The sequence below is a fragment of the Streptomyces sp. SDr-06 genome (assembly GCF_003324565.1).
Taxonomy (GTDB): domain Bacteria; phylum Actinomycetota; class Actinomycetes; order Streptomycetales; family Streptomycetaceae; genus Streptomyces.
The window spans coordinates 230464-287106 of sequence record NZ_QOLA01000001.1; the positions used below are offsets into that span (position 1 = coordinate 230464).

The window sequence follows — 56643 nt, forward strand, 5'->3', positions numbered from 1 at the left end:
AGGTGCGCGTGTACCTCGTCCGGCCGGGCCGGGTCGCGGAGGGCGGCCGGGTGCGTCGGTGCGGTCACGCGTGCTCCCCGCCGACGGCGCCCTCGGGGCGGCGCACCAGGAAGGGGCCGAGCGCGAGGGCGTCCATGGGCAGCCGATGGAAGGTGGCGAGGGCGTCGCGCGGACTGCACACCACCGGTTCGTCACGGCCGTTGAACGAGGTGTTGAGGACCACGGCGGTGCCGGTGTGCCGGCCGACCTCGCCGATCAGGCGGTGGTAGAGCGGGTCGACGGCGTGCGAGACGGTCTGGGGGCGGGTGGTGCGGTCGCTGTGCACGACGGCGGGCATGGCGGCCGCGCCTGCTTCGGTGACCGGAGTGGTGACGATCATGTACGGGAGCGGGGTGGCGGTGCCGATGAGGGCGGGGGCGGCCTCCTCGTGCATGCTCGGGGCGAACGGCCGCCATGCCTCGCGGTCCTTGATGCGGACGTTGACGTGGTCGCGGGTGCTCTCGGGCGAGGGCACGGCCAGCATGCTGCGGTGGCCCAGCGCGCGGGGCCCGCCTTCCGCCCGGCCCTGGAACCAGCCGGCGACGCCGCCGCGGACGAGGATGTCGGCGGTGGCGGAGGCGATGTCGTCGTGCTCGGTGTAGGCGGTGCCGGAAGCGTCGAGCACCTGGCGGACGGAGTCCGCGGACCACTGCGGTCCCCAGGCCACCGACCCCTCCATCGGCTTGATCCGGTCACCCTCCTGGGCGGCGACCCACACGGCCGCGCCGAGGGAGACCCCCTGGTCACCGGCGAGCGGCTGAACGAACAGGTCCCCGACCTCGGGAAGCCGCATCAGCTTGCCGTTGAGGGTGGCGTTGAAGCCGACCCCGCCCGCGATGAGCAACGTGGACTCGCCCGTCTCCCGGAGCAGACCGCGGACCAGGGCGACGACTGCCTGTTCCAGGGCGGCCTGTGCGGTGGCAGCGATGTCGCGGTACTCGAAGGGGTCGCGGTCGGTGACGCGGGTGTAGCGGCCGAGGTGTGGGTCGAAGCGGCGGACCGAGCGGTTGGCACCCCCGGAGAGTGTCTTCTCCAGGTGCGCCATCCAGTGCCGAATCGTCGCGGTCTCCTCGTCGGTGGTGCCGGTGGAGCGCAGATCGGGCGGGACGACGCCGATGGTGAAGTCCTCGTCGGCGAAGCTGAACGCCCCGCCGAAGGTGAGGTCTTGGGGCCGGCCGTACGAGGCGAGGCCCATCATCTTGCCGGCGGCGTCGGCGCCGAGGCCTACGTACTCGCAGACCGCGGCGTAGAAGTACCCGAGCGACCAGCCGGGGGTATGGGCGCGGAGGGTTTTGATCTCGCCGTCGATGCCGACGGCGAGGGTGGTGCTCTCGTTCTCGCCCTGGCCGTCCAGGACCAGGATCGCGCCCCGGTCACGCCCCGAGAGGTGGTAGGCGCTGGCCGCATGGGCGATGTGGTGGTTGACGAAGGTCAGCCGCGGGTCCCGGGTACGCGGGAACAGGGCCTTGGGCAGCAGGTGTTCGAGGGCGTCGGCGTCAGTGCGGAACCAGTCGAGGCCCCGATCGCCGAAGAGGGTGGGGAGGTCCCAGCCGTGGGCGACGACGTCGATGTCGCCGAGGGTGAGGCCGCCCTCGGCGAGGCAGTAGGCCACCGCGTTCAGGGGCGCTTCGCCGTAGGCGTGCTTGTTGCGGGTGAAGCGTTCCTCCTCCGCCATGGCGATCACTTCGCCGTCCACGACGAGGCAGGCAGCACCGTCGTGGCTGGCACCGGGCCAGCCGTTGACTCCGAGCACACGCATGGTCAGTCCCCAAAGGTCGGTCGGGATCATCCGGTCCGGGCCGGCTCGAGTCGGTTCCGGTCGGGAACGAGTCGGGCCGGGTCTCCTCCGATTACGCCAACCGATCTTGTCGATCGCGGGAGTTGTACACGACCTTGGACGTTGTGCGGAGGTCTGCCGCGAAGATGGCGGACGCGGCTTTCAGTACCTCGTTGGCGTGCCTCAACTCCTCCACCTCGCGGCGCAGCCGGCGCAGTTCCTCGCGTTCGCGGCCGGACAGCGGGCCGTCGTCGCTCGGCGCGCGGCGGTCACGGGAAGCAGGGCCCGGCGGTGCGGCTCGGCCGCGTCCGGCGGCCGCGTGCGGAGGCTCGCCGCTGTGGGGTTCCCGGTGGTCGTAGAGGGCGGCGCGGGCTTCCAGTTCCTTGGTCACCCGGTGCCAGTGGCGCGTCCAGGTGGCGATGTCGCCCTCGCAGGCCGCGACGTAGGCGCGGGTGACTTTGAGCGATGGCTTGTGCAAACCCCGGGCGGCCTCGGAGAGGGTGGCCACGGAGTAGTGCGCGCGTTTCGCCATCGCGCGGTAGGAGGGGTTGCCGGCCTGGCGCCTGAGGGTGCGCAAGCCGTGGGCGAATTCTTCCAGCGGTCCGGCCGTGGGGTCCAGTAACCGCTCTGGCCTGGGCATTTTACCCCCTGGGAAGTCGATCATCTCGATAGGAGCGCGCGATCGGGAGCCCGTGGGGTGGGCTGTTCGGCCACCTGCGGGCACAGCGGTGCGGCCCCGGTGGTTGACGTGGTCGGCGTACAACCTCCGGCAGGGGCCACTGTGGGCATTGGTACATGCCAGTGACATGCCGATCAAGTGAACATCCGGCATTTCGAGCCATACACCGGCAGTGTCGGCTGATTTCCGGCGACCCCGCCCAAGGACTGACACCCTCCCGGCCTCGGCGTTCCGCTTCCGGCCACAACCCGGCGAGTTGTACGGGGCGCACCCTGTCTACGCCCCTGTACAACGGCCCTCCCTCGTGTACAACCGCGCGGCTCTGCAAGATCGGTCCACGTCAGGAGGTACGGCCGAAACGGACGGGAAATGGGTGGCGACGCGGTGGACCTGGACACAGCACGTGGCCAAGCGGAATCAGTACCGCCCGAGGGCATGTACGAGTACCGGCGCGGTGACCTGGTCGAGCCCGACTGGCGGCGCTTCCCCGGCTGGCGCGACGTCACCGACGCCGAATGGGCGGACCCGCAGTGGCAGCGCGCCCACTGTGTCAAGGACGCCAAGGGCCTGCGCGCGGTCGTCGGGGACCTGCTGGACGGGGAGTTCTACGCCGACTGGGAGCAGGACCGGCTGCATCGGGCGACCATGTCGGTGCTGCTCCCCCCGCACATGCTGAACACCATCGCCCCGCACGTGGCCGGGGCCCGGCCCGGCGAGCTCACCAAGGCGTTCTACGACGACCCGGTGCGCCGGTACATGCTGCCCGTGTTCTCCGACCGCCACCCGGAATGGCCCTCGCACCCGATGGCGAGCCGGGACTCTCTGCACGAGCAGGACATGTGGGTGGTGGAGGGGCTCACTCACCGCTATCCCACCAAGGTCCTCGCCGAGCTGTTGTCGACCTGCCCGCAGTACTGCGGGCACTGCACGCGGATGGACCTGGTCGGCAACTCCACACCCCAGGTGACCAAGAGCAAGCTCCAGCTCAAACCGGTCGACCGGGCCGAGCGGATCCTCGCCCACCTGCGGGCCTCCCCCGGCATCCGCGATGTGGTGGTGTCCGGCGGGGACTTGGCCAACCTCCCCTGGCCCCGCCTGGAGAATTTCATATCCGAGCTGCTGACGATCGACTCGATTCGGGACATCCGGCTGGCCAGCAAGGCGTTGATCGGACTGCCGCAGTACTGGAACTCCGCGCCGGTGCTGGCCGGGATCGCCCGGGTCAGCGAGGTGGCCCGGGCGCGCGGGGTGCAGATCGCGCTGCACACCCACGCCAACGCGGCCCAGCAAGTGACCCCGCTGGTCGCGGAGGCGGCCCGGGCGCTGCTGGCCGCAGGACTGCGCGACGTACGCAACCAGGGCGTGCTGATGCGCGGGGTCAACGACACCGCGCACGAGCTGCTGGACCTGTGCTTCGCGCTCACCGATCACGCGGGTGTCACGCCGTACTACTTCTACATGTGCGACATGATCCCGAACGCCGAGCACTGGCGGGTGCCGTTGCACCGGGCACAGCTGATGCAGCGTCAGATCATGGGCTATCTGCCCGGGTTCGCCACCCCGCGCATCGTGTGCGACGTGCCGCTGGCCGGCAAGCGGTGGGTGGACCAGACCGACGCCTACGACCGGGACCTCGGCATCTCCCACTGGAGCAAGAGCTATCTGACGCCCCTGGAGGCGGCGGACCCGGACGCCCACAGCGGCTCGTACCACTACTACGACCCCATCGACACGCTGCCGCTGTCCGGGCAGCGGTGGTGGCAGGAGACCACCCGTCAAGGGTAGAAGGGACAGTCGCACAGCCATGAGCAGTCTCCGTCCGCAGCGGGAAGAGCCTCCGGTCCTGGAGGAGTGGTACCGCCGGCATCTGAGCCCCGACGTCGTCGACATCAGTTCCAGCGGCGTCCATCCGTACACCTTCGCCGAGATACGCGACCTGTGCGGGATCCGCACGGAGGACCTCGACGCCGTCGTCATGGACGACAGCGTCTCCCAGGGCGGAGCGGGCATCCGGCAGGCGATCGCCGACCGCTACGCCGCCGGGGACGCCGACCGGGTGCTGGTCACCCACGGCTCCAGCGAGGCCATCGCCCTCACTCTGGGCACCCTGCTGCGGCCGGGCGACCGGGTGGTGGTCCAGGAGGGCATCTACCACTCCCTCGGCCACTACCCGCGGGCGGCGGGGTGCGAGGTGACGGTGCTGCCGGCCGGCGCCGTGCGGGACGGAGAGATCGACCCTGAGGTACTGGCCGCGCTGGTGACCGAGGGCACGGCCGCGGTCATCGTCAACTTCCCGCACAACCCGAGCGGGACCTCCCTCTCGCCGGACGGGCTGAAGGCTCTGCTCACGCGGGTCGCGGAGGCGGAGGCGCTGCTGGTCTGGGACGCGGCGACCGCCGAGATCGCGCACCGCTGGGAGGTGTTGCCGGACCCGGGCACCCTGTACCCGGACACGGTCTCCTACGGCACGTACTCCAAGACCTTCGGGCTGCCCGGCCTGCGGGTGGGCTGGGCCATCGCGCCGCCGGAACTGCTGCACGCCACCTTCCCTCTGCGCGACCGGACCACGCTGTTCCTCTCGCCGCTGGTGGAGCTGATCGCCGAGCGGGCGATGCGGAACGCCGACCGGCTGATCGGACCGCGGGCGGAAGAGGCCGGGCGCAACCTCGGCCACCTGACAGAGTGGATGGCGGAGCACGAGGACCTGGTGCGGTGGACCCCGCCCGAGGGCGGGGTGTGCGCACTGCCGGTGCTCCGGGAACTGGAACGGCCGGGCACGGCGCCGGGGGCGGTGGAACAGCTCTGCCGCGAACTGCTCGCCCGGCACCGGACGTTGCTGGTGCCCGGGACCGCCTTCGGGGCACCACACGGGGTGCGGCTCGGCTTCGGCGGCGGCGAAGCGGCCTTCCGGGCCGGGCTCGCGGAGCTGTCCGGATTCCTGCGCGAACGCGGGGCTGGGCGATGAGCGTGGCGGCGGCAGGGGCCGCGGAGAGCCGGCCGGGCCTTGCGGAGCCCGACTTCACGGCGCAGTGGGCGCGTTCGGTGCGCGACCGCGGGGATGCGCCCGCACTGGTGACCCCGGCGCGCGTGCTGACGTACAAGGCGATGGACCGGCTCACCGACGCGTGGGCGGCCTCGTTCGCCGGGCGCGGGGCGGGACCGGGTCAGCTCGTCGGCCTGGCCTTCGACGACCCGGCCCAGACGGTGCTGGGCATGGTCGCGGCGCTCAAGAGCGGGGCCGGGTTCACCGTGCTCGACGACCGGCTGCCGACGGCGGCGCGGTCGGCGCTGGTCCGCCGTACCGGTGCCGCCATCTGGGCCGGGGACGGGGACCACGCACCCGAAGGCGCCTACGTACCGGAGCCGGCAGGCCCCCACCGCGGTGGCGATCAGCGACAGGCCAGGAGCGACGACCTCGCGTATGTGCTCTTCACCTCGGGCTCCACCGGAGCGCCCAAGGGCACGGTCGTTGAGCGCGGTTCGCTCGGCCGGTTCGCGTCGGCGGTCGCCGAGCGGCTGGCACTGACCGGCGAGGACCGCTGGCTCCAAGTGGCCTCCCTCGGGTTCGACGTGGTCATCGAAGAGGTCTTCCCCGCCCTCGCGGCCGGCGCGGCGGTGGTCTGCAGGAGCGACACCCGCGCCCTGGACGCCGAGGAACTGCACGCTCTGCTGACGGCCACCGGCACCACCGTGGTGGAACTCTCCACCCAGTACTGGCTGGAGTACGCCCGCTGGCTCACCGAGCGGGACCTGGGCACGCCGCCCCGGCTGCGCACGGTGGTGGTGGGGGGCGAGCGGATGGACCCGGCGCCCTACCGGGAGTGGCAGCGCACGCAGTCGGCCGCCCTGGCCCATGTCTACGGCCTCACCGAATGCACCGTCAGTTCCACCCTGTACACCGGCCTGTTGCCGCGGGACGCCACCGAGGTGCCGCTCGGCACCCCGCTGCGGGACGTGGAGATCAGCGTACGGCGGGACGGGCGACCGGTGCCGGACGGCGAGACCGGGGAGATCTGCATCGGCGGCCCGCTGGTCGCCCGGGGCTTCCTTGACGACGAGGCCGCCACCGCACGCCGGTTCGTGCCGGACCCGCTCGCCGCCGGGCCGGCGGCCCGGATGTATGTGACCGGGGATCTGGGCCGCATCGATGACGACGGCCAACTCGTCTTCCTCGGACGGGTGGACGACCAGATCAAGATCCGCGGGCATCGGCTGGAGCCGGCCCGGGTGGAGCGAGCGCTGTGCGAGAGCCCGGAGGCGGGCCAGGCCGTGGTGTTCCCCGACCCGGACACCGGCACGGCGCTCTGGGCGTTCGTGGTGCCCGCCGACCCTCGGCAGGCCCCGCCGCCCGGGGAGGCCGTACGGCTCACCGGGGCGGACCGGGACGGCCTGGTGGCGCACCTGGCCGCGATGCTGCCCGACTGGGCGGTGCCGCGGGTGATCCACCAGGTCTCCGTCCTGCCCAAGAATCCGCATGGCAAGGTCGACAAGCGGCTGCTCGCCGCATGGGCCCACATCGCGTCGACGCCCGCGCCGGCATCCCCCGCGCCGGTCGAAGGGCTCATGGACGAGCCCCTGCGGACGGTGCTCGGCCACTTCCGCGAGGTGTTGCAGGCCCCGGACCTAGGCCCCGACGACAACTTCTTCGACCATGGCGGCCAGTCCCTGCTCGCCATGCGTCTGCTCACGCGGCTCCGTGCGTCCTTCCCGGCCGCGGCCGGGATGCGCGCGAGCGCCCTCTTCACCTCCCCGACCTCCCGGCTGCTGAGCGACGCGCTCACCGCCGCCACCGCGCCGGGGCGCTGAGCCGAACCAGCGCCTCTGCGGCGACGCCCTGTCCGCCAGGGCATCCCATCAGGTCACTCTTCCCACGTAACGAGAGTTGGCATGTCGAACCACACCACCAGCTACACCCTCTCCCCCGACGAGGCGTCCGCCACCGCCGCCCTGGGCACCGAACTGGCTCGCGCCTACCCCTCCTTCAACGACCCCGTCCTGCTGCGCGACCTGCCGCACCTCGCGGCCCGGCTGCCGCTCGGGGTCCAGCATTTCCTGCGCGAGTTCAAGCTCGCCGACCGACAGGGCCACGTGGTGATCCGCGGCCACCACTTCGATCAGGACCGGATCGGCCCCACGCCCGCCCACTGGCGCGGCCGCGGCCGGCCCGGCCAGGAGTTCGCCGAGGAACTGCTGCTGATGCTCTACTCGGCGCTGTTGGGCGAGCCGTTCGGGTGGGCCACCCAGCAGGACGGGCACCTGGTGCACGACATCTTCCCGATCCGTCAGCACGAGAACGACCAGCTCGGGATGGGGAGCAAGGAGCTGCTCACCTGGCACACCGAGGACGCCTTCCACCCGTACCGCAGCGACTACCTGATCCTGGGCGCACTGCGCAATCCCGACCATGTACCCACCACGCTCGGCGAGTTGGACCTGTCCTCGCTCTCGGCGGAGGACATCGACATCCTCTTCGAGCCCCGCTTCTACATCGCCCCCGACGAATCGCACCTGCCCAAGAACAACACGATCACCTCGCCCGAGGAGGCGGCGCGGTTCTCCACCATCCAGCGGATGATCGACGAGCGTCCGCTGGGCGCGCTGCTGTACGGCTCACGCGTGGACCCGTACATGCGCCTGGACCCCTACTTCACCTCGGTGCCGGAGGAGGACCCGGAGGCGCGGCGCGCCTACGACGCCCTGTTCAAGGTGATCGACGCCGGGATGCGGGAGGTCGTCGCCGACGAGGGCGACGTGCTCTTCATCGACAACCACCGCGCGGTGCACGGCCGGCTGCCCTTCACGGCGCGCTACGACGGCACCGACCGCTGGCTCAAGCGGGTCTGCGTCACCGCCGATCTGCGCCGCTCCCGAGAGATGCGGGCGACGGCCGACTCCCGGCTGCTGGGCTGAGCCGACGTGTCCCTCACGCTCACCGACCTGTCGCGGGACCCCTGGCTGCGGACCGAGGTGGACCGGCTGATCGGGGCGAACATGCCGGAGTTCATGGGCTGGGAGTCCCCCGGCAACTGGCGCTGGCACGGCATGTACGAGCAGTACCCGGTCCACCAGCTCTGCCTGGTGGACGAGGAGGGCCGGCTGGTGGCGGCGGCCAACGGACTCCCGGTCCGCTGGGACGGCACGCCCCAGGGCCTGCCGTCCGGCACCGACGAGGTGCTGGTCGAGGCCGTGGACCACGGGCGGCCGGAGCGGCCCGACGCGATCTGCATGCTGTCCGTCTCGGTGGATCCTGAACACCGGGCCGCGGGCCATGCCGAGCGGTTGCTGACCACCGTCCGGCAGATCGCCGCGGCCGACTGCCCGCGCGGCGTGATCATCCCCGTCCGTCCGACCCGCAAGCCCCGCTACCCGCTCATCCCGATCGAGCGGTACGCCGCCTGGCGCCGCCCCGACGGAAGCTGCTTCGACCCCTGGCTGCGCACCCACCTTCAACTGGGCGCCCGGCAGCTCGGGTTCGCCCCTCAGTCGCTGGTCATCCGGCAGCCGGTGGCCCGCTGGGAAGCGGCCCTCGGGCACCCGCTGCCGGGGCCCGGCGACTATCCGCTCGCGGGCGGCCTTGTCCCCCTGCGGGTGGCGGACGACGGGTACGGCACGTACGCCGAGCCGAACGTCTGGGTCCATCACGCGCCCTGACCCGCGCCCAGACCCTCACTTCCCGCCCGCTTTCCCTCTCACCCACACCTCACGAGCCACTGGAGAAACCATGCCTCCCGTACGCCTTGCCATCGTCGGATGCGGCGCAGCAGCGCGCGGCTGCCATCTGCCCGCCCTGCCCCCGCTCAAGGGTGATGTGCAACTGACCGCGCTGATCGACCACGACCCGCGGCAGGCCGAGGCCGCGCTCGCCCTCTACCGCGAACTCGGCGGCGAGGGCGCCGACCAGGTCGTGCTCGCCACCGACCCGTCCGAGGCCGCGGACGCCTTCGACGCGGCCGTGGTCGTCGTCCCGCACACCCGGCACGCCGAGACGGTGGCTGCGCTGCTCGCCTCCGGCAAGCACGTGCTGCTGGAGAAGCCGATGACCACCTCGGTCGAGGACGCGCGCCGGCTGGCCGAGACCGCCGCCGGCGACCAGCGCACCGTGCTGGCCATGGCGCACCCGCGCCGCCTCTTCCCCGCCTATGCCTGGGTGCACCGCCTCATCAAGGACGGCGACCTGGGCAAGGTGCTCCGGGTCGAGTGGGCCGAGGGCCACCCCTACGCCTGGGAGCCGGTCTCCTGGTCGATGTTCGACCGCCGGCTGGCGGGCGGCGGGGTGCTCACCGACACCGCCTCACACGTCTTCGACACCCTGCTGTGGTGGCTCGGCCCGGACGTGGAGGTCGTCTCCTACGAGGACAACTCACTGGGCGGCGTGGAGACCGACGCCTCCGCGCACCTTCGCTTCGGCACGGTCGACGTGTTCGCCGACTTCAGCCGGCTGCGCGACCTCGGCATCGCCTGCAAGGTGGTCGGCACCGAGGCCACCGTGACCATCGGCACCGACTTCCCCGCCGGTGAGTGCACCCTGGTCACCGCGGGCGGCAAGGAGCTGCACCGCGGCGACGTCGAGGCGGTGGCCCCGGCCCAGGACGAGTGGGAGCTGCTGTTCACCGAGCAGCTGGCGAACTTCGCCGCCGCTTGCCGCGGGACGGCGGCCGCGCACTCCGGCCCCGAGGACGGCGTCCGTGTGGTGGAGCTGATCCAGCGGTGCTACGGCGGAGCGGAGCGCCGGCCCGAGCCGCAGCCGTGGGTCACCCGGCCCACCGGCGCACCGCGCGCCCTGGCCGGCCGCAGCGTGGCCGTCACCGGCGCGAGCGGGTTCATCGGCGGCCGGCTCGTCGAGCAGCTCGCGCTCACCACGGATGCCCACATCCGCCCGGTGGTGCGCGGATTCGGCCGTGCCGCCCGGCTCTCCATACTCCCGCAGGAGCGCATCGAGTTCCGGCGCGGCGACCTGCTGAGCGTGGCGAGCCTGCGCGAGGCATTCGCCGGCTGCGACACCGTGGTGCACTGCGCCTTCGGCAGCGAGGGCGACGAGTCCACCCGCTGGGCCGCCACCGTCGAGGGCACCGCGAACGTGCTGACCGCCGCCCGGGAGGCCGGCGTACGGCGGGTGGTGCACATCAGCACGATCGACGTGTACGACGCCAAGGGCACCGACTCGCTGACCGAGGACTCGGCGGCCCTGGCCGCCGATCCCGCGGACCGGGAGTACGAGCAGCAGAAGCTGGCCGCCGAGCAGGCGGTGCTGGCGGCCGCCGGCACGGACCTGGAGACAGTGGTCCTGCAGCCCGGCGTGGTCTACGGACCGTGGGCCGGCCAGTGGACCACCGCACAGCTCCAGCGCCCGGCCGAGGACTTCGCGGCCCTCCCCACGGGCGACAGCGGCGCGTGCAACGCGGTGTACGTGGACGACCTGGTCGACGCGGCGCTGCTGGCCGTCACGGCCGAGGGAGTCGCCGGGGAGCGCTTCCTCGTCGGCAATGGCGAACCGGTGAGCTGGGGCGCCTTCTTCGACGCGATCCGGGCGCTGCGGCAGCTCGGCGACCCGTCACCGGACGCCGGTACGGGCGCGGTACCGGAGTGGGAGCTGGAGCTGTACCGCTCCGAGGCGCGGGCCCGGTTCGACAAGGCGCGCGAGCGGCTCGGCTTCGAGGCGACGGTGGACTTCACCGAGGGTGTCGCGCTCACCGCCCGGTGGGCGGAATGGGCCGGGCTGCTCCCGACGGCGCGCACCGCGAAGGCCCGGGGATGACCGGCATCACGGATGTCCTGGTGGTCGCGCCCCACCCGGACGACGATGTCATCGGCTGCGGCGGGTCCATCGCCAAGCATGTGCGCGACGGTGCCCGGGTCACCGTGGTGATCGTCATCGGCCGGGAGCGCAGCGCGCTCGACGACGAGGTGAGCGACGCCGGTTTCGCCGCCGAGACCGAGGCCTCCGCCAAGGCTCTCGGGGTGCACCGCGTGGTCCAACTGGAGGAGCCGTCAAGGGACTTCGCGCTCACCCGGCGAGTCCACCTGGACCTCGTCCGGGTTCTGCGCGAGGTCCGCCCGCACGTGGTCTACCTGCCGCACGACAACGACGACGACGTCGAGCACCGGATGGTGCACCAACTGGCCACCGAGGCGCTGTGGATGGCCCAGTCCTCCTTCTTCCAGGAGGCCGGGCCGGAGCCGATGCCGGCGCCGCGGCTGGTGCTCGGGTACGAGGTGTGGGCGCCGATGGCCCGCTTCCAGTACGCCGAGGACATCGGCGGGCAGATCGAGGCGAAGGTCGAGGCGATGCGGGCCTACGTCTCGCAACTGCGGCACGCGGCCTGGGACGAGGGGATCCGGGGACTGGCCCTCTACCGGGGTGCGGTGACCGCGGGCTCGGGGTACGCGGAGGTGTTCCAGGTGATCGGCCTCAACTCCCCGGCGCACGCCGCTGTTTCGGGAACGGGATCGGGCGTCTCGGGGACGGGCTCCGGTGCGGCTGGGGGAGGCGGGTCGTGATCGACCGGGTTCTGGCCTGCGGCCTCGGCAGCGGCATGGACCATTCGCTGGCCGAACTGCGCCGGATGCGGCTGGAGCTGGTGGTGGCCACCGACCGTCCCACCGACCGGGTCCGCGCGGCCGCGGACATCCTGCTGGTGTGCGACCCGCACGACACGGTGGCGGTGCTCGCCGAACTGGGGGCGGCGGGCATCGACCGTCTGGACGGGGTGTTCTCGCTCGGCGCGGACAACCCGCCGGTGATCAGCGCCGTCGCACGGCGCTTCGGCTGCCCCGGGCTGCCCGTGGAGACGGCACTCAACTGCACGCTCAAAGACCGGCGGCTGGCGATCCTGCGCGAGGCGGGGCTGCCGATGCCCCGGCACGCGGTCGCCGAGGGGGTGGACGAAGCCGTGGAGGCGGTCGCCGCGCTCGGGCTGCCGGCCGTGATCAAGCCCTGCGACCAGACCGGCTCACTGGGCGTGATGAAGGTGGAATCGGCCGACCGGGTCAGGGAGATCGCTGCCGAGGCGCTGCGCCTGAGTCCTGGCGGCCGCATCGTCATCGAGGAGTTCCTGGAGGGCACCGAGCACACGCTGGCGGCCTTCCTGGTCGACGGCGAGTTCCATCTGATCGGCCTCGCGGATCGCGAGTACGGGCGCAAGGAGGAGTTCGCCCCGTACTTCTTCGAGGGCGGCGACACCCTGCCCAGCCGGCTCACGCCGGAGCAGGCCGAGGAGGTCACCGAGACGGTACGCCGCGGCGCCGAGGCGCTGCGGCTGGACCCGGCGGTGATCAACACGGACATCCTGCGGACCCGGGACGGCCGGGTGGTGCTCCTTGAGATCACCTGCCGGCTGACCGGCGCCCGGATCGCCACCGAGGTGATGCGGCTGGCCACCGGCGTGGACCCGCTGCCCAATGTGGTCCGGCTCGCGCTGGGCCGCCCGCTGGAGCCGGCCGAGCTGGTGCCGACCCGCCGGGCGGCGGCCGTCCAGCGGTTCCTGCCGGCCGACGGCGGGGTCGTGGAGTGGGTCGGCAACCCCCGGGACGTCGCCCGCCGGGCCGGCGTGCACGACGTCTTCTGGGGGACCCCGCTGCGGCCCGGGACGGTGCTGCCGCCGTACACCGGCGGGTCCGAGGTACTGGCGGGGACGATCACGCACGCCCGCAGCCTGGCCGAGGCCGAGTCGATCGCGCGGCGCACCCTGGCCGCCCTGCCGCTCCGGTTCAAGGACCCGACCACGTGAACACCGATACCGCCGACATGAGGAGGGACCCCTACATGGCCACCGACCTGGTGGACGAGGCCGCGGTCGAGAAGGGCATCGCACGGACGAGTGTGGTCATCGCGCTGCGCGACGATCTGCGGATCGCCGACTGCATTGACTCGATCGACGAGGACGTCGAGATCGTGCTGGCGCTCAACGGCCCCAGCGACGCCGTCAAGAAGCTGATCGCGGAGCATCCGAGGCCGCTGACGGTCACCGAGATCGAGGACGTCGGCAATCTGGGCGCGGCCTACAACGCCGGGGCCGCGGCCACCGGCAACCAGTACCTGCTGCTGATGGACTCCGACTGCACCTTCGCCCCGGGCGTGGTGCGCATGATGGTCCGGGCGGTGCTCACCGAGCCGGTGGTCAAGGGTCAGGTGGTGTACGGGGACTCGGACGGCCTGCTGAGCAAATTGACCGCCCGGGTGCGGGAGTTCGACGAGGGCGACTACGTCAGCGCGCTGTCGCCGCCGCTCATCTACAACCGGGCGATCGCCGACCACATCGGCGGCTACCACTTCGACGAACTGATCCACTGGTGCGAGGACCGGGAGTTCGACTTCCGGCTCCAGTTGGCCGGGATCCCCGTGTTCTACCTCCCGGAGGCACGGATCTTCCACGACGCCCAGCACGGCTTCGCGAACATGCGCAGCTACTTCCGCTACGGCGTCGGCGAGGGCATCGCGCAGGAGACCGGGGTCTTCACCACGCCTGCCGTGCCGGTGGTGTGGCGGCTGTTCGAGGCTTCCCGGACCCTGGTGCAGTGCGCGCGGGCCAAGGGCGTGGGTGCGGCGGCGTACTACGCGCTGCTGAAGGCGGCCTTCCACACAGGTACCGCGCATCATCTGCTCAACGACCCGTACCAGGTGCGGGACCGCTACCCGGTCGCGGCCAAGCGGGCGCGGATGGTGCGCTCGATCCCGCAGCACAGCACCCGGCTTTCGAAGGCCCAGCTGCGGCGGCTGCGCCGCGCGCACTGGGAGGCCGGGCGGAAGATCGAGAAGGTCGCGGACCTTTCGGTCTTCCACCCGGACGCCGCGGGTCCGGGCCGCCCCTCAGCCGTCGATGAGCCGCGGCAGCAGCAGGCGTGAGGGGTGGTCTCCGCCATGGTGGACGGTGTGGTGGGCCACCACCCGCGGGTGCACGTCGAAGCGGGGCGCGTTGCTGCCGGCGATCTCCAGCCGGACGCGGTGGTCCCGGCGGAAGACATGGCCGACGGCGCCGAGCCGGACGGTGACCTCGACGGCCGGCCCGTGGGCGGGCGCCCTGTCCTCTCCCGGCGCGGTGGAGGCGCGTGCGGCCGGCTCGTCCGCGCGCGCCTCCGTCCGCTCGGCGCGGGGCTCCAGCCGCCGGACGCCGTCGCAGAGGATCTCCGCCCGGCCGTCCGGGGCCACGTCCACCAGCTTGGCGGTCACATCGGCACCCGCGGCGTCGGGTGTGACGAACACCGTCAGCTCGATTTCTCCGATCACGGTGAGCGGGTCGGCGAGCCGCGGGGTTGTGAAGCAGCGCACATCGGGGCGCCGTTCCACCTCGCGCTGGTCCAGCGGGCCGCAGTCGCCGCCGACGTACTGCCCGGGCAGGGCGGTGGCTCCGCCGGTGGTGGGGACGGGGTCGGCCGGGTCGTGACGGATCACGTCGCGGCCCGGAGCGCCGGGGGCGGCTTCGGTGAGCGTGCGACCGGCCAGGTGCAGGACGTAGGGCTCGGTGCCGGGGACGGGCCAGTCCGGAAAGCCGCACCACTGGTCGGCGCCGGTGAGGAAGAGCCGCACCGGGGGGCCGTCGGAGGCGGCCGGGTTGGGGCGCAGGTGCCGGTCGAAATGGGCCAGGTGGAGTCCGGTCACGTCCACATGCTGTTCGTCGGCGGCAATTCCGTAACGGCGCTGCGGGAAAATGCCGTCCGTGACGCAATGGGACCAGGGACCGACCACCAGGTGCGCCGTGCCGCCCTCGGCCCGGATCCCGCGGAAATTCTCAAGAGCGCCCGACAGGAAAATGTCGTACCAGCCGGTGATGTTGAGCGTCGGCGCCTTGATCGCGGAATAGGACTCGCGGGGCGCGGACCGCCGCCAATACGCGTCGCCGGTCGCCGTGCCGCGCCATTCAGGGTAATAGGGTGCGAGCCGGTCCAGGAGGCCGGTGGCGCGGGCGGGATCACGGTAGAGCTCGTCGATCCGGTCGACGGCCTCGGCCACCTCGCGTTCCACGGCGGGGTCGAGACCGGCGCCGGTGAGCAGCAGATCGTAGAGCACCCAGTAGAGGATGAAGCCGAGTTGGAAGGCGCCGCCCTGGTATGTCCAGCCCTCGTCGAAGCCGGAGCCGGCCACCTGAGGTGCCACCGCTCCCAGGCCAGGCGGGCTCTCGGCGGCCGCGAGCAGCGCCGCCATGCCTTCGTAGGACCTGCCGAACAGGCCCGCCGACCCGTCGCACCAGGACTGTCCGGCCGCCCAGGCCACGGTGTCCGCGCCGTCCTCGGCCTCGCGCCAGTACGGCTCGAAGCGGCCGCCGGAGCCGAACCGCCCGCGCACGTCCTGCACCAGCAGGGCATATCCGGCACGCACCAGCCGCAGGCCGTCGACGGAGGCCCCGCCGGGATTTCCGGATTTCCCATAGGGAGTTCGCCGGATGAGTACGGGAACGGGTACAGAAGTGTCCGGACGGTAGAGGTCCGCGCTCAATAAGACCCCGTCCCGCACGGGTATTTCCAGGTCGTGTTCAACAATGATACGCACCCGCCAATATTCCAACAGAACAAGGAATTTGACAATGCGCTCCGCCGACATCGCTTTTCTGGAACCCTTCTTCGCGGTCGCCCGCGCCGATCCCGGCCGGCCTGCCGTGGTCGACAACGGACTGGCGGTCGGCTACGGCACGCTGGCCCGCTGGGCGCGGTCCGTCGCCCAGGCCGTCGAGCCCCGCGCGGACGGCCCGCAGCCGCCCGTGGGCATCGTCGTGCACCACTCCGCCCGCGATGTCGCGGCGGTGCTCGGTGTGCTGGCCGCGGGACGGGCGTACGTACCGCTGGAGGCGGAGTATCCGGCGGCGCATCTGACCGCCACCCTGGAGCGGGTGGGCTGCCGGGAGGCGGTGGCCACCGCCGAGGGCGGCTACCAGCCGCCGGTGGAGCGGGTGATCCGGCCGCGCTGGACGACATCAGGTCCGGACCCGGCGCACCACGGCACCGGACCGGCCTGGCTCCCGTCGGCCAGGGCCGAGGATCCGGCGTATGTGCTCTTCACCTCGGGCTCCACGGGGGATCCCAAGGGGGTCGTCGTGCCTCACCGGGCGCTGGCTGCCGTCGTGCCGGAGCTGCGCGCACTGTACGGCATCGACGCGGACTCGGTGGCCCTGCACTTCCACGGGGCGGGCGGCGACACCAGCCTGGAGGAGATCCTGCCGACCCTGACGGCCGGGGCCACCCTGATCATCGACGACGCCGCACGGGAGCGGTTCACTCAGGTGGTCACGGATCAGGACGTCTCGGTCGCGGTGCTGCCGACGGGCTTCTGGAACAGCCTGGTCGGGGACCTGCTGCACCAGGGCGCCCAACTCCCCGACTGCTTACGGACCCTGGTGATCGGCGGCGAGGCGGTCCGCGCGGACATGCTGGAGCGCTGGCATCTCCTGGACACCGGCGGCATCCGGCTGCTGAACACGTACGGCTCCACGGAGACCGCGCTGGTCACGCACGCGATCGCGCTGGCCGGGCCGGGCGCGGCCCCGCCGGCGGCGACCGGCGAGGATCTGCCGATCGGGTTCCCGCTGCCGCATGTGGGGCAACGCGTCGACGAGGCGGGCGAGTTGCACGTGTCCGGGCCGAGCCTGGCGCTCGGCTACCACGACCATCCCGAGGCGACGGCCGCCCGGTTCACGGACAGCGGCGACGGCACCCGCTGGTACCGGACCGGGGACCTGGTGAGCACCGCGCCCGGTGGGGGGCTGGTGTTCCGCGGCCGCTCCGACCACCAGGTGAAGATCCGCGGCCACCGGGTCGACCTGCTGGACGTGGAGGCGCTGATCGGGCGCTGCGAGGGGGTCGCCGCCGTCGCGGCGGCCCGGGTCGAGGGCCGCACGCACACCTCCCTCGCGGCCTTCTTCGTCCCGGCGCCACAGCAGCTGCCGGACGAAGTGGCGGCCCGGATCCGGGGACAGCTGACGCGCACCGCACCAAGCCACATGGTGCCGAGCCGGATCGTCGCGGTCACCGCCCTCGAACAGACCCACACCGGCAAGGTCGACCGGAACGCCACCCGGGACCGCCACCTCGGCACGGGGGTGACGGCACCGTGACCGCGGACCCGACCGCCAATCCGGGGGCCGATCCGGCCGAGTTGGCCGCGTACGCCTCGGAGCTGCTGGGCGTCCGGCTGGACCCGGCCTCCGCCCGCCTGGACGAGTCCGGCTGGGACTTCCAGGTCACGCACATCCTCGACACGCGGGGCGCCCCCTGGATCCTGCGGCGCCCCCGCCGCCCGGAGGCCGTGCGGCAACTGGCCGTGGAAGGCGAGGTGTTGGCAGCCGTACGGGACCGGGTGCCGGTGCCGGTGCCCGACTGGCGGCTGAGCACGCCCTGGCTCGTCGCCTACCCGCGGCTGCCCGGGGAGCCTGCCGGAACGGAGGACCAGAACACCCTGGTCTACGAGTGGGCCATCGACCCGCTGGCGCATCCGGAGAAGTACCTCGTGCCGCTGGCCCAGACCTTGGTCGCCGTGCACGCCACGCCGACCGGGGAGCTGGACCGGCTTGAGGAGACGGCGGCCACGACCCCCGACGGGATGCGCGCGGCGGTGGCGGCCAGGCTGGCCCGGGCCTGCGCCGAACTGCGGCTGCCCCGCGCGCGGATCCGGCGCTGGCAGGCATGGCTGGACGACGACGCCCTGTGGCCCGACCGGCTGGCCCTGGTCCACGGGGACGTCCACCCCGGGCACACCCTCGTCACCCGCCCGGCAGCCGGACCGCCCTGCCTGTCCGGGCTGCTCGACTGGGCCAACGCGGGCCTCGGAGACCCGGCAGCCGACTTCGTCGACCTGCTGTACGCGGGCGGGCCGCCCGTCCTCGACCGGCTGCTGGAGGCGTACCGGGCGGCGGGCGGCGAGGTCCGGCCCACCCTGCGCGCGCACATCCTCGCCCGCGCCTCGTTCCTGTGGGTGCACGTGGCGCTACGCGGCCTGGACACCGGCCGCCCGGCGTGGGTGCACACCGCCATGACCCGGCTCGCCGCATGAAGGCGGCGACCACCGGCCGGACACCCAGCGGTGTCCGGTACGCGGTGCACGGCGTGGGAGCACCGGTGGTGCTGGTCGCGGGCAGCGGCGGATCCGGCGCGATCTGGGAGCACCACCAGGTGCCGGCGCTCACCGCCGCGGGCCACCAAGTGATCACCTTCGACCACCGGATCCCGGCGGCCGGGCCGACCGCCGAGAAACTCGCGGGAGACGTAAGGGAGTTGACGGCCTCGCTCGACCTGCCACCCGTGCCGCTCGTCGGACACTCGCTCGGCGCACTCGCCGTGCAGGAACTGCTGGTCACCGATCCGGCCATGGCCACCCGGGCGGTCCTGGCCGCGACACGTGGCCGACCCGACCCGGTGGGCGAAGCGCTGGCCCGGGCCGAACAGGAGCTGGCCGACACGGAGTTGCGGTTGCCCGCCGCGTACGAGGCATTCGTCAGGCTCACCCAGAACCTCTCCCCCAGGACCCTGGCCGACGAGGACGCGGCCGCGGAATGGCTGGACCTGTTCGAACTGTCCGCGCTCTCGGGCGGCGACGCCGTCCACCGCGCGCGGGCGCTGACCCGCAACCGGCTGGCGGAATACGCGGCGATCACCACTCCACTGCTGGTGGTGGGGTTCGCCGACGATCTGCTGGCGCCCGCCGGGCTGGGCCGGGAGGTCGCCGAGGCGGTTCCCGGCGGCCGCTATCTGGAGCTGCCCGACTGTGGCCATCTCGGCTTCCTGGAGCGGCCCGCCGCCTTCAACCGAGCCGTCCTGGACTTCCTCACCGACACCACCTCTGGAGGCCTCCGTGCCCGCTGACCCCGCCGCTCCCCTCGACCGGGTGCGCGTCGTCCACGTCGACGAGGAACCGCCCGCCTCGTGGTCCGCCGCCGTCTACCTCTGCGGGCCGACGCCCGCTGACGCCGGCCGCCCCTCCTGGCGACCGACCGCCGTTGCCGCTCTGCGCGCCGAGTGGTCGGGCGAGGGCACCCTCGTGGTGTTCGTCCCCGAGCCGTCGGCGGGCGGCGACTACCCGCCGTACGCGGACCAGGTCGCCTGGGAGGAGGAGGCGATGCGGCTCTCCGACGTGATCCTCTTCTGGATCCCCCGTGACATGGCTCGCCTGCCCGGACTCGTCTCGAACATCAAGTGGGGGGCCTGGTGCCGCTCGGGCCGGGCGGTCCTCGGGGCGCCGCCGCGGGCCGAGCGGATGGAGTACCTGCTGCACTTCGCCAAGGCCCTGCAAGTGCCGGTGGAGCGGACCGTCGAAGACACCGTACGGACGTCCCTGGACCGGGTGGGGCCGGGCGCCCTGCGCCTGGCCGGGGAGCGGGCCGTACCGCTGCCGGTATGGCGAACCGAACCGTTCCAGCGGTGGTACGCCGTCCGCACGGCGGCCGGGGAGCGGCTGCTGGACGCGCACGTCGAGTGGTACGGCCCGGCCGCGGGGGCGGCCCCGGCCGACTGGCTGCTGACCGTGACGGTCGCTCCCGCCGACGGGTCGGCCCCCGTCGTCACCCGCCTGCTGGCGGCTCAGGGGCAGGGCATGCTCATGTAGAGGGCCTGCTCACCGGCCGAGGGCGTGCCCTCGTACAGGGCCGTGTCCAGGCCGCAGAAGGCGAAGCCCATCCGCCGGTAGGCGCGGATGGCGGGGGCGTTGATGTTGGTGACCTCCAGCCAGATGTGCCCGGCGCCGCGTTCCTGCGCGAAGCCGACGGCGTGCTCCATCAGGGTGCGGCCGACACCCTGGCCGCGGTGGGTGGGCGAGACCTCGATGTCCTCGATGGTCAGCCGCCGGTTCCACGGGTCGTAGGAGACGGCGGCGAAGCCGACCAGCTCGCCTCCGTCCAGCGCGACCCAGGTCCGGGCGTTCTCGTCTTCCGCGTCGTCCTCATCATCCGAGGACTCCTCCTCGGGGAAGACCTTGTGGATGGGCGGGTCCACCGGAACCTCGCGCATGCCGAACCCGTCCTCGGTGACGGTCACCTGGAACACGGAGTGCGTCGTGAAGGAGCCGTCGAGGGTCTCCATGGCCTTGGCGTCCTCGGGGCGGGCCAACCGGTACACCAGGGGCGCGTCGTCAACAGTCATGACACGACCGTACGACCGGTCTGATCGGCATTGGCGAGTTTCGGCCGAGTGGGGAGCGGAGCGCGCGAGGTCACCACGCCCTTCGGTTCATCAGCCTTCAGGGGCTGTCCCGGGGCCAGTTGGGCCTACAACCCCAGGTCGAGCGCAAGGCACGAGTAGAACACCCAAGAGTCTTCGGCGTTGTACGCGGCGATCCGCCCCCCGCTCCGCGTCGCTTCCGCTTCCTCGGTCATGTCCTCGAAGCGGATGCGCTCGGGCAGCCTGCCGTAGCGTGCGTGCCGCGCGGATTCCGCGCCATCGGTCGCGAGTTCCTCGTTCATGATCGCTCTCCCCTTCGTACGCCTTGGTCGGCGCACCGCTGCAATCGGCGACGATGACAGCCTGCCCCCTCGCCAGTCACCGGTCAAGATGGTTACGCAATCATAGTGAGGCGGTCCGGGGTCACCCCACGGAAGCGACCTCGACCCCGGCGACGAGCGCTTCGGGGCGCCCCTGCCGAGGAGCAGGGCCCCTTGCCCCCCGCTACGCCCGGATGTCGGGCCGAGCCCCCCTATGAGGCATGAAGTGTATTCAAGTCACCTGCTTGACCGGTGACGTCGGTTGTGCGAGAGTCACGTCGCCAAGCCTCAGGCCCGCCCGTCACCGACGCGAGGTCGGCGACGGAACGGGTCACCGCAGGACGACGCACGACGGAGGACTCAGATGATCAACAGGCGCACTTTCAGCAAGGTCATGGGAATGGGCGCCGGGGCGGCGGCCGTGTCCGGCTTTCAGGCCCAGTCCTCCGCCGCGCCCGCCTCACCCCGGCCGGGCCGCGACTCCGCTCCCACCGTGCCCGAGATCGCACCCGGCACCCACACCGGGTTCCCGGAACTGCAACACGTCCGGGCGGGCGTCCTCGACATCGCCTACGCCGAACTCGGGCCGCCGCACGGCCCGGTGGTCCTCTGTCTGCACGGCTGGCCGTACGACATCCACAGCTTCGTGGACGTGGCCCCGCTCCTCGCCGACCTGGGGTACCGCGTCATCGTCCCCTACCTGCGCGGACACGGCGGGACCCGCTTCCTCTCACCCCGTACGCCCCGCACGGCGGAGCAGTCCGCCGTCGCGCTCGACATCATCGCCCTGATGGACGCCCTGAAGATCCACAAGGCGGTCGTCGCGGGCTTCGACTGGGGTTCCCGCACCGCCGACATCATCGCCGCCCTGTGGCCCGAGCGCGTCAAGGCCCTTGTCTCCACAGGCGGTTACCTCATCACCAACGTCAAGGCGCAGCTGGAGCCCGCCGCCCCGGCCACGGAGCACACCTGGTGGTACCAGTGGTACTTCGCCAGCGAGCGCGGCAAGAAGGCCATGGAGAACCCCGAGTCCCGCGTCGCCCTCTGCCGCTATGTCTGGACCCTCGTCTCACCCAACTGGCACTTCGACGACGCCACTTTCGCGCGCACCGCGCAGGCCTTCCACAACGCCGACTACGCCGCGATCGTCCTCTACAACTACCGCTGGCGCATCGGCCTCATCGAGGGTGAACCCCGCTACGACCGCTACGAGCGGCTGCTGGCGGCGCAGCCTCCCATCCACGTGCCCACGCTCACTCTCGACGCCGCCCTCGACCCCTTCACGGCTCCCGGCGACGGTTCCGCCTACCGCCACCACTTCACCGGGCCCTACGAGCACCGCACCATCGCGGACGTCGGCCACAACCTTCCGCAGGAGGCGCCCAGCGCCTTCGCCCAGGCCGTCGTCGACGCCGATCACCTCTGAGCCAGGAGGGGCGCATCACCTGATGGACAGGTGATGCACCCTGGCTCGTCCCCGACCTCTTGGCCGCCCGCCGACCGCACGGGGATCGCTGCCACGACCGGTTCGAGCGTCGGTACGGGCAGTGGCGCCGGGTGCGCATCACCCTGGTCGTCGCGTCACACAGCCGCCCGACCCACGCACCCGTGCAGCGTGAACACGGCTGCTACGCTGCTTGCGATCTGAAACCGTGTGATCGAGGAGTCACAGACGTGGTGGGTGAAGACGACATCTCCGGGTGAGACCCGGATCTGACCGGCCACCGGACGGAGCTCAAGTGCCCTGCCGGAGTGGCCAGTTCGTCATACCCCTCATTCCCCACCCTGCCCAGGGCAGACGTCTGTCCGCCCGCGACTCCTCGAGGTCACCGCCATGCCCGACGCCGCCATCGTCTGCTCCAACCTCTCCTTCGCCTGGCCCGACGACACCCCCGTCTTCACCGACCTGTCCTTCACCGTGGCCGCCGGCCGCACCGGACTCGTCGCCCCCAACGGCTCGGGCAAGAGCACCCTGCTCAGGCTGATCGCCGGTGAACTGAGGCCCGCCACCGGCTCCGTGCAGGTCGACGGGACAGTCGGCTACCTTCCGCAGAGCCTGCCCCTGACCGGCGACCTCACGGTCGGCGAGGTGCTCGGCGTCGCCGATGTGATCCGCGCCCTGGACGCCGTCGAGTCCGGCGACGTGAGCGAGGAGCACTTCACCACGATCGGTGACGACTGGGACATCGAGGAACGCACCCGCGCCCAGCTCGACCGCCTCGGCCTCACCGACCTCGCCCTGGACCGCAGCCTGAGCACGCTCAGCGGCGGACAGGTCGTCTCGCTGGGCCTGGCCGCCCAGCTGCTCCGGCGCCCCGACGTGCTGTTGCTCGACGAGCCGACCAACAACCTCGATCTCCCTGCCCGGCACAGGCTCTACGACGTACTGACGGACTACACCGGCTGCCTGCTCCTGGTCAGCCACGACCGGGCCCTGCTCGACCGCATGGAACGCGTCGCCGAGCTGAACGGCGGCGAACTGCGCCTGTACGGAGGCAACTTCACCGCCTACGAGGAGTCCGTGCGCGCCGAGCAGGAGGTCGCCGAGAAGAACATCCGCAACGCCGAGCAGGAGCTGAAGCGGGAGAAGCGGGAACTGCAGCAGGCCCGGGAGCGAGCCGATCGGCGCGCGAGCAACGCCGCCCGCAACCTCAAGAGCGCCGGTCTGCCCCGTATCTTCGCCGGCAACATGAAGCGCGGCGCGCAGGAGTCCGCGGGCCGGGCCGGGCAGATGCACGCGTCCCGGGTCAGCGAGGCCAAGGCCCGCCTCGACGAGGCCGGGCGGGCCCTGCGCGACGACCAGCGCATCACCCTGGACCTGCCCGAGACCCAGGTGCCCGCCGGCCGCGACCTCTTCCTCGGCGAGGGGATGCAAGTCCGCCTCGGGGGCCGGGCCGTGTTCGCGCCGGGCGGGGTCGGCCTGAGCGTGCGGGGCCCCGAGCGCATCGCGCTCACCGGGCCCAACGGTGCCGGCAAGTCCACCCTGATGCGTCTGGTCACCGGCGAACTCGCCCCGGACAGTGGGGAGATCAGGCGGAGCGACGGCCGCGTCGCCTACCTCTCCCAGCGTCTCGACCTGCTGGACCTGGACCGTACGGTGGCCGAGAACTTCGCCTCGTTCGCCCCGGAGCGCCCCGAGGCGGAACGGATGAATCTGCTCGCCCGCTTCCTCTTCCGCGGCGCCCGGGCACATCTGCCGGTCGGGGTGCTCTCCGGCGGTGAACGGCTGCGCGCCACCCTGGCCTGTGTGCTGTGCGCCGAACCGGCACCGCAGCTGCTCCTGCTCGACGAGCCGACCAACAACCTGGACCTGGTCAGCGTCGGTCAGCTGGAGAGCGCCCTCAACTCCTACCAGGGCGCGTTCATGGTGGTCAGCCACGACGAACGGTTCCTCGCCGAGATCGGGGTGGACCGGTGGCTGGGGCTGACCGACGGAACGCTCACGGAGACCGGAGCCCCACTGGCGTGAGTCGCGGGTGACGGCCGGGGCTCGGGCGCCGGGTCGCGAACAGCCCTCCGGAGTGCGACCCGCCCTGCCCCCGACGCCCGCGCCCCGCCCCCCGAGCCGCCGTGCCCAGGGGGCGGGGGCGATTCTTGCGTTCCGCGCGAGTCACCTGTCAGGATGGTGATGTGAACCTCGACCATGTCTTCGTCTGCGGGCACCCGGCCCTCGACTTCGCGGCCACCCTCCGTGCGCGCCGCTCGACACGGTTCGAGATGTTCGTGACGCCGGAGCGGCTGAACGCCTGGTACCTCAAGTCGGGGCTCGTGGACGCGATCACACCCGCCGACGGGCAGGACGTACGGGAGGCGCAAGCCCTGCGCGAGTCCCTCTACCGGCTGATCACCAACCGGCGTCTCGGTGAGGAGTTCGACCGCGAGGCACTCGCCGTGGTCAACGGCGCCGCGCGCAAGGTACCGGTGACGCCGCAGCTCACCGTCGCGGGGCGGCACAACGAGGCGACCCCGGGGCAGGCTTTGGCCACCGTCGCGCGACAGGCCGTCGAACTGCTCAGCGGCGCGGACGCCCCCCTGCTGAAGGAGTGCGGCAACCCCGAGTGCACGCGGATCTACATCGATCGTTCGCGCGGCATGCGCCGCCAGTGGTGCGGCATGGAGTCCTGCGGCAACAAGATCAAGGCAGCCGCCTACCGCGCCCGGAAGAGGACGGCGGCCCCCGCGTAATCGGCGCCCCGGCCTCCGGGGGCGGACGAGCGATGAGTTTGGTGGCCGGGCGCGGTCTACCTCCTACGAGCCGTCCGTCGTGAACCTCGGAGGAACCATGACCCCCCAGGCACTACCGCCCGTCGTCGACGCCAAGACCTGGCAGCGCGAGCTGGATGAGTTGCGCGCGAAGGAGAAGGCCGTCACCCGGCAGCTCGACGCCGTCGCCGCCGAGCGCCGCAGGCTGCCGATGGTCGAGATGCCGGACTACACGCTCGACGGCGAGGACGGACCGGTCCGGCTGGCCGAGGTCTTCGGCGACAAGACCCAGCTGATCGTCTACAACCACATGTGGTTCCCCGGCGAGAAGTGGCAGTGCCCGGGCTGTACGGGGTACACCTCCCAGTTCACCCGCCTGGAGTTCCTGGCCGCCTACGACGCGCGGTTCGTCATCGTCACCCAGGGACCGATCGACGAGGCACTCGCCTACAAGCGGCGGGTAGGCAACAAGATGACCTGGTACTCCACCGCGAACAGCCCGTTCGGCGCCGATGTCGGCGCGGGACCCGGAGAGGGGTTCGCGGTCAACGTGTTCCTGCGGGACGGTGACACCGTCTACCGCACCTGGCACACCACCGGCCGGGGCACCGAGCAGCTCAGCCACACCTTCCCCCTGATCGACCTGCTGCCCTACGGTCGCCAGGAGGCTTGGCAGGACTCCCCCGAGGGCTGGCCGCAGTCGCCGACCTACAGCCGGTGGACGCGCTCCGAGGACATCGCCGCGCTCTACGGACCGGATGCGAAGCCGGAAGCGCGCGAGAACTGAGTTCCCCGGCAGAAGTGAAGGCGCCCGACGGTGCGGTTTCCCGTCCGGCGCCTTCACCTTTCGCCGACTCCCCCCGGCCGGGGCGGCGGTGCCCGCTCCGACAGGGCCTCGAACAGCCGTCGCCCAGCCTTACGCCCGAACTGGCCCCCGCCTCCGGCCGGATTGTGCCGCCATGGTGACACCGGGGCCCCCGTGTCGTGGCCCGAGCCGACGAGCGGTGACGGCGGCGAGCGAGCTCCGCTCGGCCCGGACGAACCGCGCGGCCTGGGCCTACGAGGATTTGGACACGCCTCGACAGGCCGACCGCGACGGCCACAGCGGGTCCGCACGCCCCTCGGGAGCCGAAGTCGGTCATGACTGGATTCGTTCGGTTCCGCCGCAAACATCGCGCGGGCGCGATCATCGTATCGAGCTAATGTCGCCCACTTCCCTTGGTCCGGGGGGCGAACCGGCCGTTAGTGTCCTTCTGGCTCTGGACGGATTCCGCTTCGTACCCCCCTTCCTCCTCCTGCCGGTGGCGTCCACCCACGCCGACCACCGCACCGACCAAGGAGAGCTCGCCCGATGACTGTTGACTCGAGCCCCGAAGCTCGACTCGAACCACCACGACAATCCAGCCTGAGCACGGCGGCCGCACGCAACCTCGCCACCACGGCCAAGTCCGCCCCGCAGATGCAGGAGATCAGCTCTCGCTGGCTGCTGCGGATGCTCCCCTGGGTGGAGACCAAGGGCGGCGTCTACCGGGTGAACCGCCGCCTCACCTACACCGTCGGCGACGGGAAGGTGGACTTCGTGCAGGACGGTGCCGACGTCCGCGTCATCCCGCGCGAACTCGGTGAACTGGCCCTGCTGCGTGGCTTCGACGACATCGAGGTGCTGACCGCCCTCGCCGACCGGTGCGTCCAGCGCGACTTCCGCGGCGGTGAGACGCTGGTCGAGCGCGGCGCCCCCGCGGACCGGCTGCACCTGATCGCCCACGGCCGCGTCGGGCAGACCACCGTCGGCGCGTACGGTGACGAACTCGCCCTGGACGTGCTCGCCGACGGCGACCGCTTCGGGGAGCAGGCCCTGCTGGACGAGGGCGCCCGCTGGGAGCACACCGTCACCGCCGAGACCTCGGGCACCCTGCTCACCCTGTCCCGGGCCGACTTCGCGGCCGTGGCCGCCCATGCGCCGGGCCTGCGGGACCATGTCGAAACGTTCAGGTCGCTCCCCCGGCAGCGGCAGAACCACCGGGGCGAGGCCGAGATCGCGATGTCGGCCGGCCACAAGGGCGAGCATGCGCTGCCCGGCGCGTTCGTCGACTACGAGCTCAGGCCGCGTGAGTACGAACTCTCCGCCGCGCAGACCATTCTGCGGGTCCACACGAGGGTGGCCGACCTCTACAACGGGCCGATGAACCAGACCAAGGAGCAACTCAGGCTCACCATCGAGGCGTTGCGTGAGCGCCAGGAGCACGAGCTCATCAACAACCGCGAGTTCGGCCTGCTCCACAACGCGGACTTCAAGCAGCGCATCCAGCCGCGCTCCGGCCCGCCGACTCCGGACGACATGGACGAGCTCCTCTGTCGTCGTCGCGGTGCCAAGTTCTACCTGGCGCACCCCAGGACGATCGCGGCGATCGGGCGGGAGTTCAACGCGCGCGGTCTGCACCCTGCCCAGGTCGAGCGCTGCGGCGAGCTGGTCCAGGCGTGGCGCGGGGTCCCGATCCTGCCCTGCGACAAGATTCCCATCACGCCGGAGAAGACCAGCTCGATCCTCATCATGCGGACCGGCGAGGACGACCAGGGCGTCATCGGCCTGCGCCAGACCGGACTGCCGGACGAGTACGAACCGGGCCTTTCGGTGCGCTTCATGGGCATCAACGAGCAGGCGATGACCTCCTACCTAGTCAGCACCTACTACTCCGCCGCCATCCTCGTGCCGGACGCCTGCGGCGTGCTGGAGAACGTGCAGATCGCCCGCCGGCCGCGGTAGTCCACCCGGCCCGAAGCCGCATCGCGTGACGCCCCGCAGCCCCCGGGGTCCCTCGCGCGTGCCCGAAACACCTGGGCCACCTGCCCATCCCACCAAGGAGTCCTGGATGCCCGCCCCTGAGCTGACGCCTCCGCAGTCGAGCCTGCCCGAGGCCGCGTCCCACTTCGGGGCGCATGTCCTCGCCGGTGCCGCGGCCCGCGCCCGCGACATCGCCGCCGCCACCGGCGGCCCGCCGAGTACGGCCACGCTGCCAGCGCCGCCGAGCCCCGAGGCCCCGGCGGTGGATGTGCCGGCCCCTCGTATCGGCCTCGACCGCATCCTGCGGGGGCCCAGTGGGCTGGGCACGGCGGGCCTGCGCCTGGTGCTGAGGGAAGAAGAGCAGCCCACGCCGCCCGCGCCTCCCGAGCCGTCGCCACCGGAAGGCGTACCGATCCCGGGCCTCTACCACCACCCGGTACCCGAGCCCGACCCGGTGCGGGTCGAGGAGGTGAGCCGCAGGATCAAGGCCTGGGCGATGGACGAGGTCTCCCTCTACCCCGAGGACTGGGAGGAACAGTTCGACGGGTTCTCCGTGGGGCGCTACATGGTCGGCTGCCATCCCGACGCGCCCACCATCGACCACCTGATGCTCGCGACCCGGCTGATGGTCGCCGAGAACGCGGTGGACGACTGCTACTGCGAGGACCACGGCGGCTCGCCCGTCGGCCTCGGCGAACGGCTGCTGCTCGCCCACACCGCACTCGATCCCCTGCACACGACGCAGGAGTACCAGCCCCAGTGGGCCGAGTCGCTCCACTCGGACGCCCCGCGGCGCGCGTACCGCTCCGCCATGGAGTACTTCGCCCAGGCGGCGACCGCCTCGCAGACCGACCGCTTCCGGCACGACATGGCCCGGCTGCACATGGGGTATCTCGCCGAAGCCGCCTGGGCCCAGCTGGACCGCGTCCCGGAGGTGTGGGAGTACCTGGCGATGCGCCAGTTCAACAACTTCCGCCCCTGCCCCACCATCACCGACACCGTGGGCGGCTACGAACTGCCCGCGGACCTGCACGCGCAACCCGCCATGCAGAGGGTCATCGCACTCGCGGGCAACGCGACGACCATCGTGAACGACCTCTACTCCTACACCAAGGAACTCGACGCCCCCGGGCGGCACTTGAACCTGCCCGTCGTGATCGCGGAACGGGAGGGCCTCTCCGACCGGGAGGCCTATCTGAAGGCGGTCGAGGTCCACAACGACCTCATGCACGACTTCGAGACCGAAGCGGCCGCTCTGGCCGCCGAGTGTCCCGTCCCCAGTGTGCAGCGTTTCCTGCGCGGCGTGGCCGCATGGGTCGACGGCAACCACCACTGGCACCGCACCAACACCTATCGCTACAGCCTGCCGGACTTCTGGTAGGAAGAATGGAATCATCTGTGACCAGCACCGAACTCACCGCCACCTCCAACGGCGCCTCCCTCTTCATCCCCGGCCCCGCGACGCCCTACCAGGGGGACATCGCGCGCTACTGGGACGGGGAGGCCCGGCCGGTGAACCTGCGTCTCGGCGATGTCGACGGTCTCTACCACCACCACTACGGCATCGGTGCCGTCGACCACGCCGCGCTCGGTGACGCCGATGACAGCGAGAGCGAGAAGAAGCTGATCAGCGAGCTGCACCGGCTGGAGTCGGCGCAGGCCGAGGTCCTCCTGGGGCACCTCGGCGACATCGTGCCGGACGACACCCTGGTGGACGCGGGCTGTGGCCGCGGCGGCTCGATGGTGATGGCGCACCAGCGCTTCGGGTGCAAGGTGGAAGGTGTCACCCTGTCGGCCAAGCAGGCCGACTTCGCCAACCGGCGCGCCACCGAGCTCCGCATCCAGGACCACGTCCGCGCCCGCGTCTGCAACATGCTCTCGATGCCCTTCGACACGGGGCAGGCCGCGGCCTCGTGGAACAACGAGTCGAGCATGTACGTCGACCTGCACGACCTGTTCGCCGAACACTCCCGCATCCTCCGGGTGGGTGGCCGCTACGTGACCATCACCGGCTGCTGGAACCCCCGGTACGGGCAGCCCTCGAAGTGGGTCTCACAGATCAACGCGCACTTCGAGTGCAACATCCACTCGCGTCGCGAGTACCTGCGGGCCATGGCCGACAACCGCCTGGTGCCCCAGGCCGTCATCGACCTCACCCCCGACACCCTGCCCTACTGGGAGTTGCGGGCCACGTCGTCGCTCGTCACGGGCATCGAGGAGGCGTTCATCAACTCCTACCGCGACGGTTCGTTCCAGTACGTCCTCATCGCGGCCGACCGCGTCTGACCACCCGTCCTCGGCCCGTACCTGAAAGCCGCCTCGGCGCCTGGAACCACTCGGGCACGGAGACGGCTTTCAGCCGCCGCAACCAGCTCAACTGCCGTGACTGCTCAACTCGTTTGACGCAACGTCAGGTGACTCACCGTCACCCGCCAGGCCCGTGAGGTCGAGAGCACGCAGCATGGGCGGCAGTTCCCACAGGTCGTCCTCGGACGCGGCGACCAGCGATTCCAGCGCCCCCGGGGTCAGCTCATGGCGTTCCGCTCGGGCCAGGACGGCGTCCCCACCGCAGTCGCCCTGCCCCAGCCCCAGGGACCGCACGACGTCGTCCCGGTCGACGAAGCGGTTCATGCCGCAGTCGAGACCGTCGTCGTCGAGGCTCTCCGGGTACGGGGCGCGCGACCAGGCACCGTTCTCGTACCAGTAGACGCAGCCGAGTTCATACCCGTCGAGCAGACGGCGGAGCTTGGCGTACGGCAGCCAGTCCGGGGCGCCGGCCAGCATGTCGATCGGCGGCTTGTGCCATTTGACGCCGCTCGACTCGTCCTCGCCGTAGAGCACGAACCGGCCCTCGCCCATCCTGGCCAGGGTCCACCACGTACTGCCGCAGTCGTCGAGATGGAGACCGCCCTCGTCGATCCAGCACCCTGTGCGGTGCACCGGCGGTGTCTCCTCGCCCTCCTCCGTCGCCTCAAGGACCGCCAGCAGCCCCCACCGCGCCCAGAGGATCTCCGGCGTCGGCAGGTCGCCGGGCAGGCCCGGACGGTGCATCGTCATTCCATACCCCCGTGGGAAGGTGTCGCCATGTACCCGGCCGAGCCTAGTGGGGCCGTGGCCCTGTCCGGACCGGCGGCGGGGGTATCCAAGGAGGTCCCCCGTACGGCGCAGTCCGGCGCGCCCCGCCGGATCCGAACACCTTGACTGGGGGCGTGGACACCCATAGGAAGCCTGGGGACGCCCCCACGAAGCCTTCTGTCGCCGCGTACCGCAATCTGGTCATGGCCACCGTCGGGTTCACGCTCACGTTCTGGGCGTGGGACCTGATCGCCCCCCTGGCCGGTGACTACAAGGACCGGCTGCATCTCAGTTCGTTCCAGCAGTCCTTGCTCGTGGCGGTCCCGGTGCTCGTCGGGTCGGTCGGCCGGATCCCGGTGGGCGCGCTCACCGACCGGTACGGCGCGAAGCTGATGTTCCCGCTGATGTCCGCGCTCACCATCGTGCCGGTGCTCCTGCTGATCCCGGCGCGCGACAGCTACGGCCTGATGCTCGTCGTCGGCTTCTTCCTGGGCCTGGGCGGCACGACCTTCGCGATCGGCATTCCGCTGGTCAACTCCTGGTTCCCGCCCAGCAAACGGGGCTTCGCGCTCGGCGTGTTCGGGATGGGCATGGGCGGTGTGGCGCTGTCCGGGTACCTCACCCCGAGGATCGCCAAGCACGGTTACCACCTGCCCTTCCTCGTCGTGGCGGTGGCCCTCGCCGGGTACGCGGTGCTGGCCGTGCTGTTGATCACGGACCGGCCCGACCGGCCCGTCCCGACCGCGTCGCTGGGTTCACGGCTGGGGCAGGCGGGCCGCCTGCGGGTGACCTGGGAACTGTCCGCGCTGTACGCGATCGGGTTCGGCGGCATCGTCGCGTTCGGCGTGTACCTGCCCACCTACCTCAAGACCTGGTACCAGCTGTCGCCGACCGACGCGGGCTCCAAGGCGGCGGGCTTCGCCCTGGCCACCGTGGTCTTCCGGCCGATCGGCGGCTGGCTCTCGGACCGCGTCCACCCGGCGCTGGTCACGGCCGGCGCGCTCGGCCTGGTCGCCCTGCTCGCCATCGTGCAGGCCTTCGATCCCACGCTGTATCCCGGCGGCACCATCGCCCTGCTGTGCATGGGCGCCGGTCTGGGCACGGCCAGCGGCAGCGTCTTCGCCCTCGTCTCCCAGGTGACGCCCCAGCCCCAAGTGGGCAGCGTGACCGGCATCGTGGGAGCGATGGGCGGCCTCGGCGGCTTCGTACCGCCGCTGGTCATGGGTGCCATCTACAGCGCGAAGGACTCGTACTCGATCGGGTTCATGCTCCTGTCCGACCTCGCGCTCGCCGGGTGCGTGTACGCGTACACCCGCATGCGGACCAGCCGTCCCGTGGCTGAGGAGCCCCTCAGCGCGGGGACGTCCCCGGCCGCGCGCGGGGATGCCGCGACCGGGCCACGGCCACTGCGCTGAGCCCGGCCAGACCGGCCACGCACAGCCAGGCGAACGTGTCGCCGATGCGGTCGTAGACGGTGGTCACCCCGTGCGTGGGCACCAAGGCGACCATGGTCTGGCGCGGCGTGGTGAAGTAGTCGGCGGTGGCGAGGACACGGCCCTGGTGGTCGTAGGCGGTCGAGACGCCCTGCGCGTCCTGACGCACCAGTGAGTAGCCGCCCTCGATGGCGCGCAGGCTCGCCTTCGCGGTGTGCGCGCCGCCGTACTCCTTCCAGTCGGCCGACGGTACGAGCATGATGTCGGCCCTGGTCCGCATCATGGCGGGGAAGTCGGCGTCGTAGCAGATGACGTTGGCGATCCGGCCGTACGGGGTGTCGGCGACGGGCACCCGGCCGTCGCCGGGGGTGTACTTCTCCGAGCCGGGGATGGGGTGGGCCTTCTGGTAGGTCCACAGCACGTTGCCCCGCGGGTCGATCAGCATCGCTTCGTCCCGGCCGTAGGCGGGCGCCGTGGTGCTGTAGACACGGACCCCGATCTCCAGGTAGACACCCGACCGGCGGGCCTGGTCCCGGGCGGCCGCGAGGGCTTCGGACGCGTGGGACTCCTGGACCCTGAGAGCCTCTTCGGGCCAGACCACGATCTTCGCTCCGGCCGCGGCCTCGCGCTCGGTGGCGGCCAGCAGGTCGTTCTCGACGGCGGTCATCGCGGGCTCCACCGCCGGGGCCGGTGCGGCGGCGATGTCCGCCGGGCCGCCGCTGATGCGCCCGAGCGCGGCCTGGAGGGACGCGGTCACGGCCCGGCTGGGGCTCACGCCGGCGATCCGCACGCTCTCGCCCCCCGCCGGGCTGAGGGCGAGCCGGGCTCCGCCGGCCAGCAGGACGCTCAGCAGGACAGCGCCGTAGACCAGACCGCCGCGCCACGACGGGCGCTCCCAGATCCGGTTGACGGTGCTGGCGAAGTAGGCGATCAGGAAGCCGATCCCCCAGGGGCCCGTGACCGAGACGAGCTGGAGGAGGGGGAGGTCGCCGTACTGGGTGACGGCCAGGCACCCGTACGCCGTGCCGAGCGGGGTCACCGTGGTGATCAGGAACTCGCTTGCCGCGAGGGCGGCGGGGAAGCCGAGGGCCGCCCACGCGGGGCGCAGCCGGGTGACGAGCAGCCGGTCGGCCAGGAACGGCAGGGTCTGCAGGGCGGCGAGACCGATCGCGCCCGCCACAGCGACGGGGTTGAAGCCGAGCGCCGACTCCTGGACCCAGAAGACGGCCGCGATGATGTGGGCCAGCCAGATCCACAGCGTGCCGGTCCACATCCGGCTGAGGCGGGAGAAGCGCAGCAGGAGCACCGGGAAGATCCAGGCGGCCGCCGCGATGTCCCACCGGCCGCCCACCGCGAACAGCATGGTGGCCGTGCCGAGCGCGAGGAACACCCAGCGGGCCGCGGTCCTTGAACTTCCTTGACGGGCAGGGGGGTTGACCGCCGTGTCCACGGCGCCGGGCGGTTGCTCCATCGTGCTGAGGCGCCCGGTGGACCGTGGTGGCGGGGGGATTTTCGTCATGGGAAGGACGCTAGGCGGGTGCCTCGGCGGGGCACGTCCGTCTGCGCGGTGATCCCCCGCCGGGCCGCGCAACTATCGATGCGCGCCCTACGGACGATCCGGCGCGCTGCGCCGTTCGTCTAGCCTGACGACCGAGATGGTGAACGACAGGAAAGCCGGGCCACAAGCCGCGCGGCGATGGATGACCGACCGGCCGCGCCTGACGGATGTCGCGCTGGGCGGTGGCCTCACGCTGTTCGACATGGTCACCGTGGCGGCCCGCACCCCGCAGCCCGGGGCCCTGGGGGTGGCCCTGTGGGGAGCGCAGACGGTTCCGCTGCTGTGGCGGCGGACGCGTCCGCGGGCCGTCCTCACGGCGATGACCTGCCTCTACGTGGCCTTCCAGGTGCTCAGTCCGATTCAGGGCCGCATACCGGGCCCGTTCCTGCTCATGATCGGCGTGTACGCGGTGGCCCGCTACGCGCCGGTCCGCACCAGCGTCGCGGGAACCCTGCTGTGCCTCGGGGCGGTCACCGCGACCGACGCCCTCACCGGGCACTGGGAGCCTGTGCGCCTCGGGTCGCTGGAGCCGATCAGCGCCATGACCTTCGTCTTCTTCTTCGCGCTCGCCTGGCTGCTGGGGTGCGGCAGGCGCAGGATCGGCGCCGACGCGGAACGACTGCGGGACCTCAACCGGAGTCTGCGGGCCGAGCGCGAGCTCAACGCCCGGCAGGCGGTGGTCACCGAGCGCGCCCGCATCGCCCGTGATCTGCACGATGTGGTGGCGCACCACGTGAGCGCCATCGCCGTGCAGGCCCGGGCCGCCGAGGACCTGATGGCGGACGCCCCGGCCGAAACCGGCTCCTCCTCCACCGTGCGGGCGGCGGAGTGCGCCGGGCTCATCGCGCGGACCGCCGACACCGCGCTCATCGAGATGCGGCGCGTCCTGGGACTGCTCTCGTTCCGGGACGGGGAGCCGGCGCCCGAGCCGTCCCTGGACCACCTCGAACCGCTCATCGGCGCCGCGGCGACGGCCGGATGCCGGGTCACCTATGTGTCGGAGGTCGGGGCACGGACCGCGCCGCCCGCCGGGATGCGGATCTCGGCCTACCGGCTCGTCCAGGAGGCGCTGACGAATGTGATCAAGCACGCCGGGCCCGTCGCCGTGCGGGTCACGGTGGGCGGCGACGCATCCCGCCTCACGATCGAGGTGGAGAACGACCCGCCGCCGCCGGGCCACGTCCGCGTTCCCGGGTCGGGGCACGGGCTCATCGGCATGCGCGAGCGCGTGGCGGCCTTCGACGGTGAGCTGGCGGCCGGGCCGCGCGAGGACGGCGGCTGGCGGCTGCGGGCCGTCCTCCACGCGCGGGCCCCTCGACCGGTGGAGGCAGGCGCGTGAGCGTTCGGGTGCTGGTCGTCGACGACCAGGAGATGGTGCGCACCGGGCTCCGCCTGGTCATCGACCGCCGTGCGGATCTGTCGGTCGTCGGGGAGGCCGCCGAAGGGGAGCAGGCCGTGGCCCGCGCCGTCGAACTCCGGCCGGACGTCGTGCTCATGGACGTCCGCATGCCCGGCGTGACCGGGGTGGAGGCCACCCGGCGCATCACCCACTGCTGGCCCGGGCCGGGCCCCGCGCCGCGGGTCCTCGTGCTCACCACGTTCGACCTGGACGAGTACGTCCATGCCGCGCTGCGGGCCGGGGCCGTGGGCTTCCTCCTGAAGAACAGCCCGCCCGACCAGCTCGCCCAGGCCATCCGCGCGACGGCCGCGGGTGAGGCGGTGCTCGCTCCGAGCGTGACGCGCCGCCTCATCGACACGGTCACCGCACTGCCGCCCGCGCTGCTGCCCCACGCGCCGGCCCCCGCCCTGCGCGAGGGCGAGCTCGCGCGGGTGCTGACGGAGCGCGAACTCCACGTACTCGTGCTGGTCGCGCGGGGGCTGTCCAACGGGCAGATCGCCACGGCCCTCGGCCTCACCGAGGGGAACGTGAAGAGTCGCGTCAACCGCGTCCTTACCCGCCTCGGCCTGGAGAACCGGGTGCAGGCGGCGCTGCTCGCCCACCAGGAAGGGCTGGCCGCGACCGTGCGGATGCCGCGCCTGACCGATGCCGAGCAACACGGGCCCGGCCCGTCCTGACGGAGCGCGGGCCCCTCTCGCGGGGCCGCGCGGGGACGCGAGCGCGCCGCGGCGGCTCAGCCGGTCGGCTCCAGCTCAGGCGGCAGGGGCCGGCTGTGGACGATGTCCAGGCCGGAGACCGCCCGGGTCAGCACCACGTACAGCCGGTGCAGGCCGCGCTTCTCGGCTGCCGCGATCTCGGCCGGTTCGACCACTACCACGTGGTCGTATTCCAGGCCCTTGGCGAGCGTGGCGGGCAGCACCGTGAGCCGCTCCCCGACGGCCGGGCCGAGGTCCGCCGCGGCGAGGGCGGCGCTCAGTGCGGGCACGTCGCGGTCGGCGGCGATCACCCCGACCGAACCCTCCCGGCCCAGCGCCGACCGCACCGCGTCGGTCACCGCACCGGCGAGCTCGTGCGGCCCGAGGGCCCAGTGGTAGGTCAACTGCCCGTCCCTGCGCAGGGATTGACCCGACGGTACGTCCACGTCGAGGGCGGGGAGCAGTTGGTTGGCCAGTTCCACGATCGCGGCGGGCACCCGGAACCCTGTCGTGAGCGGGACGACCACGGCGTGCGGCTTGCCCAGATGGGCGAGCTGCCCGGCCCATTCCCGGGCAGCCCAGGGCGTAGTGCCCTGGGCCAGGTCACCGAGCACCGTCAGGGAACCGAACGCCGCGCGCCGGGCGATCGCCCGGCACTGCATCGGGGACAGGTCCTGTGCCTCGTCGACGACGATGTGCCCGTACCCCTCGGGGTGCTCGATCAGGCCCGCCACCTCGTCCAGCAGTACCAGATCGGCCGCCGACCACTTCGAGGACTTCCAGGAACGCGGAGGCTTCGCCCACACGAGCGCCTTCTGCTCATCGGGGTCGAGGAGGCCCTCGGCCGCGGTGGCCAGCGCGTCGGGATCGGTGAACAGCTCGGCCAGCACCTCTTCCGGCTTCACCTTCGGCCAGACCGCGTCGACGAACTCCGTCACCGGCCGCGTCCGGGTGATCTTCTGGAGCCATGTGTTGTTCATGGGTCCGGCCCGCCGTTCCGCCTGGAGCTGGATCGCCCGGACCGCCCGGCTGCGCACCCGCTCCCTCCCGATGGCGTACGGCGGCGCCTCGGCCCGCACCGCCGCGACGATCGACGCGAGCTCCGCCCTGGAGACGCGCCAGGTGTACGAACCCTCGCGCAGGGCGATGGAGTTGACGGGTTGTGCGACCCGGCCGTACAGGGCCCGGCGCAGCACCTCCGCCATCCGCACGTCGTGTTTGACGACCGCCGCCGCCGGTGCGTCGACGGCCCGCACCTCGCGGCCGCGGGTGCCGCGCACGATCTCCTCCTCGACGGTCGTCTGGCGGATGTCGCTCTCGCCGAGCGCGGGGAGGACTTCGCAGACGTAGGAGAGGAAGGTGCGGTTGGGGCCGAGCACCAGCAGACCGCGGCGCTGGATGCGCTGGGGATAGGTGTAGAGGAGGTACGCCGCGCGGTGCAGGCCGACGGCGGTCTTGCCGGTGCCGGGGGCGCCCTGGACGCAGATGGACTCGGCCAGGTCGGACCGTACGAGGTCATCCTGGTCGGGCTGGATGGTGGCCGCGATGTCGCGCATGGGCCCGACGCGGGGCCGCTCGATCTCGCCGGCGAGTATCGCGCCAACACCCCTCGCCTCCCCCGCCGTCAGGCGCTCGTCCTCCAGGCCGGTCAGGTCCTCGGCGGCCCCCGTGCTTCCCTGCGCCCAGCCGAACCTGCGCCGGACCTCCACGCCCTGCGGGTCGCGGGCACTGGCCTGGTAGAAGCAGCGGGAGACCGGGGCCCGCCAGTCGACCACGAGCGGCGGGGCCGAGGGGTGTTCGCTGATGCGGCGGCGGCCGATGTGGTAGCTCTGGCCGGCATGGTCGCCGTCGGCCGACGCGTCGAAGCCCAGTCGGCCGAAGAACAGCGGCCCCTCCGGCATCTCTCTCAACTCCTTGGCCCAGCTGCGGAGTTGGTAGCCGAGCACTTCGGCGTCGGCGCCGGAGGCGAAGGCGTTCTCGCCGATGACGACGCGGTGTCCGGCGCCTTCCGTCATCGCGGCCAGGGCGGCGCGGCAGGCGTTGTGGTAGGTCCGCTCCTGGTCCAGTGCGCGGTCGAGTGACTTCATGCAGACCAGAATAACGCAACCCGGTTACATTTTTAACTCGGTAACGAACGAGCGGTGCCGCGCTCACCCCTCGTCAGTGGCGCAGGCGGAGACGGTCAGCGCCGCGCTCCCCCGTATGCGGCGCCGAGACCCTCCGCCAGCTGCGCGAACGCCTGGTCCGCCGCCGCCAGCGACTCCCCGTACAGCGCCCGCTCGCTCTCCCCCGCCTCGATCCGGCGCCAGTTCTCCTCCGCCAGGATCCGGCGGACGGCGATGATCTGCCCGGCCGCGATTCGCGCGCCCAGCCCGCCACCGAGCTCGGCGGCCAACGCCCCCTCGGAGCGCTCCTGGTACCCGTACAAGCGGGCCACCAGGCTGGGCGTGCCGTAGAGGAGGCCGTAGTAGGCGCGCACGTGGGGGTTGTCGCAGAGCCCGGTGACCGGGTCGCGGCGCTCCAGTCCCGCCCGGAAGTGCGCGTGCAGGGCGGGCAGCGGCGCGACCCCCTCGGCCCGGCCCGCGGCGACGACGCGGGCGGCCTCGTCCTCGTGGTCGGCGAACCTGTGCAGGACGAGGTCCTCCTTGGCGGGGAAGTACCGGAACAGGGTCGGCTTGGAGATCCCGGCGGCCGCCGCGACCTCCGCGACGGAGACCTTGTCGAAGCCGCGCTCCAGGAACAGCGCGATCGCCGTCTCCGACACCGCCTGGTACGTCTGCTGCCTCTTGCGCTCCCGCAAACCCATCTCGCTACCCATGGGACGAGCCTACGTGGCCCCGCCCGCGGCGCCGCCCCGCCCGGCAGCCACGGGCTTGTCAGCGTCGTGAGACGAGCGCGCGTCGCGAAACCACGGATCGGTAGGCTCCGAGGCATGGGTGTGGACATGACGGTGTTGATCGCGGACTGGTCGTGGCTGGAGCGGGTCCCGCCCCGGGACCGTCTTCCCCGCCTGCGCGAGGCCTGGTACGCGGACGAGACGGGGCTGTGGGACTACGACGTGCCGAGCGTGGAGGGCGATTGGTCGTGGCCGCGTGGCGACAATGCTTCCTTCTTCGCCCTGTACGAGTTCCGCCGCACCCTGGGTTCGTACAAGCCGCACTTCTGGGCGGGCGAGCGGTGGGAAGCGGTCCGCGACCACGCCAAGCCGGTGATCCGGACCGACTTGGACACGCTGCTGCTCGGCCTGTTCTGGCAGGGCTCCTGCACCGGGGTCGAGCCCCCGGACCCGACCGCCGACTTCTTCGGCGACGACCCCGGGACCGCCTACGGCAAGTTGGTCTCACAGCCGCCGGACGGGGTGCGCGAACTGGCCTCGACATGGGAGCGCCTGGCCCCCCGACTCGACGCACTGCGCCCCGACTTCACGCGGCACGCCGCGAGCCCCGACGGCTGGATCCCCGATTTCGACGCGTTCGCCGGACTCCTCGAGGACTGGGGCCGCGTCCTGACCGAGGCCGCCCAACGGGGCTGGGGCGTGGTGGGACTGAAGGAGTAGGGCCGACGTCCCCGGACCCATGGCCCGCACCCCGGCGACCCGCCAGGACGGACCGGCCGGGGTTCGCCGACATCACTCAGCGGAAGTCGTGAACCATCTGAATCCTGCCGACGATGTGGACGTTGAACTCGTCGAGTTCCTCCGCCACGCGACTGCGAGCCGTCTCCAGGAGGGTCCGGTGCTGATCGGCCTCGTGCGTCCGGGGTCAGGCTGCGTCGAGTTCCGCGAGTTCCTCCTTCGTCAGCTCCAGGTCGGCTGCCGCGGCCGAGTCGCGGGCGGTCTCGGGGCGGGTCGAACCCGGGATCGGGATGACCCGCGGCGACCGGGACAACTCCCAGGCCAGGGCGACTTGTTGGGGGCTTGTGCCGTGCTCGGCGGCGACCCGGGCGAAGGCCGTGTGGGAGGAACCCAGCGCGCCCGCGCGGGAGATGCCACCCAGGGGGCTGTACGCCAGGAAGGCGATGCCCAGCTCCGTGCACAGCCGCGGCTGCGGCCCACTGTCACGTACGGCCGGGGAGAAGTTGTTCTGCACCGACACCAGCCGCTCGCCCAGGACCGCATGCGCCGCGCGCAGCTGGTCGACACTCACGTTCGAGATGCCGACCGCACGGATGCTGCCCTCTTCGTACAGCTCACGCAGAGCGCCCACCGACTCGGCGTACGGCACCTCCGGGTCCGGGGTGTGCAGTTGGTACAGGCCGATGGAGTCGCCGCCCAGGCGCCGGAGCGAGCCCTCGCAGGCGGCGCGCAAGGTCGCGGGATCGCCCTTGTAGAACCACGATCCGTCCGCCGCGCGCGCCGCCCCGCCCTTCGTGCCGACCAGCACACCCGAGGTGTCACCCCCGTACGAGGCGAGCGCGCGGGCGATCAGGGACTCGTTGTGTCCGGTCTCGGAGGCGTTGAGGCAGTACGCCATCGCCGTGTCGATGAAGGAGATCCCGGCGTCGAGCGCGGCATGCACGGTCGCGACGGCACGCTTCTCGTCCGGTCGCCCCTCGATGGACAGCGGCATCCCACCCAGTCCGATGGCGCCGACGCTCACGGTGCCGATGCGGCGACTGTGCATGTCCTACCCCCCGGGGTGGCTCGGTGCGACGCCCGCGACTCTACGCCCCGGGGCTCAATTCCACTGCCGCTGGCGGTAGTTGAGCCCCGGCGGTATCGCGTCCCGCTCAGCGTCGGTGAAGGGTTTCGAGTGCTTCCACGAGGACCCGGGGGTTGTGCTGCCCCTTGTAGACGGGCGGGGGCTGCTTGTCCAGGTTCAAGAGCCCGGCCACGGCGGTCCACGCGGTGCGTACCGAGTACTCGACCGTGAACACCACATCGTCGGGGACCTCGGCGTACTGGCCGATGAAGGCGAGGTTGGTCGACCCCTCGGGCACGACCTGGGGCCGGTCGCCTTGGGAGCGCACGAGGAACTGACTGGTGATGTACGGCATCAGCGCCGGGATGACGATCGAGTTCTCCAGGATCTGCGGGCCCTGCTCGAAGCGCAGGTGCTGGAGCACCTCGTCCAGGATCTCCGCGCCGGTGCACTGCGCCATGGTCTTCTCGACGAAGTCGCCCTTCTTGTCGGGGAACAGGGCGTAGCCCCACCAGACGAAGGTGTCGGCGGGCTGATCGCGGAAGTGCGGCTGGTGGTTGAGGACGATCGTCAGCAGCCAGCTGGAGTCCTTGAACGTGATCAGGCCGCCCTTGCCCGCCTCGCTGCCGCTGAACTCCTGCATCAGCTTGAAGAAGGTGGGGTCCTTGGTGGTCACCGTGAAGGACTCCCAGGTGGAGTCCTTCACGAAGGTGTCGAACACCGCCGGATTGCCCAGCCGGCCCGGCCGCTTGGCGGCGAGGGTCTCCCACAGCTTCCAGGAGCCGCTGGAACCGGAGGTGTCCAGGGCGGGGACGGTGTCGGTGGACCCCAGCGTGGAGTTGGCCGTCATCGAGCCGTTGGTGACCATGACCAGGTCGTCGGGGCCCACCGCGATGTCCTCGCTGCGCCCGCCTCTGGTCCAGGTGAGGGAGGTGGCGGTGAGTCCGTCCCCGTCGGCCAGCCGCACATCGGTGACCCGGGTCCCGAGCTGGAGCGTCACGCCCTGGTCGGTCAGCCACTTCAGCAGGGGGCGCACGATCGAGTCGAACTGGTTGAACCGGGTGCGGTAGATCCCCGACATGCTGTCGAACGTCTTGAAGAGATGCACGAAGCGATTCAGGTAGCGACGGAACTCGATCGCGCTGTGCCAGGGCTCGAAGGCGAACGTGGTGCACCACATCCACCAGAAGTTGATGGTGAAGAACTCCGGGCTGAAGCAGTCCGTGATCCGCTTGCCGTCCAGCTGGCGCTCGGGCGTGGCTACGCATTTCACCAGTTCCAGGCGGTCCCGCTCGGAGAAGCCCATCGAGTGCGAGGCGACCACCTTGCCGGTCGCGTCGACCAGCCGGGCGTGGTCGTCCCACGCGAAGTCGTCGTGGAAGGCGAAGGTGTCCTCCGTGACGGACTTCGACGGATCGTCCAGGGAGGGGATCGAGCTCAGCAGGTCGTAGGTGCAGTCGAAGTGGATCTCGAACATGCGGCCGCCGCGCATGGTGTAACCGGTCTCCGGCGAACCGGCCGCGTCCAGGCTTCCGCCCTCCCGGTCCTGCTCCTCGAGGAGGACGATGTCCGGTCCGGCGAACCCGCCGTCCCGAATCAGGAACGCCGCCGCCGACAGCGCCGCGATGCCACTTCCCACCAGGTACGCCTTCGCCACGATCCGCTCTCCTTCGTCAGGGCTGGGAACCCTGGTCTCCGCTCCGGTCCCGGAGCGCCCGCTCCGGCCCGGCCGGGGAGCCGAGGTTGCGACCCCCTGACCAGAGACCGGTCCCGGCTCCTGACGATAGGTGATATGCGAGGAATGCGCCCTTCGGTCTCTGTGTGCGGACCGCCCCTCGCGGGTCCCGGCCCTTGGGCAGAGACGCCGGAGAGACATGCCGGGCCGGTCGCGTCCCTGCCTCGCCCGCCGAGCCTGGGCGAAAACCCGCTGCGTACGAGCCCATTGGCCCTCCTATACTCGTGCGAGCTCAAGGAAGACCGGAGGTGGGGGCAGTGAAGCTTGCGGAGGCGCTGGCCGAACGCGCGGAGGCTACGCGTCGCGTGGAGCAGCTGCGGGCGCGCGTCGTCAGCAGTGCGCGGTACCAGGAGGGGGAGACTCCCGCCGAGGACGCCGCTCAGCTGCTGGCCGAGGTCGGCGAGGTGCTGGGCGGGCTCGAAGCACTCATCCGGCGGATCAACCGGACCAACGCCGCCGTGGACATGGGCCCCGACGGCACCCTCACCGACGCGCTCGCGCGCCGGGACGTCCTGCGGTTGCGACACGCGGTGATCACCGCGGCGGCGGACGCGGCGGCTGGTTCGGGCGAGCGCGGCTACGGCCGACAGCTCCGGTCCGAACTGGTGATGCTCGCCGCGCTCCCGGTCGCGGAACTGCGCGCCCAGGCCGACGCCATCGCCCGGGAGATCCGCGAGGTCGATGTGCGGATCCAGCGCACGAACTGGGAGGCGGACCTCCTGGACTGACCGGGTCCGGCGGACCGGAACGATGTGGAGCAGGTAGCTGCTCCGGAGGCGTGCACACACCGGGAGTCGGCGGTTTCCGGCTCACTTCTTGGCGCGTGGAGAGCAACGCGGGGTTCGACTCCCCATCAACAGCGCAGCTCAGCACGGCGTACAGGTAAAGGTGCACAGCGCACAGCACATCACCACGTGCAGATCCGGAGCGGCGAGGGCGGGTTCGGGGCTTTCCACATCATTTGCAGGTCACACCAGGCGCTGCCCGGCGATCATCCGTCGGGCTCGCTGCCGCCTCCGTGTACGCACGGAAAACCGCCTCCGTGCGCAAGGCCCGGCGGTGCCCTGGCGGCGTCGGCGCCACCCCCGCCGTCGCGGCCCGCGCGGTCGGTGTGCCTCGTCAGATGCGCCAGGCGCGGATCCGGTCGGCGGCCTGATAGACGCTCACCTTCCCGGCCTGGATGTCGCGTACGAGATCCACCATCGCGCCGTACGGCGGGTCGATGCCCTCTCCGGACGCGTACATGTAGGCGGCCGTCACCTGGCAGGCGTAGAGGCTGTTGCGGTGCGGCAGCGGTTGCAGGCGCACCAGGGTGTGCAGCAGGGCCGCCGCGCGCCAGGAGGGTTCCGGGTCGGCGGTGGCGGGGCGGGGGATGCGGGTCTTGTGGCGGGCGACGGCGGCGACCAGGGCAGAGTAGTCGGCGACGCTCACGTCTTCCGGGACAGCCTGCTCCTGGACGTCCAGGAGCCACGGGACGTCGATGTAGAGGACCATCAGGCGGCGTCCACCCCCTCACTGCGCGCGCTTGGCGGCGCCTCGTCGGGGAAGGCCTCGTCGAACTCGGCGCGCTGCTGTTCTCCCCAGGAGAGCGCGTAGCGGACGAACTGCAGGCGCTGCTGCTCGCGCAGGGGCAGGTCGTGGACGTACTGCTTGAGGGATTTTCCGTCGGCGGCCGCGGCGGCCCGGACCGCTTCCAGCTCCTCGTCGGTGAAGGTGATGTTCAAGGACGGCATGGTTCGATGGTACCTAGTTGGTACCTGCTCGGCTATGGGCCGGGGCGAAGTGCCTGTTCTCGCAGGTCATAGGCGTATGCGAGGGCCGGGCACGCCCGGGAGACCGAGCGGGGCGGGGGCGGGCCCGGCCGGTCGGTCACATCTGCGCGGCGCGATCCGTCAAGGCGGTGGAAGCACGATGCGAACCACTGAGGAGATGGTCATGGAAACTCGCTCGATCACCGCGGAAGTACCGATGGAGCCGCGCATGTCCGAGGACCCCGCACAGCTCGTTCCCGAGCTGGCTCAGGTGTCGGCGGCCCTGTTCAAGGTCACCGGCAACGGCTCGGTGCCCCGTTCCACCATCAGTCTGGTCCAGCTGCGTGCGGGGCAGATTGTCGGCAGCACCTATCTGACCGTGCTCCACACGGGCTTCCTGCGCAAGGCCGGGGAGTCGCAGGAGCGGATCACCTCGGTGGCGTCCTGGCAGGATTCGCCCTACTTCACCGCCGCCGAACGCGCGGCGCTGGCGCTCGTGGAGGCGGTGCTCCAGCCCGCCGGCCACGGCGAGCGCGTCCCGGACGAGCTCTACGCCCGGGCGGCCGAGCACTACGAGCCCAAGGCGCTGGCCACCTTGATGTTCGCGATCGGACAGGTCAACTTCTTCATCGCCGTGGCCCTCATCGCCAAGCCGGTGCCTGGCCGGTCGTTCACCGATCCCTGGAACTGACGCGTCGCCCGAGCGGACGCCCCGGCTCCCTCATGGTGTGCTGCCATGAGGGAGCCGGGGCGTGCGCGCCCGAACCGGTCGGCGCGGTAGCGGGTGTCGTGCGGGCGTGAGGTGGTCAGACGGCCGGGAGAGTGGTGGCGTCCGGGGTGGTGTCGCGGGCCGGCGCCATGGTCGTGCGGGGCCGCCGGTCGGGTGCGCGCAACAGTACGGCCGCCACGGCGAAGGCCGCGGCGAGCAGCCCGGCGCCGACCGCGAAGGCGAGGTGGTAGCCGCCGGTCAGCGCCTCCGACCGGCTTCTTCCGTGAGCGAGCAGGGTGTTGGTGCGGGACGCGGCCAGCGTGGACAGCACCGCCACCCCCAGGGCCATGCCGATCTGCTGGGTGGTGTTGAAGACGCCCGAGGCGAGCCCCGAGTCCTCCTCGCCCGCGCCGGACATGCCGAGCGTGGTCAGCGCGGGCAGGGCGAGACCGAAACCGGCCGCGAGCAGCATCACCGGCAGGAGGTCCCTGACGTAGTCGGCGTGTACGGGGACCCGGGCGAGCAGTCCGAGAACGCCGACCAGCAGAGCGATTCCGGTGAGCAGCACCGGGCGTTCGCCGAAGCGTGCGTTGAGGCGGGCGGAGACGCCGAGGGACACCGCGCCGATGATGCCCGCGGCAGGGAGCATGGCAAGGCCGGTCCGGGTCGCGTCGTACCCGAGCACCCGCTGCAGGTAGAAGGCGACGAGGATCTGGAAGGAGAACAGCGCGGCCACCATGAGCATTTGGACCAGGTTGGCCCCCGAGACGCTGCGCGAACGGAAGATCCGCAGCGGCATGAGCGGGGTCCTCGCGGTGGCCTGGCGCGCGAGGAACGCGGCGAGCAGTACGGCGGCGAGCATGCTCAGAACGAGCGTGCGGGCCGAAGTCCAGCCGTACTCCTCGGCCTTGACGATGGCGTAGATACCGACCATCAGGCCCGCGGTGACGAGCAGCGCACCGAGGGCGTCGGCTCCGGCCTTGAGGCCGAGTCCCCGGTCGGCGGGCAGCACCCGGCGCGCGAGGGTGAGGACCGCGAGCCCGAACGGCAGGTTGATGAAGAAGATCCAGTGCCAGCTCAGGGCGTCGGTGAGGACGCCGCCGAGCACCTGCCCGATGGAGGCTCCGGCCGCTCCGGTGAAGCTGAACACGGCGATGGCCCGGGCGCGTTGACGTGGTTCGGTGAACAGCGTCACCAGGATGCCGAGGCCGACCGACGAGGCCATCGCGCTGCCGACGCCCTGCAGGAACCGGGCGGCGAGCAGCACCGCGGGGGAGGTGGCCACGCCTGCGAGGAGCGAGGCCGCGGTGAACACCGCCGTGCCGGACAGGAACATCCGCCGCCGCCCCACCAGGTCGCCGAGCCTGCCGGAGAGCAGCAGCAGACTACCGAACGCGATCAGGTACGCGTTGACGACCCAGCCGAGCCCCGCGGGCGAGAAGCCGAGGTCGTTCTGGATGGCCGGCATGGCCACGGTCACGATGCTGCCGTCGAGGACGACCATCAGCAGACTCGTGGCGATGACGCCGAGGGCGAGCCACTGCGAGCGGGGTCTTCTGGATGAAGGAGCGGAAGTGGCAGACATGCGGTCTCTCCTGTCCGTTGGCGACAGGTGAGACACTAACAGATAGTTTTGTTGTAGACGATTTACTTCGGTCTGACTTCTCTCTCGGTCACTTCGCCCCCTGCCGGGCCCGGCGCGCCGGGCGGGGTGACTCCGCCGGAACGGCCAAGTGCCCCTCGACGAGCCCGTTCAGGGCGCGCAGGAGCACGCTCCGGTCCCCCTCGGAGAGACTCGCCAAAGCCTCCGCGTGCACACCGTCGACGATCTTCTGACTGCGGCGCGCGACCCGGGCCCCCTCCTCGGTGACGGCGATGATGCGCGCCCGGCGGTCCGTGCTGGACGGACGGCGTTCGGCGAGCCCCGCCGCCTCGAGGGCGTCGACCGTCACCACCATCGTGGTCTTGTCCATGTCCCCGAGCTCGGCGAGCTGGGCCTGGGTCCGCTCCTCCCCCAGCGCGTGCACCAGCACGCAGTGCATGCGCGCCGTCAGCCCGATCTCGTCGAGCGCCGCCGCCATGCGGGTGCGCAGCACGTGGCTGGTGTGGTCCAGAAGGAAGGAGAGATCGGGGGCGGTGCGGGCGGGCGCCATGGCAGTCATGTCCGCCAGAGTAGCAATTTCGTTCCGTGACAGATCATCCGGAAAGGGCTGTTCCGCGGGCGGGCTCGGCCGTCCCGCACGGTGCGGGGCGACGAACCGGGACCACGCCGCGCGGGCCTCTACATCACCGGGTTCTCGATCAGGGTCACGCGGTTCCCGTCGGGGTCATGGACGGCGGCGAACCGCACCTGCTGGGAACCGGGCTGAACCTCCCCGACGACGATGCCCCGCCCCGCCAGCTCCGAGATCGCCCGGTCGAGATCGTCGACCACCAGGTTGAGCAGGGTCGACCCGGCGTGCTGCGGCGACTGGAAGACCGACACCCAGCCCGATGGGGCGACGTGCCAGTCCGCGAGCCCCGGCATCGGCCTCTTGTCGGCGGGCCTCCCCAGAAGTCGCTCGTACCAGGCCACCGCGGGTTCCATCTCACTCACGGGCGCGACCGCGAGAACGTGGGTGAAAGCCATGTCCGGACATCCTTTCCCTGCGTTGTCACACCAGGACCCGCCGAAGCACCACCGGCCAGGTCCGGGAGACGAGTGCCACGCGTTCCCGCGTGCTCTTCTGACGACTCCACCCGTCGCGGAAACTCATCGCACGGCGGGGGGGGTCGCAGGGCGGAGATGGCTCTTCGTACCGTGGCAGACCGGCGCCCGCCGGTCGACGCATAGGGTCTCTGTCATGATCAGTGACTGGCGTGCGGACCGGATCGGAAGCGCTCTGCGCGGTGAGAACCCAACGGTGCTGCGGCGGTTGGGGGCAGGGTTCGCCGCGATCGGAGACGTGCAGTTCCTGCCCGGCTACTCCGTTCTGCTGGTGGACGATCCACAAGTGGAGCGGCTGTCCGACCTCCCCCGCGCCAAGCGGTTGGCCTTCCTCTCCGACATGGACGTGCTCGGCGAGGCCGTCGAGCGGGCCTGTCGACGGCTCGATCCGGCGTTCCGTCGGGTGAACCTGGAGATCCTGGGCAACACGGACGGGTTCCTGCACGCCCACGTATGGCCACGCTTCGCATGGGAGCCGGACGACCTGGTACGCGTGCCGGTCTGGCTCTACCCCCATGGGCACTGGACGGACGAGCGTCATGCCCTGGCGCCACGGCACGACGCGCTCCGGCTGGAGATCTCCGCGGAGCTGGACCGGCTGACCGCGCAGGCCTGACGGCGTCCGGGTGACGGGCACGGTCGTGCCCGCCCCGGCGCGCGCGTGAACGAGCGGGGGCCGCCCGCGCCCCTGGGCGGAATGCGCTTGTCCGCCGGTCTCGCGCCGCACTACCTTGCGGGCGTGGAACTCTTCTCGCTCGCCTGGGCCGCGTTGCGCACCACGGTCGCCGACCTGCCGGACCGGGAATTCCAGCAGCCGTCCGGGTGTGCGGGCTGGCTCGTACGGGACCTCGTGTGCCATCTCGTCATCGATGCGCAGGACGTGCTGATCACCCTGGTCACCCCCACCCGGGCGGAACCCACCGTGGACGCGGTGACCTACTGGAACGTCTCGCACCAACCGCCTGCCGGCGACGACCCGCTCGACGCGCTGATCGTCCGGCTGGCCACCGCGTACGAGGATCCGCGTCTGCTCAAGTTCCACTTGGACGACGTCGGCTCCGCCGCCGGACGGGCCGCCGAACTCGCCGACCCCACGGCCCGGGTCAGCACCCAGGACCAGGTGCTCACGGTGGGCGACTTCCTCACCGCGTACGTCCTGGAATGGACGCTGCACCACCTCGACCTCGTCGCCTGCCTCCCCGGGGCTCCCGGTCCGCCCGCCGAAGGCCTGGCCCGGTCCCGCGCGATGCTGGAATCCATCGCGGGTGCCCCCTTCCCGGCCTCGTTCACCGACACCGACGCCCTGCTCATCGGCACCGGACGCCGGACACCGACCGACGCGGAGCGGGCCGAACTCGGTTCGCTGGCCGCCGCGTTGCCGTTCGTCGTCGGCTGACGTCACGCCGCCGAGGACTCTCCCAGCCTGGTTCCCGCGGCCTTCCCGCCGAGTCGCGCAACCGCGTCCTTGCGCGGGACCGTGGCGGCGCCCCGCGCTCGCCCGCCCGCGCGACGGCCGCCACGACCGGCACCCGTCCCCGGACTTGGCCCCCGCCGTAACGCGATATAACGTAAGTTCATTCGCAGGCGTCGAGGCGCCGCCCACGAGATCGGGATGGGGACATGTCGGGACAGACGCCGCCCACGGATCAGCCGAACGAAGCCGGTGGGCCGCCGCCCCTCAGGGCATCGCACGCCGACCGCGACCGGACCGTGGACATGCTGCGCGTCGCGGCCGGGGACGGCCTCCTCGATGCGGCCGAACTCGACCAGCGCCTGGAGGTCGCGCTGACCGCCCGCACCCTGGACCAACTGGCCGGCCTCACCGCCGACCTGCCACCCCTGACGGCCGCTGACGGGCCCGCGGTGGAGGCGAAGGACGTCGTACGGATCGAGCAACAGGCCGGTTCGGTCCGCCGCGAAGGCCGTTGGGTGGTGCCGCGGCGGATGGAGCTCCAGGTGTCCTGGTGCGATGTGACGCTGGACTTCACCGATGCGGTGATCACGCGGGACACCCTGGACATCGAGATGAACATGCGCGGCGGAACCCTGCTCCTGGTGACCGGGCCGGGCGTCGTGGTGAACACCGACTCCCTGTCGATGAACTTCTCCAAGGGCGCGGTCCCCGCCGCCGGGGATCCCGCGACGCCGCCCAGGCTCCGGGTGGAGCTGACCGGCGGCTTCGCCTACGGCCGGATCAAGGTGCGGACGCCCCGAAGGACCTTCGGGCAGTGGCTGCTCCGCAGACCCGTCTGATGGCCAACGCCGACCGCACGGACGAAGGGACACGAGGAGAGTGTCTGAAGCACGGCTGATACACATCCGCGCGGTGGTCGAAGCCTCGCGCTGACCAGCTGGAAGCCGTCCTTGCGAAGACTGGTGGACGTACCCGGGTCCGGTGTACGAGTCCTGACTTCGGGAGGCGGCCGACATGTCCACAGGTGCGAAGCGATCCATGGATGCCCCGCTTGACGGCGCTCCCTCCGTCGCGGACCCCACGAACCCACCCCCTCCGGGCGGCGCCCCAGGGCAAGGCGACCCATCTCGGCGGGGCGCCCTGTGGCGGCCCGCCACATGGGGGCGAGGCACATGGCGGGAGGGCACATGGCGGCGAGGGCGACTCATAGCCGGCTGCGCGCTGCTCTGCGCTCTGATCATGGCCCGCAACGACTTCGTTCCGAACGGCGTCGGCAACCTCGGCAGCCTGGCGCAGACGCTGCTGCCCTGGACGGGGCTGAGCGTGCTGATCCTGCTGGCGCTCGCGGTCGCCCGCCGCTCCGCACTCGGCACAGTCGCTGTCCTCGTCCCCGCCCTCGTCTGGTGTGCGCTGTTCGCCGGAACCCTCGTGGACAAGGGCTCGGGCGGCGGGAACCTGACCGTGGTCAGCCACAACGTGGACGAGGAGAACACCGACCCCGGCAGGACCGCCCGGGCCCTGGCCGCCTCGGGCGCCGACGTACTGGCACTGGAGGAGTTGCCCCGCCGGGCCACCGCGCGATCCACGTACGAACAGGAACTGGCCGCGGTCTACCCCTACTCGGCCGTGCGCGGCAGCGTCGGAGTGTGGAGCAAGCACCCGCTCACGGCGGTCGAGCCGCTGGAGATCATGCCCTGGACGCGGGCGCTGCGTGCCACGGTCGCCACGCCCGAGGGGCCCGTCGCCCTCTATGCCGCGCACCTCGCCTCGGTCCGGGTCCTGCCGACGTCCGGTTTCGCCACCGCGAGGCGCAACGAGTCGGCCGCGAAGCTGGCCGCGGCCGTGCGGGCCGAACCGCTGCCCCGGGTCCTCGTGGTGGGCGACTTCAACGGTTCGGCCGACGACTCGGCGCTGGACCCGCTGACCGGGCCGCTGCGTTCCGCGCAGCGGGAGGCGGGCAGCGGGTTCGGCTTCACCTGGCCCGCCGCCTTCCCACTGGTCCGCCTCGACCAGATCATGGTGAAGGGGATCACCCCGGCCTCCTCGTGGACCCTGCCGGACACCGGCAGCGACCACCTGCCCGTGGCGGCATCCCTGCGTATCTGACGACCCGTCGCCTGACGGCCCCGCCCGGCTCCCGGTCGCCAGGACATCCCCTGACTACGATTCGATCATCAACCGGCACGAATGCTGCGAAGAAGGTGACCCCTTGCCTGGACCCGTGGTCCCGGACCCGGTCAGGGTGCTGGTCGTCGAGGACGACGCCGTCATCCGGCGCTCCGTCCAACTGGCCCTGGAGCGCTACGGGTACGAGGTGTCGGTCGCGGGCGACGGGCTCGACGGCCTGGAGGCCCACCGGGCCGGGAAGCACGATCTGCTGATCGTGGACGTGATGCTGCCGGGACTGGACGGCATCGGGCTGTGCCGGCGCATCCGCGAGGAGAGCCTCGTCCCGATCCTGATGATGTCCGCCCGCGGCGACGCCCTCGACGTGGTGGCCGGACTGGAGGCCGGGGCCGACGACTATGTGGTCAAGCCCGTCGACATCGGCATCCTGGTGGCCCGCATCCGGACCCTGCTGCGGCGCGCCACCTTCGTCCCGGCTCCGGCGGAGGCGGCCGGTGGGCCCGGGCCGGAGGAAACGCCCGGCCTGCTCGTGTTCGGCGACCTGAGCATCGACACGCTCGGTCTCGGGGTGCGCCGGGGCGGTGCGCCCGTCCCGCTGACGCCCACGGAGCTGCGGCTGCTCCTGGCCTTCGCGGAGAACCCGGGCGTCGTGCTCGACCGGCGGCGCCTGCTGCGCGAGGTGTGGGACTACGGCTGGGAAGGCGACACCCGGGTCGTCGACCTCTGCGTGGTGCGGCTGCGCAAGAAGATCGGCGCCGACCGCGTGGAGACCGTGCGCGGTTTCGGCTACAAGCTCGTGCGGACCTGAGACGCCGGTCATGGGATTCCTCAACCCCCGCGCCTTGCGCTGGAAGATCGCCGCACTGGCCGCGGCCGCCTGCTGCGCCGTCGCCGCCGTCATCGGTGTCCTCGTCCACAACGCGACCGCGGAGCACGGGCGCCGGGCGGGAGAGGACCGGTCGGCCGCTCAACTGCGCTCCGCGGAACAGGAGTTCAGCCGTACCGGCACGAGGCCCGCGGCCGCCGACCTCGGGCCGGAGCGGGAGCTTCCGGCGCCCCTGCGGGACAAGCTGGCCGCCACGCACCCGTCTGACGCGTACGCCCTCTGGTACGACCAGCGGCCGCCGAACTGGTACTGGATGTGGGCCGCCGTACGGGTCGACGGCCAAGTCCTCTCCGTGCGGACGGACATGAGCGCCGAGGTGCGCAGCCTTCAGCTCCTGGACCGCAGCATCGTCAAGGCCGTCCTGCTCGCCCTCGTCTTCGTCGTGCCGCTCGCCGCGCTCGCCACCGAGCCGGTCAACCGGCGGCTGCGCCACGGCGCCCGCACCGCGCGCCGGATCGCCGACGGGGACCTGGACGCGCGCATCGAGCCCTCCGGCCGGGCGCGTGACGAGATCACCGAGATGTCCGCCGCCATGGACGCGATGGCCGCCACCCTCCAGCGGAGGCTGGAGTCGGAGAAGCGGTTCACCGCCGACGTCGCCCACGAGCTGCGCACCCCCATGATGGGCCTGGTCACCGCCGCGGGGCTGCTCCCGGGTCACGACGAGGCGGCGGACCTGGTCCGCGAGGAGGTGGCGAGGCTGCGCGGTCTGATCGACGACCTCCTGGAGATCTCCCGCCTCGACGCGGGAGCCGAGGAGGCCCGGTACGACGCGGTCCCGCTGGGCGAGTTGGTCACGGATGTGGTCCGCCGCGGCGGGACCGGCGCCGAGGTGCGGTTCGAGGCCCCGGGCGTCGTGGAGACCGATCCGCGCCGGGTGGAGCGGATCGTCACCAACCTCGTGGCCAACGCGCACCGGCACGGCGCGGCCCCCGTCGTGGTCACGGTCGCCGGGAGCCGGATCAGTGTGCGCGACCACGGTCCGGGGTTCCCCGCCGACCTGCTCGCCCACGGACCCCAGCGCTTCCGCACCGAGTCGGCCGAACGCGGTCACGGACACGGCCTCGGCCTGACCATCGCGGTCGGCCAGTCCGCGGTCCTCGGCGCCCGGCTGACGTTCGCCAACGCGCCGGAGGGCGGCGCGCTCGCCACCCTCGAACTCGCGGACGCGCCCTGAGAGTTCAGGCCAGCTTGGGCAGCAACAGCTCGATGTCCTGGGCGGACAGCTCGATCCCGAAGATGTCGGTGAGCACCTTGGGCACCTCGTGCGGCTCCAGCTCCCGGCTCTCGGGCGGCCCCGGCACGCCCGGCCTGACCGTGGTCAGGGTGCGGTGGTCCAGCAGGTGCAGCCGGTCGGGGTGGATGCGCTGCAGGAAGACGCGGTCGCTGAAGGCCGAGCGGGGGTGGGAGGCACCGAAGTGGTTGGAGACCTGGAGGTCGACCGGGTACTGGCGGTGGAGCGTGAAGGTGTGCCGGACCATCCACCCGTCGGCGGTGACCTCGGTGTGCGCGTCCGGCGACTCGCGCTTGCCCGCGGGCTGGTAGAGCGCCCACCCCTCCTCGCCCGGGGAGACCTCCTGCCGCCTCAGCCGGTACTCCCACACCCCGTCGGACACATCCGTCGCGTCGGTCAGCTCGATGAGGTCGAGCGGGCTCGATCCGAAGCCGATGTCGCTCAGCCAGCGCTTTCCCTCCAGCTCGACGATCACCATGGCATGCGTCTCGGGTCTGATCCTGGTCGACCCCATCCGGACCCGGCCCTGGACGACGAAGAACGAGAACCCGAGACGTTCCAGGGCCGCCGCGTAGAGGGTGACGTGCTCGAAGCAGGTGCCGCCGCGCGGGTTGGCGACCAACTTGGCCTGGACGGAGGGGAGGTCGAGCGGCCGGTGTTTGCGGAGCACGGCTTCCAGGTTCTCCCACCGTACGGAGAGCACATGGGCCCGGTGCAGCGCGCGCAGCGTCGCCAGGGAGGGGGTGAGGTCCCCCGCGTAACCGAGGTGCGCCAGATAGGCGTCGAGGTCGAGGGCGTCGCCGTTCCACATGGGGAGCGTCTCCTTGGTGTTGTCACGTCACGTACCGCGTTAAGCGATCTTCGCGGGGGTGCTATTCCACCCGGGCCATGATCCATCGCTTCCGGTCGGTGCCGGTGGGGGGCGGCCGGCGTTCCTCGTGACCGGCCCTGACGCGGGCACAGCCGGGTGTGCGAGACTTCCGGCCACTTCGTGAAGGGGGGCGCGATGAGCGGCGGCGAAAAGACGCGCGGCGGGAAACGGCCGGCTGCGGCGGTACGGGGGCTCGGGCCGCGCGGCATGGCCCTGGCGTGGGCCGTCGTCGTGGTGGTGGCCACGGTGAGCACCCTCGGCCCCGCGCTGCTCGACTTCGGCCTGGGGGTCGTTTTCGGCCTCATCATGTTGATCGTCCTCTACGCCTGGGTGTTGCGCCACATCGCCTTCGGCAGCAGACCCGTACCGCGCTGGGCCCGGGTGACGTACTGGGTCGGCGGCGCCCTGATGGTCGTCGGCGCGGTGCACGCGCCGGACGCCTTCTTGGCCCTCACCGGCAAGCAGGGGACGGCCACCATCGCGTACGCGTCGACGGAGACCGGGTCGCACGGCACGAAGTACCTCCAGTGCTGGGTCGACCTGCCGGACGGCAACACCGAGAAACTCCCCAGGACCGGCGCGTGTCCCGCTCCCCGAGGGGCGGCCCGGACCGTGGTCTATTCGCCGGGCGGCGTCGTGGCCCCGCTCCTCACGGCGAAGAGCGGCCTGCTGTGGTGGTGGGCGGCCGGCTTCCAGCTCGCGGGCCTCGCGATGCTGACCACCACCGCCGTTCTGACGGTCCACGACCCCGTCCGGGAGCGGCAGTTGGGGCGGGTGTCCACGGGACAGGCCAGGAAGCGGAGGCCCCAGGGGCCCTCGCGGTACCGGCGCGGCCACTGACGGAGCGCGCCTGGAGCGAGCCGGCCACACCAGGGAGGGGAAGCCCGGCGCGGCCCGACCCGCACGTTCAGCGTGCGCCTCACTTCCCCCGCTGCCAAGGGGTGTTGACGACAACGCGTAAGGAAAATCCTGCGGTATGGGACAGGAATGAGGCAGTCTGAAGGGTGGGGCGCATGTGACTACGCACCGCGACCGGCGCGGCTGCCCTTATGGACCCCCACCCATGATCATTTATCAAAACGCCTGGTCCGGAAGCTTGGCCGGGGGGTCATGGTGGCCACGTGGAGCGACTGGCAGGCTCCCGGACATGAAGGTCCTTCCGCGGCTCCATAAAGCCGTCCTGTTGAACTCGGCGCTCGGTGTAGTGCTCATCGCGGCCGTGGGCGGTGCTTACGCGGTGGTGAACTCCGGCGACACCTCCCGCCCCACGCGCACCGACACCCGTACGGCCGCCGTCTCCACGGGAAAGGTGCAGGCGACCGTCACCGGGGCCGGGCTGCTCACCTCGCCGAGCGACGCCGGGGTCAACTTCACCACCGGCGGGCAGCTGACCGAGGTCGAGGTCAAGGCCGGTGACAAGGTCACCAAGGGCCAGGTGCTCGCGAAGGTCGACGACACCGCGCCGCGCCAGGCGCTCGCCCAGGCCAAGACGGCGCTGGTGGCCGCCAAGGCGAACCTCGGCAGGGTGCAGGAGGGCCAGCCGGCCAGCCCACCGGCCGGTTCCGGCGGCAACCCGTCGGGCGCACCGAGCCACGCTCCGAGCCCGTCCGCGTCGGGCTCGACCACGCCCAGCCCGACCGCGAAGCCTTCGGATTCGCCCACCGCCACTCCCTCGCAGTCCACGAAGGCCGGGACCATCGCCGGGATATCGATGCGGAACGCCTCCTACGTCGGCGTGGTGCCCGTCGCCAACCCGTCCGTGGACCCCAACCTCCTCATCCAGGCCCAGGCACAGGTCTCCCAGGCGCAGAGTGCGCTGGACACCGCGCAGCGCACGCTCGACGGCACGGTGCTGACCGCGCCGGTCGACGGCACGGTCGCCTCGGTGGCCGCCTCGGTCGGCCAGACGGTGACCGGCACGACCTACGCCGCCGGACCGGGCACCACGGCGGGTACGGCACCGGCCCCCGCCGTCACGGGCGGCACCTCCGCCGCGCCGACCGGCTTCATCGTGCTCACCAACCCGACCGGGATGCAGGTCAAGGCCAATGTCTCGGAGGCCGACGCGCTCCGGCTCAAGCCCGGCCAGAACGCCACCGTGACCCTGACCGCGCAGTCGACCACCGTGCTCAACGCGAAGGTCCTCTCGGTCAGCACGCTCGCGGTCAACGGGGGTGTCGGCGCCGGGGCGCAGTACCCCGTGACGCTCGACCTCATGGGCCCGACGAAGGACCTGCACACCGGGCAGGGCGTCACCGTCCAGATCGTCGCGGGCGAGGCGTCCGACGCCCTGTTCGTGCCGACCGCGGCGTTGAGCGGCACCGGCACCAAGCGCATGGTCACCGTGGTCGCGCAGGACGGCACCGCGCACCCCGCGGAGGTGACGGTGGGCGTCGAGAGCGACACCAACACCCAGATCACCAGCGGTCTGACGCAGGGTCAGAAGGTGCGGATCACCACCGTGGCTCCCTGAGCCCACGGTGACCCGGCCCGGCCGGACGCGCCGGCCACGGCCCCGCGCGCCGGATCCACCG

The 56643-nt window shown here is 71.7% G+C and carries 52 protein-coding genes (1 of these 52 only partly in view); 34 read left to right on the forward strand and 18 right to left on the reverse strand.

Going from position 1 to position 56643, the window contains the following annotated elements:
- The 3 genes from DT019_RS00995 to DT019_RS01005 form a co-directional block, all read right to left on the reverse strand.
- On the reverse strand, positions 1-68 hold the start of the coding sequence (locus tag DT019_RS00995) for a condensation domain-containing protein (protein ID WP_223279237.1). It extends 1585 nt beyond the left edge of the window; only the first 68 of its 1653 coding nucleotides appear in the window; it begins with the start codon at positions 66-68; its stop codon lies off the left edge, out of view.
- Positions 65-1798, reverse strand: coding sequence for a carbamoyltransferase (locus tag DT019_RS01000; RefSeq protein ID WP_114035262.1), 1734 nt, complete (start codon positions 1796-1798; stop codon positions 65-67). The genes DT019_RS00995 and DT019_RS01000 overlap by 4 nt, the downstream gene beginning before the upstream one ends.
- Before the next feature lie 91 nt (positions 1799-1889).
- Positions 1890-2393, reverse strand: coding sequence for an XRE family transcriptional regulator (locus DT019_RS01005; protein ID WP_223279238.1), 504 nt, complete (start codon positions 2391-2393; stop codon positions 1890-1892).
- A 471-nt stretch (positions 2394-2864) separates the two neighbouring features.
- Between DT019_RS01005 and DT019_RS01010 the strand changes: the two genes are divergently transcribed.
- The 9 genes from DT019_RS01010 (at position 2865) to DT019_RS01050 (ending at position 14337) form a co-directional block, all read left to right on the forward strand.
- Positions 2865-4280, forward strand: a complete 1416-nt coding sequence (locus DT019_RS01010; RefSeq protein ID WP_223279239.1) for a KamA family radical SAM protein — start codon at positions 2865-2867, stop codon at positions 4278-4280.
- A gap of 19 nt (positions 4281-4299) precedes the next feature.
- On the forward strand, positions 4300-5460 hold the full coding sequence (vioD, locus tag DT019_RS01015; protein WP_114034618.1) for a capreomycidine synthase: 1161 nt from the start codon (positions 4300-4302) through the stop codon (positions 5458-5460).
- Positions 5457-7301 (forward strand): non-ribosomal peptide synthetase, encoded by a 1845-nt coding sequence (locus DT019_RS01020; protein ID WP_114034619.1) that lies wholly within the window; start codon positions 5457-5459, stop codon positions 7299-7301. Before vioD ends, DT019_RS01020 begins: the two co-directional genes overlap by 4 nt.
- Before the next feature lie 81 nt (positions 7302-7382).
- A complete protein-coding gene (gene vioC / locus DT019_RS01025; protein ID WP_114034620.1) occupies positions 7383-8405 on the forward strand; it encodes an arginine beta-hydroxylase, Fe(II)/alpha-ketoglutarate-dependent in 1023 nt (340 codons plus the stop codon).
- 6 nt (positions 8406-8411) lie between these two features.
- Positions 8412-9146: a GNAT family N-acetyltransferase gene (locus tag DT019_RS01030; RefSeq protein ID WP_114034621.1), complete on the forward strand. Its 735-nt coding sequence runs from the start codon at positions 8412-8414 to the stop codon at positions 9144-9146.
- Positions 9147-9216: 70 nt separating this feature from the next.
- Positions 9217-11250 (forward strand): NAD-dependent epimerase/dehydratase family protein, encoded by a 2034-nt coding sequence (locus tag DT019_RS01035; protein ID WP_114034622.1) that lies wholly within the window; start codon positions 9217-9219, stop codon positions 11248-11250.
- Entirely contained in the window at positions 11247-11993 is a 747-nt protein-coding gene (locus DT019_RS01040; RefSeq protein WP_114035264.1) for a PIG-L deacetylase family protein, read from the forward strand. The genes DT019_RS01035 and DT019_RS01040 overlap by 4 nt, the downstream gene beginning before the upstream one ends.
- A complete protein-coding gene (locus DT019_RS01045) occupies positions 11990-13222 on the forward strand; it encodes an acetyl-CoA carboxylase biotin carboxylase subunit family protein (protein ID WP_114034623.1) in 1233 nt (410 codons plus the stop codon). Before DT019_RS01040 ends, DT019_RS01045 begins: the two co-directional genes overlap by 4 nt.
- The gene (locus DT019_RS01050) at positions 13219-14337 is read left to right on the forward strand and encodes a glycosyltransferase (protein WP_223279240.1); all 1119 of its coding nucleotides are present in this window, start codon (positions 13219-13221) and stop codon (positions 14335-14337) included. Before DT019_RS01045 ends, DT019_RS01050 begins: the two co-directional genes overlap by 4 nt.
- Here the strand turns inward: DT019_RS01050 and DT019_RS01055 are convergent.
- Positions 14302-16029: a CocE/NonD family hydrolase gene (locus DT019_RS01055; RefSeq protein ID WP_114034624.1), complete on the reverse strand. Its 1728-nt coding sequence runs from the start codon at positions 16027-16029 to the stop codon at positions 14302-14304. The two genes, DT019_RS01050 and DT019_RS01055, sit on opposite strands and share 36 nt — an antisense overlap.
- Between DT019_RS01055 and DT019_RS01060 the strand changes: the two genes are divergently transcribed.
- Genes DT019_RS01060 through DT019_RS01075 form a run of 4 tightly spaced genes read left to right on the forward strand, consistent with a single transcriptional unit; the run spans position 16013 to position 20019 of the window.
- Positions 16013-17536, forward strand: coding sequence for an AMP-binding protein (locus DT019_RS01060; RefSeq protein ID WP_114034625.1), 1524 nt, complete (start codon positions 16013-16015; stop codon positions 17534-17536). The two genes, DT019_RS01055 and DT019_RS01060, sit on opposite strands and share 17 nt — an antisense overlap.
- Positions 17533-18471 (forward strand): macrolide 2'-phosphotransferase, encoded by a 939-nt coding sequence (locus DT019_RS01065; RefSeq protein ID WP_223279241.1) that lies wholly within the window; start codon positions 17533-17535, stop codon positions 18469-18471. Before DT019_RS01060 ends, DT019_RS01065 begins: the two co-directional genes overlap by 4 nt.
- Complete coding sequence (locus DT019_RS01070; RefSeq protein WP_114034626.1) at positions 18468-19280, forward strand: alpha/beta fold hydrolase; 813 nt, start codon at positions 18468-18470, stop codon at positions 19278-19280. The genes DT019_RS01065 and DT019_RS01070 overlap by 4 nt, the downstream gene beginning before the upstream one ends.
- The gene (locus DT019_RS01075) at positions 19270-20019 is read left to right on the forward strand and encodes a nucleoside 2-deoxyribosyltransferase domain-containing protein (protein ID WP_114034627.1); all 750 of its coding nucleotides are present in this window, start codon (positions 19270-19272) and stop codon (positions 20017-20019) included. The genes DT019_RS01070 and DT019_RS01075 overlap by 11 nt, the downstream gene beginning before the upstream one ends.
- On the opposite strand, the gene DT019_RS01080 is transcribed toward DT019_RS01075, so the two are convergent.
- Both DT019_RS01080 and DT019_RS01085 read right to left on the reverse strand, forming a co-directional pair.
- On the reverse strand, positions 19995-20552 hold the full coding sequence (locus tag DT019_RS01080) for a GNAT family N-acetyltransferase (protein ID WP_114034628.1): 558 nt from the start codon (positions 20550-20552) through the stop codon (positions 19995-19997). The two genes, DT019_RS01075 and DT019_RS01080, sit on opposite strands and share 25 nt — an antisense overlap.
- A gap of 125 nt (positions 20553-20677) precedes the next feature.
- Positions 20678-20872 carry a hypothetical protein gene (locus DT019_RS01085; protein ID WP_114034629.1) on the reverse strand — a complete coding sequence of 65 codons (195 nt, stop codon included), beginning with the start codon at positions 20870-20872 and terminating at the stop codon, positions 20678-20680.
- A gap of 382 nt (positions 20873-21254) precedes the next feature.
- Here DT019_RS01085 and DT019_RS01090 point away from each other — a divergent pair, with 382 nt between their 5' ends.
- From DT019_RS01090 to DT019_RS01120, 7 genes are all read left to right on the forward strand, one after another.
- The gene (locus DT019_RS01090; RefSeq protein ID WP_114034630.1) at positions 21255-22316 is read left to right on the forward strand and encodes an alpha/beta fold hydrolase; all 1062 of its coding nucleotides are present in this window, start codon (positions 21255-21257) and stop codon (positions 22314-22316) included.
- A gap of 408 nt (positions 22317-22724) precedes the next feature.
- Positions 22725-24359 (forward strand): ribosomal protection-like ABC-F family protein, encoded by a 1635-nt coding sequence (abc-f, locus tag DT019_RS01095; RefSeq protein WP_114034631.1) that lies wholly within the window; start codon positions 22725-22727, stop codon positions 24357-24359.
- A 161-nt stretch (positions 24360-24520) separates the two neighbouring features.
- Positions 24521-25075, forward strand: a complete 555-nt coding sequence (locus tag DT019_RS01100) for a CGNR zinc finger domain-containing protein (protein WP_114034632.1) — start codon at positions 24521-24523, stop codon at positions 25073-25075.
- Positions 25076-25172: 97 nt separating this feature from the next.
- The gene (locus DT019_RS01105) at positions 25173-25880 is read left to right on the forward strand and encodes a DUF899 domain-containing protein (RefSeq protein ID WP_114034633.1); all 708 of its coding nucleotides are present in this window, start codon (positions 25173-25175) and stop codon (positions 25878-25880) included.
- 564 nt (positions 25881-26444) lie between these two features.
- Complete coding sequence (locus DT019_RS01110) at positions 26445-27857, forward strand: family 2B encapsulin nanocompartment shell protein (protein WP_114034634.1); 1413 nt, start codon at positions 26445-26447, stop codon at positions 27855-27857.
- A gap of 106 nt (positions 27858-27963) precedes the next feature.
- Positions 27964-29256, forward strand: a complete 1293-nt coding sequence (locus DT019_RS01115) for a family 2 encapsulin nanocompartment cargo protein terpene cyclase (protein ID WP_114034635.1) — start codon at positions 27964-27966, stop codon at positions 29254-29256.
- Between the two features lie 17 nt (positions 29257-29273).
- Positions 29274-30161 (forward strand): geranyl diphosphate 2-C-methyltransferase, encoded by an 888-nt coding sequence (locus DT019_RS01120; protein ID WP_114034636.1) that lies wholly within the window; start codon positions 29274-29276, stop codon positions 30159-30161.
- An 87-nt stretch (positions 30162-30248) separates the two neighbouring features.
- On the opposite strand, the gene DT019_RS01125 is transcribed toward DT019_RS01120, so the two are convergent.
- A complete protein-coding gene (locus tag DT019_RS01125; protein ID WP_114034637.1) occupies positions 30249-30932 on the reverse strand; it encodes a hypothetical protein in 684 nt (227 codons plus the stop codon).
- 221 nt (positions 30933-31153) lie between these two features.
- On the opposite strand from DT019_RS01125, the gene DT019_RS01130 reads away from it, so the two are divergent.
- Complete coding sequence (locus tag DT019_RS01130) at positions 31154-32365, forward strand: nitrate/nitrite transporter (RefSeq protein WP_114034638.1); 1212 nt, start codon at positions 31154-31156, stop codon at positions 32363-32365.
- Here DT019_RS01130 and DT019_RS01135 read toward each other — a convergent pair.
- Positions 32301-33902 carry a nitrilase-related carbon-nitrogen hydrolase gene (locus DT019_RS01135; RefSeq protein WP_223279242.1) on the reverse strand — a complete coding sequence of 534 codons (1602 nt, stop codon included), beginning with the start codon at positions 33900-33902 and terminating at the stop codon, positions 32301-32303. The genes DT019_RS01130 and DT019_RS01135 overlap by 65 nt on opposite strands.
- A 181-nt stretch (positions 33903-34083) precedes the next feature.
- Here DT019_RS01135 and DT019_RS01140 point away from each other — a divergent pair, with 181 nt between their 5' ends.
- Together DT019_RS01140 and DT019_RS01145 are read left to right on the forward strand one after the other, a co-directional pair.
- The gene (locus DT019_RS01140) at positions 34084-35280 is read left to right on the forward strand and encodes a sensor histidine kinase (protein ID WP_223279243.1); all 1197 of its coding nucleotides are present in this window, start codon (positions 34084-34086) and stop codon (positions 35278-35280) included.
- Positions 35277-36017: a response regulator gene (locus tag DT019_RS01145; RefSeq protein WP_114034641.1), complete on the forward strand. Its 741-nt coding sequence runs from the start codon at positions 35277-35279 to the stop codon at positions 36015-36017. The genes DT019_RS01140 and DT019_RS01145 overlap by 4 nt, the downstream gene beginning before the upstream one ends.
- A 56-nt stretch (positions 36018-36073) precedes the next feature.
- Here DT019_RS01145 and DT019_RS01150 read toward each other — a convergent pair whose 3' ends face one another.
- Both DT019_RS01150 and DT019_RS01155 read right to left on the reverse strand, forming a co-directional pair.
- Positions 36074-38122, reverse strand: a complete 2049-nt coding sequence (locus DT019_RS01150; protein ID WP_114034642.1) for a HelD family protein — start codon at positions 38120-38122, stop codon at positions 36074-36076.
- A gap of 95 nt (positions 38123-38217) precedes the next feature.
- Positions 38218-38853 (reverse strand): TetR/AcrR family transcriptional regulator, encoded by a 636-nt coding sequence (locus DT019_RS01155; RefSeq protein WP_114034643.1) that lies wholly within the window; start codon positions 38851-38853, stop codon positions 38218-38220.
- Between the two features lie 114 nt (positions 38854-38967).
- Between DT019_RS01155 and DT019_RS01160 the strand changes: the two genes are divergently transcribed.
- Complete coding sequence (locus tag DT019_RS01160; RefSeq protein WP_114034644.1) at positions 38968-39591, forward strand: hypothetical protein; 624 nt, start codon at positions 38968-38970, stop codon at positions 39589-39591.
- 205 nt (positions 39592-39796) lie between these two features.
- On the opposite strand, the gene DT019_RS01165 is transcribed toward DT019_RS01160, so the two are convergent.
- Entirely contained in the window at positions 39797-40657 is an 861-nt protein-coding gene (locus tag DT019_RS01165; RefSeq protein WP_114034645.1) for an aldo/keto reductase, read from the reverse strand.
- 106 nt (positions 40658-40763) lie between these two features.
- Positions 40764-42332 carry an oleate hydratase gene (locus tag DT019_RS01170; protein ID WP_114034646.1) on the reverse strand — a complete coding sequence of 523 codons (1569 nt, stop codon included), beginning with the start codon at positions 42330-42332 and terminating at the stop codon, positions 40764-40766.
- A 335-nt stretch (positions 42333-42667) separates the two neighbouring features.
- On the opposite strand from DT019_RS01170, the gene DT019_RS01175 reads away from it, so the two are divergent.
- The gene (locus DT019_RS01175) at positions 42668-43138 is read left to right on the forward strand and encodes a DIP1984 family protein (protein ID WP_114034647.1); all 471 of its coding nucleotides are present in this window, start codon (positions 42668-42670) and stop codon (positions 43136-43138) included.
- Positions 43139-43529: 391 nt separating this feature from the next.
- Here DT019_RS01175 and DT019_RS01180 read toward each other — a convergent pair whose 3' ends face one another.
- Positions 43530-43904 carry a toxin Doc gene (locus DT019_RS01180; protein ID WP_114034648.1) on the reverse strand — a complete coding sequence of 125 codons (375 nt, stop codon included), beginning with the start codon at positions 43902-43904 and terminating at the stop codon, positions 43530-43532.
- Positions 43904-44143 carry a hypothetical protein gene (locus DT019_RS01185; protein WP_114034649.1) on the reverse strand — a complete coding sequence of 80 codons (240 nt, stop codon included), beginning with the start codon at positions 44141-44143 and terminating at the stop codon, positions 43904-43906. Before DT019_RS01185 ends, DT019_RS01180 begins: the two co-directional genes overlap by 1 nt.
- 202 nt (positions 44144-44345) lie before the next feature.
- Here DT019_RS01185 and DT019_RS01190 point away from each other — a divergent pair, with 202 nt between their 5' ends.
- On the forward strand, positions 44346-44852 hold the full coding sequence (locus tag DT019_RS01190) for a carboxymuconolactone decarboxylase family protein (RefSeq protein ID WP_114034650.1): 507 nt from the start codon (positions 44346-44348) through the stop codon (positions 44850-44852).
- Between the two features lie 115 nt (positions 44853-44967).
- Here DT019_RS01190 and DT019_RS01195 read toward each other — a convergent pair whose 3' ends face one another.
- The 3 genes from DT019_RS01195 to DT019_RS01205 all read right to left on the reverse strand — a co-directional run bounded on the left by DT019_RS01195 (position 44968) and on the right by DT019_RS01205 (position 47499).
- Entirely contained in the window at positions 44968-46455 is a 1488-nt protein-coding gene (locus DT019_RS01195; protein WP_114034651.1) for an MFS transporter, read from the reverse strand.
- An 88-nt stretch (positions 46456-46543) separates the two neighbouring features.
- Positions 46544-47032: a MarR family winged helix-turn-helix transcriptional regulator gene (locus DT019_RS01200; RefSeq protein WP_114034652.1), complete on the reverse strand. Its 489-nt coding sequence runs from the start codon at positions 47030-47032 to the stop codon at positions 46544-46546.
- Between the two features lie 119 nt (positions 47033-47151).
- A complete protein-coding gene (locus DT019_RS01205; protein ID WP_114034653.1) occupies positions 47152-47499 on the reverse strand; it encodes a VOC family protein in 348 nt (115 codons plus the stop codon).
- A 214-nt stretch (positions 47500-47713) separates the two neighbouring features.
- Here DT019_RS01205 and DT019_RS01210 point away from each other — a divergent pair, with 214 nt between their 5' ends.
- The 6 genes from DT019_RS01210 to DT019_RS01235 all read left to right on the forward strand — a co-directional run bounded on the left by DT019_RS01210 (position 47714) and on the right by DT019_RS01235 (position 53181).
- Positions 47714-48193 carry a diadenosine tetraphosphate hydrolase gene (locus DT019_RS01210; RefSeq protein ID WP_114034654.1) on the forward strand — a complete coding sequence of 160 codons (480 nt, stop codon included), beginning with the start codon at positions 47714-47716 and terminating at the stop codon, positions 48191-48193.
- A gap of 123 nt (positions 48194-48316) precedes the next feature.
- Complete coding sequence (locus tag DT019_RS01215) at positions 48317-48973, forward strand: maleylpyruvate isomerase N-terminal domain-containing protein (protein ID WP_114035267.1); 657 nt, start codon at positions 48317-48319, stop codon at positions 48971-48973.
- A gap of 224 nt (positions 48974-49197) precedes the next feature.
- On the forward strand, positions 49198-49830 hold the full coding sequence (locus tag DT019_RS01220) for a DUF1707 domain-containing protein (protein ID WP_114034655.1): 633 nt from the start codon (positions 49198-49200) through the stop codon (positions 49828-49830).
- Between the two features lie 199 nt (positions 49831-50029).
- Positions 50030-51097, forward strand: a complete 1068-nt coding sequence (locus DT019_RS01225) for an endonuclease/exonuclease/phosphatase family protein (protein WP_114034656.1) — start codon at positions 50030-50032, stop codon at positions 51095-51097.
- A 103-nt stretch (positions 51098-51200) separates the two neighbouring features.
- On the forward strand, positions 51201-51926 hold the full coding sequence (gene cseB, locus DT019_RS01230) for a two-component system response regulator CseB (RefSeq protein ID WP_114034657.1): 726 nt from the start codon (positions 51201-51203) through the stop codon (positions 51924-51926).
- 10 nt (positions 51927-51936) lie between these two features.
- Complete coding sequence (locus DT019_RS01235; RefSeq protein ID WP_114034658.1) at positions 51937-53181, forward strand: sensor histidine kinase; 1245 nt, start codon at positions 51937-51939, stop codon at positions 53179-53181.
- 4 nt (positions 53182-53185) lie between these two features.
- Here DT019_RS01235 and DT019_RS01240 read toward each other — a convergent pair whose 3' ends face one another.
- Positions 53186-54049, reverse strand: a complete 864-nt coding sequence (locus tag DT019_RS01240; protein WP_114034659.1) for an arylamine N-acetyltransferase family protein — start codon at positions 54047-54049, stop codon at positions 53186-53188.
- Between the two features lie 195 nt (positions 54050-54244).
- On the opposite strand from DT019_RS01240, the gene DT019_RS01245 reads away from it, so the two are divergent.
- A complete protein-coding gene (locus tag DT019_RS01245) occupies positions 54245-54949 on the forward strand; it encodes a hypothetical protein (protein WP_114034660.1) in 705 nt (234 codons plus the stop codon).
- Between the two features lie 307 nt (positions 54950-55256).
- Positions 55257-56582 (forward strand): efflux RND transporter periplasmic adaptor subunit, encoded by a 1326-nt coding sequence (locus tag DT019_RS01250; protein ID WP_189389019.1) that lies wholly within the window; start codon positions 55257-55259, stop codon positions 56580-56582.
- Positions 56583-56643: the final 61 nt, after the last annotated feature.

Coding starts and splice junctions, on each gene's coding strand:
- DT019_RS01000 (WP_114035262.1), bottom strand. CDS start 1,798: ATGCGTGTGCTCGGAGTCAACGGCTGGCCCGGTGCCAGCCACGACGGT.
- DT019_RS01010 (WP_223279239.1), top strand. CDS start 2,865: ATGGGTGGCGACGCGGTGGACCTGGACACAGCACGTGGCCAAGCGGAA.
- vioD (WP_114034618.1), top strand. CDS start 4,300: ATGAGCAGTCTCCGTCCGCAGCGGGAAGAGCCTCCGGTCCTGGAGGAG.
- DT019_RS01020 (WP_114034619.1), top strand. CDS start 5,457: ATGAGCGTGGCGGCGGCAGGGGCCGCGGAGAGCCGGCCGGGCCTTGCG.
- vioC (WP_114034620.1), top strand. CDS start 7,383: ATGTCGAACCACACCACCAGCTACACCCTCTCCCCCGACGAGGCGTCC.
- DT019_RS01035 (WP_114034622.1), top strand. CDS start 9,217: ATGCCTCCCGTACGCCTTGCCATCGTCGGATGCGGCGCAGCAGCGCGC.
- DT019_RS01040 (WP_114035264.1), top strand. CDS start 11,247: ATGACCGGCATCACGGATGTCCTGGTGGTCGCGCCCCACCCGGACGAC.
- DT019_RS01060 (WP_114034625.1), top strand. CDS start 16,013: ATGCGCTCCGCCGACATCGCTTTTCTGGAACCCTTCTTCGCGGTCGCC.
- DT019_RS01055 (WP_114034624.1), bottom strand. CDS start 16,029: ATGTCGGCGGAGCGCATTGTCAAATTCCTTGTTCTGTTGGAATATTGG.
- DT019_RS01070 (WP_114034626.1), top strand. CDS start 18,468: ATGAAGGCGGCGACCACCGGCCGGACACCCAGCGGTGTCCGGTACGCG.
- DT019_RS01080 (WP_114034628.1), bottom strand. CDS start 20,552: ATGACTGTTGACGACGCGCCCCTGGTGTACCGGTTGGCCCGCCCCGAG.
- DT019_RS01085 (WP_114034629.1), bottom strand. CDS start 20,872: ATGAACGAGGAACTCGCGACCGATGGCGCGGAATCCGCGCGGCACGCA.
- DT019_RS01090 (WP_114034630.1), top strand. CDS start 21,255: ATGATCAACAGGCGCACTTTCAGCAAGGTCATGGGAATGGGCGCCGGG.
- abc-f (WP_114034631.1), top strand. CDS start 22,725: ATGCCCGACGCCGCCATCGTCTGCTCCAACCTCTCCTTCGCCTGGCCC.
- DT019_RS01105 (WP_114034633.1), top strand. CDS start 25,173: ATGACCCCCCAGGCACTACCGCCCGTCGTCGACGCCAAGACCTGGCAG.
- DT019_RS01110 (WP_114034634.1), top strand. CDS start 26,445: ATGACTGTTGACTCGAGCCCCGAAGCTCGACTCGAACCACCACGACAA.
- DT019_RS01115 (WP_114034635.1), top strand. CDS start 27,964: ATGCCCGCCCCTGAGCTGACGCCTCCGCAGTCGAGCCTGCCCGAGGCC.
- DT019_RS01125 (WP_114034637.1), bottom strand. CDS start 30,932: ATGACGATGCACCGTCCGGGCCTGCCCGGCGACCTGCCGACGCCGGAG.
- DT019_RS01130 (WP_114034638.1), top strand. CDS start 31,154: ATGGCCACCGTCGGGTTCACGCTCACGTTCTGGGCGTGGGACCTGATC.
- DT019_RS01135 (WP_223279242.1), bottom strand. CDS start 33,902: ATGACGAAAATCCCCCCGCCACCACGGTCCACCGGGCGCCTCAGCACG.
- DT019_RS01140 (WP_223279243.1), top strand. CDS start 34,084: ATGACCGACCGGCCGCGCCTGACGGATGTCGCGCTGGGCGGTGGCCTC.
- DT019_RS01150 (WP_114034642.1), bottom strand. CDS start 38,122: ATGAAGTCACTCGACCGCGCACTGGACCAGGAGCGGACCTACCACAAC.
- DT019_RS01155 (WP_114034643.1), bottom strand. CDS start 38,853: ATGGGTAGCGAGATGGGTTTGCGGGAGCGCAAGAGGCAGCAGACGTAC.
- DT019_RS01160 (WP_114034644.1), top strand. CDS start 38,968: ATGGGTGTGGACATGACGGTGTTGATCGCGGACTGGTCGTGGCTGGAG.
- DT019_RS01165 (WP_114034645.1), bottom strand. CDS start 40,657: ATGCACAGTCGCCGCATCGGCACCGTGAGCGTCGGCGCCATCGGACTG.
- DT019_RS01180 (WP_114034648.1), bottom strand. CDS start 43,904: ATGGTCCTCTACATCGACGTCCCGTGGCTCCTGGACGTCCAGGAGCAG.
- DT019_RS01185 (WP_114034649.1), bottom strand. CDS start 44,143: ATGCCGTCCTTGAACATCACCTTCACCGACGAGGAGCTGGAAGCGGTC.
- DT019_RS01190 (WP_114034650.1), top strand. CDS start 44,346: ATGGAAACTCGCTCGATCACCGCGGAAGTACCGATGGAGCCGCGCATG.
- DT019_RS01195 (WP_114034651.1), bottom strand. CDS start 46,455: ATGTCTGCCACTTCCGCTCCTTCATCCAGAAGACCCCGCTCGCAGTGG.
- DT019_RS01200 (WP_114034652.1), bottom strand. CDS start 47,032: ATGACTGCCATGGCGCCCGCCCGCACCGCCCCCGATCTCTCCTTCCTT.
- DT019_RS01205 (WP_114034653.1), bottom strand. CDS start 47,499: ATGGCTTTCACCCACGTTCTCGCGGTCGCGCCCGTGAGTGAGATGGAA.
- DT019_RS01210 (WP_114034654.1), top strand. CDS start 47,714: ATGATCAGTGACTGGCGTGCGGACCGGATCGGAAGCGCTCTGCGCGGT.
- DT019_RS01220 (WP_114034655.1), top strand. CDS start 49,198: ATGTCGGGACAGACGCCGCCCACGGATCAGCCGAACGAAGCCGGTGGG.
- DT019_RS01225 (WP_114034656.1), top strand. CDS start 50,030: ATGGATGCCCCGCTTGACGGCGCTCCCTCCGTCGCGGACCCCACGAAC.
- DT019_RS01235 (WP_114034658.1), top strand. CDS start 51,937: ATGGGATTCCTCAACCCCCGCGCCTTGCGCTGGAAGATCGCCGCACTG.
- DT019_RS01240 (WP_114034659.1), bottom strand. CDS start 54,049: ATGTGGAACGGCGACGCCCTCGACCTCGACGCCTATCTGGCGCACCTC.
- DT019_RS01245 (WP_114034660.1), top strand. CDS start 54,245: ATGAGCGGCGGCGAAAAGACGCGCGGCGGGAAACGGCCGGCTGCGGCG.
- DT019_RS01250 (WP_189389019.1), top strand. CDS start 55,257: ATGAAGGTCCTTCCGCGGCTCCATAAAGCCGTCCTGTTGAACTCGGCG.